Raw genomic sequence first — 43107 nt, forward strand, 5'->3', positions numbered from 1 at the left:
AGAGCAGGTGATTATTTCCGTCATGGGGGAACACTAGGCAAGATTAGCCGAATTGAAAACAGCTTACCTATGCGTAGTAAAGCCCCCCCTACACACTTCAAAATAAATCTTAAACAAGTTTCGATTATTGAAAGGACAGGCTAGAAATCACATGAATAAATTTGAAAAACATAATGGATATTCGAGAACATTTCAAGAAAACAAACTGACTTTAGGTTTGACTTTTCCCCTTGAAGCCTATCAGGGCAACGTTCCGAAAATGTACTTGGACCAGCAAATAAACCTGGCCAAAGTTGCTGAAAAGGGGAATTTTGCTTCTCTATTTGCGCGTGATGTTCCATTAAATGATCCTTCATTCGGAGATGCAGGACAAATGTATGATCCATGGGTATTCCTTAGTTATATCGCAGCGCATACAAAGGAGATCGCCCTAGGAACAGCGAGCGCAATTACATCGTTTCAACATCCGTTAAACCTTGCTAAATCAGCGGCTTCCATGGATCGAATTTCAGGTGAAAGGCTTTTACTTGGCCTTGCAACTGGGGATCGTCCGATTGAATTCACAGCTTTTGATGTAGATCGGGAAAAAAGAGCTGAATTGTTTAGGGAGGCTTTGTATGTGATGAGGGAAGCTTGGGCAAAGTCATTTCCGTCGATTCAGACAGACGGAGTAAATCTGACAGGAACAACAGACATTCTGCCCAAACCAGTTGTGGGTGATATTCCCACATTTGTAACAGGTTTTTCCGGGCAATCGCTGGAATGGATTGCGGAAAACAGCGATGGATGGCTTAGTTATCCACGTAACCCGGCGCAACAACAGAAACTTATTCATGAGTTTCGGACATTAACTGATCGATTTAAACCGTTTGCCCAATCGCTATATGTTGATTTAACTGAAGATCCGAATGAGGGACCAACGCCTATTCACTTAGGATTCAAGAGCGGTCATAAATTCTTAATTGACTATCTGAATTCCTTGCAAGAAGCCGGAGTGAACCACGTGATAATCAATACCAAATTTGTTCATCGCCCTGTGGAAGAGGTCATACGAGAATTAGCGGAAGAAGTCGTCCCTTATTTTCCCGCGCTGTAACAGTTGTAACGCCTAAAAAAGGGTTCGTCCAAGGGGTGCGGATTAGAAGTTCTTAACGAGATAGTAAAAAACTCAATTTCAGGAAGACTTTTAAAAATGGAAATGAACATCTAAACATACTATACGAGGAGGATGAATGATGAAAGCTGTTGGATTACATCATAAAGAACATTTTCAAGATTTAACTATAGAGAGGCCGGTACCAAAAGGCAGGGATTTGCTTGTAGAAATAAAGGCAGTTTCCATGAATCCGGTGGATACGAAGGTCCGGGCTTCAACAGATCCCGCTGATGGACCAAAAGTTTTTGGATATGATGCGAGTGGTGTTGTTATTGAAACCGGCGGGGAGTGTAAACTGTTTAAACCGGGTGACGAAGTTTACTATGCCGGAGATATTACACGTCCAGGAACGAATAGCCAGTATCATCTTGTAGACGAACGCATTGTTGGTCATAAGCCCAAAAAGTTGAGTTATGCGGAAGCGGCGGCTATGCCGTTGACGGGCCTAACTGCTTGGGAAGGACTTTTTGAGCGGCTCATGATCGACATGGGGGATCAAGGAAATACGGAGCGTTCGATTTTAATTATCGGTGGTGCAGGTGGAGTTGAATCAATTGCCATTCAGCTTGCAAAATTAGCTGGCCTTAACGTCATCGCAACGGCCTCACGAGAAGAAACGGAGCGTTGGTGTCGAGATCTGGGGGCAGATATGATTCTAAATCACCGTCACCCATTAAAACCACAACTCGTAGAGCAAGGATTGAATGACGTTGACTATATTTTTAATACCAGCAGTACGGAAGAGCATTGGGAAAACATGGTGGAATGCATTGCCCCTCAAGGTAAAATCTGTGCGATTGTAGAAATGAAAGGCTCTCTCCCCCTAGACGATTTACAAGCAAAGAGTGCAACATTTGTATGGGAATTTATGTTTACCAGATCAAGTTTCCAGACAAAAGATATGGTTAGACAACATCAACTCCTTAACCATATGGCGTATTTGTTAGACGGCGGTCAGCTTCGAACAACGTTAACGGAAACCTACGAGCCGATTAATGCCAAGACGATCCAGCAAGCACATGAAAAACTTGAAAGCGGCACAATGATTGGTAAACTCGTAGTAGAAAATTTTGAGTGAAGTAAGCGAAAGGCGCGATTGTTGAACAAATGATAGGACAATAAAAAATGCCCAGGTAATATGCTAACGGGTTCGGTTGATGGGGAGAAAACAGCAAATAACACAGCATTTGGGGACACAATTCACATATGAATAGGTGTCCCCTTTTTTGTTGTTATATCAACATTTAAACGCTTTACACGGACAAATTAGCACCCCAATTGACACCTGAATTAACAACACCGCATAAATTTATGTGGTGTTGCTAATTGGCGTGCTAAAGTGAAGTTCATTACACCTAAAAACCACAATGCGGAAACGGTAGATTGGCTCATCTCGGAGCGTGCAAGAAGTATCGTCTCAACGATTGGGGATAGCGGATAAAAAATTCGACTTGGAAGATATTCTTTACCTTAGGTAGTTAAATTAGTGCGAAAGGAAAAACAAGCTCCTTATATCCGAATATTTAGAGGACTATCGGAGTTTTATGTTAAACTATTAATAGTCAGAATGGTCAATCATGGGGTCGTGTAATCTTTGTCTAATGATAATAGGAGGTTATCATGAAAAAAATTATTGTAGGGTTATTATTAACGGCAATGTTAGCGGGATGTTCAGAGGAAACAAAAGTTGTTGAGGAAAAATGGGATGTTAGCCCAACTTTTGAAATACCAGTTACTTTCGGCGATGGCTCCAAAGGCGAGTATATTTTGATCGGAGAGAAAGAAAAATTGGGTTTTTTAATTGGTTCTGGAAAAGAGGGAGAAGCTGAAGCTCAACCAATTATTGCAGAAAAGGCTGCGAAATATATGTGGCATTTTTGGGGAGAAAAAGAAGATTTCAATGGAAAGTTAAAAGTTGTCGGCATTAACGAAAAAGGAGAAGAACATAAAGTCCTTATTAAAAATGCGAATAACGAAAAAGTTTGGGAGTATCCAGAAGTTGGAGTAAGTCCTAACAATGGAGCTGATACACATGTTCCATCAAATATGGAATTTCCAACACCAGGACTATGGAAATTAAAAGTTTATATTGGAGATAAATTATTCGGTGAAATCGTTGTAAATGTATTAGAGAGTTAACCTAATTTTCTACTTCACAATAGGCGCTATCAACTATATAATCTTTTGCTGTACGAAAGGATGCCTTTACATCAAAAAACGCTCAGAAAAATTGATGTGACCCCTAAAAGTTAGAGTTTTATATTACGCAGCTAGTTGGCTGGTGTGAAGGCGGTATTGAACCGGACTCATGCCAGCCAGTTCTTGCCCTACGAGGATATATCAGTCCACATCAACGGCTGATGATAAAAACCATTCTAAATCATATTGACTTTCTTAGTGACCAGATTGAATTGTTAAATCTAGAGGTAGCTGCGAGATTATCCTCTCACCAAGAAGATATTGAACGGTTGGATTCTATTCCAGGCATCGCCACTCGTATGGCTGAACAAATCCTCGCTGAAGTCGGAACTGATGTAGGGAAGCAATTCCCGAGCTCTGCCCATCTATGTTCCTGGGCAGGATTAGTACCTGGCCATAATGAAAGTGCTGGCAAAAGGAAATCGTCAACTATGAAAAAAGGGAACAAATATCTAAAGTCAGCTTTAATAGAAGCCGCTCATTCAATCAGAGGATCAAAAACCTATCTCGGAGCCATGTATAGGCGTACAGCATCACGGAAAGGTAAGAAGCGAGCAGGCATTTCAGTCGCCCACGCCATATTAAGAATCGCCTATTATCTCTTAACACGCAAAGAAATGTATGTAGATTTGGGCGAAGATTATTTCGATAAACAAAAACAGCAATCCATTGTACGATATTCTGTTCGAAGGCTCGAAAACTTAGGTTACCGCGTTACAATTACTGAACCAGAAGCCTCTTGATCTAACAAATAATTCGATCCAAACCTAGGCGCTGCATTTTTTTAAAAAACCTGAGCTGCGTCTTCTTTAGTTTTGCTTTTTTTAGCGAAGTTGAGAGTTTAATTTTCATGGGAGTTGAAGAACTAATTTGAAAACCCATAAAATTTGTAACCGTCCACAGTTTGAGGAATTTCATCTGCGTCCAATTCACTCCAATTATTTTCTAGTAAAGTATCATTATTTGCATTTATTTCTGCAACAGTTCTATTTGATTCGCTAACAAAGTAAAGCTTTACTTCCTTTAATATATCTTCATGTTCTTTAGAATATTTCTTCACAGCTTCTAATAATATTTTTGTTTCAACTGCTACATCAAACTCTGGATTTTTATTACTCCATGTATCAGAAGTATCAAACATTTGAACTTCTATGTTTAATTCCCCATCAGTAAAATCAACAACTAAAAAATGATAAAAAGTTAAAGCATTATTTTCTAAGTAAACTTGTGTTTTTTCTTCTTCGCTTTGAGAGCAAGCAGATAACATAAAAGTAAAAGACAATAATAACAACATGAACAATACATACTTTTTCATTGCTAAACCTCACATCCTTAAATTAGATGAATGAAAAAATTTAAATTCTTTTCTTCAACTAACCTGCGCGTTAGTTCAATAAGAAAATGAACCCTCAAGCAGCCCACCGATCTTAAAGTAAAGCACCCGCTACTACAGGTAGAATACTTCACAAACTTTAGTATTTCTCACTGATCTTATCATTTCCTTTTGATTTTAAGCGTTTTAGCAAATGCATAACCATTTAATCCTAGTGATGCAAAGATACAGATTATTATGCCTGAGCATTTTTTTATTGCTTTTTACACTGTCAATTCGGGTGCGAATCGTACGCTATTTTAGTTGCTTATTGGGGTGTGTTTTTGTATTTTCTCCCCATTAACCGAACCCGTTAATAGAACAGCTTTATCTTTTTAGTTGCGTATTTTATGTAGATTAATTGAATTGTCATGATTTTAATCAATCGGGCGCTTTTATTCCATAGCGCAATCTAGTTAAAGTTATAGTAAACGAGAAAACCACTCTCGGCCATTGCAGGCTCACGAGTGGTTTCTGTTTCACATTTGCAGCCGTAAGCGTAGAAATACTGTCATTCAATTTTCTCAAGTGGTCTTTTTCAATTTAATTCGATAGGAAAGGCAACTGGATAGCGGGGCCGTTTCCGTATATGCCCATTTGTCGAAATCCATGGCTCCGCCAGGGAAGATGCCGGTGATTGTCAGTCCGGCTTTTTTACATAGTGCACTTATTTCGTCGATTGTATAACAACGCAACGATTGTGTAACCACTTCTTCCGGGTTCTCGTTATGCCACCAGCTATCGATCATTCGACAGTTTTCCTCGTCAAATGAATAGAGCCGCTCCGCCTCGTCAATCTTCATCTTTTGGCCTGCTGCAATGGTGCGCCAATAATTAGGATTATAGATGTCAATGAGTGCGAATCCTTCATCTTTCATCCAGCTTTTCATCCGTTTCAGAAGAGTCAGCTGGTCGTCATCGGTACCGATGCCAAAGCCGTCGAAATAGCTGACGACGTCGAATTGGGTAGGAAACGTATAAGTGTAGAAATCACCCATATGAATGTCGATCGTTTTCGGTGAACGAAGTCTCGAAGCTTCGACTAATTCAGGAACAAGTTCCAACGTAGTCACCGTGATGCCGCGTGCGTCCAGAGCCCTGGCAATACTGCCGATCCCTGCTCCAATATCAAGCATTGATTCGAACCTGGCGCCGATCTGCTCTTCGATTTTCTCGGCATCTTTTTGTAAGTAACTTGCCATTTCTGGTTCTATGTCTCGTAACCATTCAAATTGATTCTTATAAAAAGGGATGACCCATTCGTTTGTTGTCATGTTTATTCCTCCTGTAATTGTTTTCTCATTACAGGTGGTTTTTTAAGTTCCGGATGCCCATATACGATCGCTCCTCTCGTCTCCATTGTACAAAGAGGGGGATATAACTGCAAGTCTATTCTGAAAACTTATGAGTGTTTCTCATGCGACAAGATTGAAAGGGTTGTACATAAATTTGTCGAATAAAGAGGGCTTTCTTTGTTTATTAGGGAAGGAAATGTACCTTACTTGTCGAAGTAGTACATATGAAGAGAATGGAGTGAGATCTATGTCAATGGACTACAAACAGATAATTATCGCAATAGATGGATCAGAAGAGGCGGAATGGGCTTTCAAAAAGGCGGTGGCAATTGCAGACCGAAATGAAGCCACATTGAATTTGGTCAACATCATTGATACACGTTCGTATTCTTCTGCTGAAGCTTATGACCGTTCAATCGCTGAAAGCGCGTATAAATCCGCCGAGGAATTGCTGAACAACTACAAAGCGGAAGCTGTCCAAGCTGGTGTGCAAAACGTCAACGTCGTTGTCGAATATGGCTCGCCAAAAGTGATGATTTCAAAAGACCTTCCGAAAAAACTGAATGCAGATCTGATTATCTGCGGGGCGACGGGTTTAAATGCAGTTGAACGTTTTATTATGGGCAGCGTCTCTGAAAACATTGTACGCTCCGCGAAATGTGATGTTCTCGTTATCCGTAGACCTGAAGGCTTGTAACGGGAAAGTGAAGACATGCACTGTCAGTGGTTAGTTGATGAGGGGAAAGTGGGTATACTCCTTTCAAAAGGAGTTGCATGCGCTGATGACTGTGAAAAATTCAGAGCGTTTTATTGTCGCTTATAACCGGATTGAGAAAACACTTTCTGAAAAAGCGGAAGGCGATGAGTATTCCCCGTTTTACCGCCTGATTGATAAAGTGAAGATTACAAACTCCGTTGTTCGCAAATACGAAGATGATTTGCGGGAGCTTGGAGATTTGCGTAATGCAATCGTCCATAATCGAACAGACATCGACTATGTGATTGCAGAACCCCATGATGAAATTGTGGAGCGTATTGAATTGATTGAACAGAAACTGAGCAATCCACTTCGTGTAGGTGCTCTTTTCGGCTGTAAAGTACATACTTTGCAAGCGGAGGATCCATTAACTGCGGCATTGAAATTGATGGCCGAAAGCAGGTTCACCCAAATCCCATTTTATCAGAATGGTAAATTCAAGGGCTTGGTTACGGCTGCAGATATCACCTATTGGTTGGCGGGCCATTCGACAGAAGACTCCATTTCCCGGGAAATACCGACACTTTCCGAGGTTTACAATTATGAAGATCGTAATGAGCCATTTGAATTTGTCGACAAAGACCTTTCTGTGTATGAAGCTGAAGATTATTTCAAGCGGGCGATTTCAAAAGGTGTCCGTTTGGAAGCATTGCTCATAACGGAAAACGGTCATGCTGATGGAGAGTTGATTGGGATAATTAGACCTTTTGATGTGCTCAAGATAAAATAAACGAAAAAACCCCATCCTCAATACTGGATGGGGTTTTCCGATTCGTTTGGACTTTTGGATATATACTCTTTCTGCTCTTATTCTACGCTCACTTTATCCATCCAGTCTTTTCCTTCCAACTGCCTAGTCACAAGCATACTTGCGACTGTGTCACCAGTTGCGTTGACCATAGTTGCAGGTGGGTCAACAACGACGCCGATTGCTGAGATCATAGGCAATGCCTGAATCGGCAGGCCGTAAAGTGTGACGATGACCATTTCACCGATAAATCCGCCGCCAGGAATTCCGCTCATCACAACACCTGACAGTAAGGAAATCGCAATTGCTGTCACGAAGGTGCCGAATCCTGTGAAATCCATATTGAACACTCCGAAAACGAACGCGATTTTGAGGATGGCAGACAGACAAGAGCCATCCATATGAATTGTCGCGCCGAGCGGCAAGACGGTTTCCCGTATATCCTTTGGCACGCCGATTTGTTTTGCTGCCTGCAAGTTGATAGGGAGGGTTGCAAAACTACTTCCCGTGCCAAGTGCGGTTGCCGCGGGTGCAAGGATGTTTTTCCAAAAACGGACAACTCCTTTTTTTCCGCCGGCAATGAATGCGTAAAGCGTGAATCCAATTACAAAGTATAGAAAAGCAACAGGGTAATATAGGATGAATGCTTGTGCATAATCACCAATCAGTTCTCCGCCGAAATCGCCGATAAGCGCTGCGAAATAGGCGCCTAAGCCGATCGGTGCATAGTACATGACGAGTTGAATCACTTTCATGAAGATTTCAGAACCGCTTTCTAAAAAGCGGGCAAATGGCTTGCCAGCTTCGCCGGTCAACCCAGTCGCGATTCCTAATAACACCGAGAATACGATTAACGCAAGCATATGTTTACGTGAAAATAAATTTACGAAGTCCGGCACTGTAAAGGTATTTACAAGTTGATCGGATAGCGACAGAACTTCCGTGTTTTCAACAATTTCCATAGGAACATCCACCCCGGAGCCGACCGGGAAAATAACAACGGCCACTAACATCGTGATGGACGCAATGATCCCTGTAATAATAAATACCGATAGCATGGAACCCATGATTTTTCCTAGACGTTTCATGCTATCCATATTCGCGACAGCTGACGAAATGGAGAAGAACACAAGTGGAACAACAATCATGAATAGTAAATTTAAGAATAAATCCCCGAACGGTTTAATGACACTGGCCTTTTCACCGAAAACAAGTCCGATAATGGATCCGATGATAATGGAAGCTAGAAGAATAAGTGGAAAACGATACGCTTTTAATTTTTTCGCCATGCAATTGCTCCCCCTTTTAAATGATATCTATCTATTACTCCTGACGCTTCCAGTGGAAGACCCCTTGAATCGTAGTCTCCGCCGGTCCGGTCATCCAAACATGATCATCGTCTGCCCATTTAATGGATAGATCTCCGCCGCTCAAATGGACTGTGACATCGATCCCTTTATCGATATAGCCGTTTAAGATCGCTGCGACGACAGCCGCGCTTGCTCCTGTTCCACAAGCTTCTGTTACACCGGAACCTCGTTCCCATACTCTGTAATTCATTTCATGGCGAGAGAGAACTTCAACAAATCCGACATTCACCCGATCCGGGAAACGCGGATCATCAGTAACGATTGCACCCAGCTCGTGTACAGGTGCTTCCTCAATCGCATCGACAAAAAACACAGCATTTGGATTGCCTAAAAATAATGCCGTCACTTGCATTGAATGCGCCGCAACGTGAAATTCTTCTGCAATCACTTGGTTATCGTCAGGACCGTGCATCGGAATTTGGCTCCGATTTAAGAAGGGCGGTCCTAAGTCTACTGTCACCTTGTCAATGCACTCTCTTTCGCCGTACACTTCAACAGTTACGATTGCCGCCTTCGTTTCAATCCGGAAGATGTTAGTAGAGACAAGATGATTTTCATAAGCATATTTTGCTGTGCAGCGTAAGCCGTTGCCGCAACTTTGTCCTTCCGACCCATCCTTATTGAAGATCCGCATTCCGACATCCGCCACGTCACTCCGATGGATCACAATGAGTCCATCCGATCCTATGCCTGTATTGACATTTGAGACGTCTATCGCTAATTGATTGAAGATCGAATGATCGAATTCATGTGTGATCGCATCGAGATAAATATAATTATTTCCAATTCCATGCATCTTCGTAAAGGGTATTTTCATAGTCTGTCCTCACTTCCGGTGAATCTTCATAACACAAATAAATCATCATCGAACAAGGTAGGATTTGCATATAACGATGTTGACCCACCTGTATGAACAAACAGGACGTTGTCTTCTTTCTTGAATGCTCCCTTGCGAATCAAGTCGATGAGTCCTGCCATCACTTTTCCTGTGTAAACGGAATCGAGTAGGATGCCTTCCGTTCTCGCCAACATTTGTACAGCTTCGATCATCCCTTGTGTCGGAATAGTGTAGCCCTCACCAACATAGCCGTCGTAGCAGTGGACATGATCAGCTAAGTGATTGTCTGATACGTTTAGATAATCCGCTGTTTGGTGCACAAGATTTGTAATGAGCGGGATCTGTGTTTCGTTTGGTCTGGAAACATTGATGCCATGCACGTTAATAGGCGCGCTGCTTGCATGGAAACCGACAATCAACCCTGCCTGTGTTCCGCCGCTGCCACTCGCAACAACTACATCGTCAAAGACAAGTCCGTCTTCAAAAGATTGTTGAAGGATCTCTTGGGCGCACGCGGCATATCCAACCGATCCCAATTCATTAGATCCTCCGATAGGAACTACATAAGGTGTCCTGCCGGCCATTGCTAATTCCTCGCCCAATGCGTGCATTTCCGCCAGCATATCTGAGCCATGCGGCACAACCTTGATAGACTCGGCACCAAGTAAGTTAAATAGCAGATTATTGCCGTTTGCATTTGGATTGTAAGGAGTAGCAACACCTTCCTCCAAAATTAGCTGACATTTTAAACCTTCCTTAATGGCGGCGGCTAACGTGAGTCGGCAATGGTTTGATTGGAGAGCGCCACCGGTGACAATCGTGTCTGCCCCGTTGCGTATTGCATCGGCAATGAGGAATTCCAGTTTTCTCGTCTTATTCCCTCCACCGGCAAGTCCTAGTAAATCATCCCGTTTTATATAGATTGTAGGACCGTTCAATAGCTTGGTTAGATGAGTTAACTTCTCTATTGGTGTTTTTGCGTGTGTGTACCTTCTTCTAGGGTACTTTGCTAGTAACATTTGGGCATCTCCACCTTAAAATTATTTGGGTCTGTATACTAAAGCGATTTTACATTGTCATCTCCTTTCGAAATTATGTGTAATTCAAAGTATCGATTAGAAAAAGTTTTCTGTCAATCCGAATTTCGACATTGTTCTACATATGTGGGGGTGAAATGCCTAACGAGTCATGGGTGTACTACAGTATATTTTAGGAATTACTTATTATGCTTTGCTTGCTGCAATGGATGGGCATACAAAAAGATAATCACCAACCATCGACAAAAAGTCGGAAATGGTTGGTGATTTTTCATTGAGAAAAAATAAATTTCCTCTCGCAGTATCCTTTTCCCAAACTCGTATCTATATAGAGGATGAAAGGTCTGGTCAATATATGTTTTGAGGAGGAAGAGGAAAATGAGCGGTTGGGTGAAATTACATCGAGCGGTAATGGATAAGCCGATATGGACAGAATCAACATCGGATCAGAAGGTGATTTTGATGGCGTTGCTTATGTTGGCAAATTATGAGGAGAGGCAGTGGAAGTGGGGTGGGAGGGAGTATGATTTGCAGCCCGGTCAGTTTGTCACTTCAATTGCTTCACTCAGTCAGCGATGTGGGAAAGGAGTGACCGTATCGAAAGTCCGGACAGCTTTGAAAAGATTTGAGGAGTACGGATTTATGACAAGCGAAACGACAAACCAAAACCAGGTCATAACGATTGTCAATTGGGGGCTTTACCAAAAGAATGAAGAGCCGATGACAAGCAACTTCGCAAATGAACGACGAGCATGTAACAAACAAATCGCAACTACTAAGAAAGAAAGAACTAAGAACATAAGAAAAAATGCGCGTGTGAATGAATTCACGTTGGATCTGACGAAGGGGGAAGCGATGTGATCGCGGAAAGAGCGGTTCTTGGTTCGATGTTGAAGGAAAATTACTTGATAACGGATTCGGGATTGGCGGTTTCCCAATTTGGGGACCCGGTCCATAAAATGATCTTCCAGTCGATGAAGGAGCTTCGCGCTTCAGGGAAGATGGTTGATTTCGTTACATTGCTCACGACGTTCAGCCCGCGGGATCTGGGCGGAGCAAATTATGTGAAAGACCTGACGAATTATGCGCATATCGAGAAGTTTGACGACTATGTCGGGGTGATGCTGGATGTTTGGCGGGAGCGCGAAAAACGGAACGTGCTACATATTGCCGGGCAGGAGAACTGGCCGATCGACCGGGTCATAAGTGAGCTCGATACGATTATGGATAATCGGGTGAGTGATCACTCTGCAATTTTTGACCTGCTGATGGATGTGTACGAGGACCCGTTCATGGAGAAGGGAATGGAAGAGGGGGCGCCATCGGGCATTCAGAAGTTGGACGAAATGACGAACGGGTTCCAGGACGGTGAATTGGTCATTTTGGCTGCGAGGCCAAGCATGGGGAAGTCCGATGTCATGCTGCATATTGCGAAGCATGCCGGATGGCAAGGGCGTTTGCCGATCATCTTTTCGCTAGAAATGTCAGATACAAGTTTGCGGGATCGGCTGATTGCGTCGACGGGGAGGTTTTCGAGAATCCGGATGCGAGATCCGTATTTGTTGTTCAGTGATTCACAGAAGGGCAATTGGGTGAAAACGATTGGAAGAGTGGCGGAAACAAATATCCATTTTTTTGATCGGAGCAGACAGACCGTTGCGGAAATGCGGATGAAGGTACGTAAGATGATCCATCAATTTCCTAATGTAAAGCCGGTCATTTTGATTGATTATCTGACGTTGATTCATTCGGAAGACAAGAGTGCCAACATGCATTTGCAAGTTTCCCAAATTACGAAGGATTTGAAGGGGATGGCTCGGGAGTTCAATTGCCCGGTCATTACGCTGGCACAGTTGAGCAGGGCGGTCGAGCAGCGGCATGACAAGCGGCCGCTCATGTCGGATTTGCGGGAATCGGGCTCGATTGAGGAGGACGCGGATGTCATCGTTTTTTTATACCGTGATGCGTACTACTCGAAGGATGAGAACGATAACGTCTTGGAATTGATTGTGTCGAAGAACAGGAATGGTCCGGTAGGGACTGCTTATGCGGCTTACAATAAATTTACTGGGGAGGTCATTGGAATTGGAACTGACAGTGAAAGAGCTATTTCATGATGCGGTTTTGTACGATGTGCCAAACATGGCGCATGCTGTTTATTACGCAGTGCAGATGGGACTTGTGCAGTGGGATGATCCGGAAAGCCGGATTCCTTATGAGCAATTGGATTATGGGGCGATAGGGAGAATGCGGAATGAAAATTGGTTGAAGATGTGCACAGTCAAGCTTTTCGTCGTGCCGCTTGGCGAGAAACGGTTCGCGGTATATTTTGCGGACCGAGAGGAGGAGGCGAGGAAGCAGCATCGTAGGATTTACGGCATGCCTGCTAGGCGGGTGCTCGATGTGAGCGACAAGATGGATGCGTCGGTTTATTGTGAAGAATCGAGACTATGGTGGTCGTTTTGGGAGTTTAAGCGGCAGGCGGTGGAGTTTCCTTGTTTTGTGGGGGAGTTTTAAGGGTGGGCTGGCTTGTTATCGGTCAGATCTCAATGGTTATCGATCAAATTACAACTTTTATCGGTCACTTTGCGAGGGATATCGGTCAATTACCAGAAGATATCGGTCACTTTCGAGTAATTATCGTCATTTCGTGAATTTAGACCTAAGGAGGACGGGGTCAATTCAAGGTTTCTAAAATGGGGTGCCTAAAATGGGGTGCCTGTGTAAGACACTATTCAGTATATACACTACAATTGTATAAAAATTAAAAGAGAAGCCGGCAAGTCCAGCTTCTCAATAGAATGATGTATACTTATTCAAATTGGTTGAATTATCATGAATGTTTCTTACACAGGCACCGTCAAAAGTGGCACCGTCAAATTCACTTAGGTGCCAACAAGTTGATTGTTGTGATGATGATCGGTGCGCTGAAGACGACGTCCATTAGAAACGCGCCTACGATCGGTACGACTAGGAACGCGGTGCGTGAAGGTCCGAACTTATTGACAGTTGCACCCATATTGGCCATCGCGTTTGGTGTGGCACCGAGTCCATGTCCAAGGAAACCGGAAATCATTACCGCTGCGTCATAATCCTTGCCGAGTGCTCGGAACATGATGAACACGGAGAATCCGACAATGAAGACCACTTGAACGAAGATAATGCCGATGAGCGGAAGTGCTAGACCCGCGAGTTCCCATAGTTTAATGCTCATGAGTGCCATGGATAGGAAGATGGCGAGTGACACGTCTCCGATCAGATTGATTTCCTTCATGTTGACAGTTCCCGGCAGGAAACGGTCCATGATGTTGCGGATGAGCACCGCGAAGAACATTGCGCCTATATAACCGGGCAAGACAAAGCCGGTTGCTTCGGTGAACAGGTCGCCAAGGACTATTCCGCCTGCCATCGCTAATGTGATCATTGTCACTTGAATCATGAATGAATGTTGGCTGATCGGCTTTTCATCCTCTTCCATATACTCAGCCACTACGCCTTCTTGCGGTTTCAGGCCATGTTTGCCAATTAGGTGCCGGGCGATCGGACCGCCTGACAGGCTGCCGCAAATCAAACCTAGTGTTGCTGCTGCCATCCCGATTGTCACAGCGGATGTGATACCGAGACCCTCTATCGTCTGACCGTATGCAGCCGCTCCTCCGTGTCCTCCGCTCATCGAAACAGCGCCGCTCATTACGCCAAGCAGCGGATCAATATTGAACACTTTTGCAAGTGAGACGCCGATGACGTTCTGCATGAAAACGGTTACGCCACACAGCAGTAAATAGATGAGTAGTAGCTTGCCGCCAAGTTTGATCAGCTTAAAACTTGCACCCAGTCCAACTGTCGTGAAAAAGGCTACCATGAACAAGGACTGCAAGGATGTATCCAATGAAATCTCGATAATGCCGGTAGATTTCAAAATGAGCGCGACAATCGCGAACAGTAGACCGCCAACGACCGGCGCAGGAATGAGGAACCGGTCAAGGATGCCGATCCGGTTGACAAGCGCTGTGCCGAGCAGGTACAGTGCCGCCGCTAGAAATAAGGTTGATATCTGGTTGAGTTCAATCATGCAAGTTCACCTTTCCTTTACATTGAGAGGATGATTGGATGCAGCTACTTCCTCTCCTATAGTCAGGCCTTATCTGTGTACGATACCCGTTTCAGGATATTAAACACGCATAACCCATCCTTAAAAGGTAACAAATCTATAGCCAACTTGGAACAGTATAGGAATAAAAAATTGTCTTGGCAATTTTCTTGGAAAATAAATAAATTGAACCCAACCAACCGGGTTCGCATAATTGCATTTTTATTTTGAAACTTTTCTTAAAATCTCGCGTCTGTACGTTGTTAAAGATAGAATCATATAAAACGGAAAGGTTGGGAGATAAATGAAGAAACTACTTACAGCATTTTTCGCACTGGTTCTGGCGTTCAGTTTTCTGCTGCCCGGCACTGCAGCAGGCGAATCTAAATTCTCTGATGTACCGCCGACGAAGCATTTTGCAGAAGCGGTGAATGAACTTGCTGAACGCAATGTCATTGGAGGGTATCCGGATGGCACGTTCAAGCCGGGCAATCCGATTACCCGGGGGCAGGCCGCGGCGATCATTGCAAAGTTGATCGGGTTAGATACGGAGAAGGTGAAGGATCCGGGGTTCAAGGATGTCACTTCGGCGAACGGCTATTACAAGGCGATTGCTGCGTTGGCGGAAAAGGAAATCATCGGAGGCTACGCGGATGGAAGTTACGGTCCGAATGAACCAATCAAGCGAGGGCAAATGGCATCGATTCTTGTAAAAGCATTCGATCTGCCGCGTTATGATATTCCAGAGCACGAAAATCCGTTCAAGGACGTGAAACAGTACGTGTCACACAGCCCGAACATCTTGATTATCTATCGACTCGGCATCACGACTGGAACGTCTTCGACAACCTTCAGCCCGAATGCCTCCATCACGAGGGGACAGGCGGCCAAATTGATGAAGGCAGCCGAAGAAGCGAAACCACAGATGAAGACACTCCAGGCAAGTGATTTTGGCTGGAAAAAGATTGAGTGGTTCAAAGACAATGAGAAAAATCCGGGAGTCTTCAAGGCGGCATTGGTGACGGGCAGGAACACGCCGGCAGGCTACACGGGCGACCGTCTGCAGCTTGTCCCGCTGAAGGAAGGGACCGGCACGCTTAGCTTCGGTGAAGGTAGTGTCTATCTCCCGGATGAGGTGAAACATAAAAAATATTATGTCCATGTCAAGAAAACTAATGGCGAATGGGAGTTGACACTGGAAGAGACGGATGAACTGCTCCCGACGGCCGCTGCACTAGGAATGACGCTTGAACAGACGCAACAGGCGGAACGGGTCTCCCTTTCGACGATGGAGGGTGAAAAACTGACAGATAGCGCGGTGTTCAAGCATTGTAAAAGGGGTCTGTATGATGAAAATATCTGCATCGATATTGAAAAACCAGGCCAATACATCGCTACCGTCTACTATAAGGGCGGCAAGGAAATCCGATACGGTATAGAGGCGAAGCAAGAAACAGCCCACTTCTACTATTACATCCAGACGTTGCAGGAAAGAACGACTCACTCGGTCGACTTGAGTAATAACAAATCCTACTCTGTAAAGCCCGGATACAAAATCGGAACGTTTACAATCCCGAAAGATTCCGAGCAGATCGCCGGTGTTACGAGAGAGAAAGGCACCAACATATTCCACGCAGAAGCAAAGAAAGCCGGCATGTTTGAAGTGATATTCCCTGACGACCGCGTCCTCGCTTACGCTGACAGCGCGGTCTACTTTGAAGGTGTCAGGGTAAATGTTCAGCAATTGGGAACTATTTTAAGCGTAACGGTAGAGCCTTATTTGCATGATTATTGGATGTGATGAATAGGAAACGCCATGTTACATTTTCGGGAAGTGATATCGATCATTTCCCGCGTGTTATCGTTCATTTCCCAGAAGTTATCGATCAATTCGCGGGAGATATCGATCATTTCCCAAGAGATATCAATCATTTCCCGAGTTATATTGTCATTTCGGGACTTTAGACCCGACATAAATACAATTGGGTTAAATAAAAAACGTGCTAGTTGAGCAAAATAATGAAGTTTCCAAACACCGCCCTTTGCTTTTAATCAAAGGGAGGTGTTTTTTTTTTAGTTTGTGAGGAGATGTAACTGAAGTACTGTCACAAAACAACAATTCATTACTTTCATTACGGAACAAAGATTCCTGAAAAGTAAATATGTTTGTAGAGTAGTTACATATAATTAAAAAATTAATAATGTCCAAATATCCTTGCGCCTAATTTGGCACTGCTGTATAGTGGTAAGAATCAAAACAGTCAGACAATAATGTTTATATATAGCAATAGTTTTATCTATCGGAATAAAATACTATTATGGTTGCATCTGACAACCTTGGAAGGAGAGTTTTAAATGCCGGGAAATGTAATGAATATCGCTAGCAGCAATATCGTCTGGATCGTTGCTTTCTTCGTAATGGGTGTCGTGATTTTTCAAGCAATCATGTTCATGAACATTGCTAAAAAAGCCGCCCCTGATGCAGGATTAACGCCTACGGAAGTGTCAAGAGCGATTAGGACAGGCTTCATTAGCTCACTTGGACCTTCGTTTGGGATTGCAATTGTTATCGTTTCGTTAATCGCACTCCTTGGTCCACCTATAACAATGATGCGAATCGGTATTATCGGATCCGCGGCAACAGAAACGGCGGCTGCTCATATCGGTGCGAAGGCTTTCGGCGTTGAGCTAGGGGGCGCTGGATTTACTGAAAAAGCGTTTGCGACTGTCGTTTGGACGATGTGTTTAGGTGGAATGGGTTGGCTCCTCGTCACATTTCTTTTCACAAAATCTCTTGGAAAAGCAGAGAAGGCAATCCGTAGGAAAAACCCTAAAGCGGTTGCAAGTATTTCTTTAGCAGCCATGCTTGGGGCATTCGGATATTTAGCAAGCGAACAAATGCTTAAAGGATTGGGCTTTTTCTTTGCAGGAATCGCCTCACTCGGAATCATGATTATCTGTATGTCAATTGCCGAAAAGAAAAATATAAGTTGGCTGCGAGAGTGGTCACTTGGAATTTCAATGGTTTGTGGAATGATTGCCGGAACGATGGTCATTGCTCTTACCTAGAAAATTACTTTCTATAGTTAAGGAGGAATGAAAATGAGCATGAGTCAAGAGGTTGTTCGTACAGCTTCCAAAGCAAAACCTGAGCCTGTTAGTAGTTCAATGACGAGGTTTCATGAACAGTCCCACTTCTGGGGTCGCTTAACTATTTTATTAGTAATGATTGCTTCAGTAGGATTGCCGATGTACTTGTCGTTCGTACTCGGTGCCCACCCGGGATGGGGCGCGATTTTTGCCGGCCTCCTAGGTTATGCAGCGTTTATAGGCGTGTTATGGATTGTTGAACCTGTCACGTACTTCCCGATTCTCGGGATCGGCGGAACGTATATCGCCTTTTTATCGGGTAATATTGCGAATCTATGTGTCCCTTGTTCATCAGCTGCCCAGAAAGCTGTCGGTGCTGAACTTGGAACGCAAAAAGCTGAAATAGCTGGAGTACTCGGTATTGCACTCGCTTCTTTAACGAATACAATCATTATTATTTTAACTGTTTTGGGCGGGACGTTTATCGTCAACTTAATCCCCGCATCTATCCAACAGTCATTTGTATTCGTCCTTCCTGCTATTTTTGGTGCAGTGTTAGGTCAATTTGCTTTCAGTAAACCTAAATACGGAGTCATGGCGGTACTAATTGGGATAGGGGTCTTTTTCTCACCAATCCCATCATTAATAAAGATTGCTTCTTGTGTTGCGATTTCGATCGCTGTCATTTATAACGTGGAAAAAGCTAAGGATAAGAAGGCTAATGGGTAAGGGGGCAAATGATAAATGGTAAATACGAGTCTGCAAAAACTAACAATCAATCAAAAACGATTACAAGAAAATATGGATCAGCTCGCTGAAATAGGTAAATTTGGTGAAACTGGCGTATGCCGATTGGCTTTGTCAAAGGAATATAAAGAAGGAATAGAGCTTGTGAAGCGGTGGATGGAAGAAGCCGGCTTACAAACGAAAGTAGATAACTTCGGGAATTTGGTTGGCCGACTGGAAGGAAAAAATCCTGATGCGCCCATTTTGATGCTCGGCTCACACATCGACTCACAGCCTTCAGGTGGCCGATTTGACGGTCCCATCGGTGTGCTGGGCGGATTAGAAGTTGTCCAAACGATGCAAGAACAAAACATTACGCCTGAAATGCCAATCGAAATTATGGCGTTTTGCGATGAAGAAGGATTCCGTTTCAATAAAGGGTTATTCGGATCCAGGGGGATTACCGGGCAATTAGATGAAGGTGAACTTGACCGTTCCGATAAAGATGGGGTAACAAGACGAGAAGCGTTACTTGAATTTGGCGCTGACCCTGACCAGCTCACTGCTTCAGAATACCCAAAAGGATCGATTGATACTTATATCGAAATGCATATTGAACAAGGGCCTGTTTTAGAGGAAGTTAATGCTCCTGTAGGAATTGTTACAGGGATTTCTGGGCCACTCTGGCTAACCATAGAACTGACTGGATCTGCGGGACATGCTGGTACCGTTCCTATGAAGTTACGAAAAGACGCGTTAGTTGGTGCAGCTGAAATCATTTCTGGATTGAAGGAAATCGTAACGCAAGATCCAGATGCCCCGACTGTCGGCACAGTTGGTAACTTAACAATTTCCCCAAACGCGAGAGCAATTGTTCCAGCAAAGGTTACCTTTACGATTGACTTACGAGACATTAACTTAGATCGGCGCAATCGATATGAAGCACAATTACGTGGTCACATTGAAAAAACCGCCGAAGAAAATGGTCTGCAGTATACGATTTCCGAAGATACGAATATCTTTCCAGAACCGTGCAGTGAGGATATTTTAGATGTTATGCGTGAAGAGAGTAAAGCGATGGGACTGGAAGTTGTTCCGGAACTAATTAGCGGAGCTTTCCACGATGCACTCTCTATGGCGCAAGATTGTAAAATTGCTATGATTTTTGTTCGATCTAAAGACGGCGTCAGTCATGACCCGGCAGAATTTTCGACCTACGAGGACATTGCTGTCGGGACTGAGTTGTTGTATAAAACAGCTGTTAAAATAGCGACTAAATAAAAGACAAAATGGCACATTATCTCGGTTTCCTGTTTGACCCAGGGAAATCCGAAATAATGTGCTTTTTGTTAACTTCAAACGTGAAATCATTTTTCCAAACTGAGATACCTTTTGAGAGGAAACTTGCTGCTATTATATTCAATCCACTTTTCCAACTCTCTTTCGACAGCCCTGTTTTGCCATTCAAACCATACCTCTGAACATTCACCGCAATGGCTTTCCACTCCACTATTATTATGGGAATCTCTAAAGGTGAAAAAGGTGGTTTTGCGACAGATAAAGCAAAATACTTTTTTATCCTCGTAATATTTATGTGCCAAGAGAATCAACTCCTCAACTTTTAAACTCATTATTTCCATTTTTAATTTATTTAATACGAAAATAGAAGGTTTAAAGTCTGAGGTATGGTAGTGGTTTCGGGAGTTGAGGCGGCCAGGGGTGGAGTTTCCTTGTTTGTGGGGGAAGATTGGAAAGAGCTAGAATAATATCGTTCATTTCCCACGAGTTATCGTTCATTTCCCATAGGGTATCGATCATTTCGCGGAGGATATCGATTATTCCCCAACATATATCGATCATTTCCCGAGTTATATTGTCATTTTGTGACTATTGAACTAAAGGGTGAAAGGGTTCAAACTGGAAAATGGAGACGAAAAATGGTTTTAGGGTACACATTCTAGAAAACAAGAAAACCACCCGTGCGCTGTAGCAAGCACAAGGGTGGTTCGACTAAAAAATAACGTATTTCCATGATCCTGAAAAAGTAAAAGCTGTATAGACAACTAACACATTACTCATACTTCCCCCTCAACGGGACAAACCTCACTTCCTCCAGCACTGTCGTATCAATCTTTCCTTCTTTATCCTTTTCCAACAGCAGAAGCTCCTGTAGAAGCGGTGTACCTACCGGAATGATCATTTTTCCTCCGGGTGCTAGTTGGTCAATGAGCTCGTCTGGCACTTGGGCAGCAGCCGCCGTCACCATAATTCGGTCATACGGAGCGTTTTCTTCCCAACCTGTGCTGCCGTCATCCAACTTGAAATGGATGTTGGAGAAGCCGGCTTTTTCTAATCGTTCCTTTGCCCGTTCATGCAAGGCGGCGATTCGTTCAATTGTATAAACGGAGTCTGAGAAGGCGGCGAGCAGGGCGGTTTGGTAGCCGGATCCGGTTCCGATTTCGAGCACTTTTGAACCGGGCTGCAAATCGAGGGCCAATGTCATTTCAAGTACGAGGGAAGGTTGGGAAATCGTTTGTTCATGCCCGATTGGAATGGCCTCGTCCATATAGGCGAATTCTTTGAGTTCATCCATGAAAAAGCTGCGATCAAGTTTTTGAAAATAGGTAAGGATGTCTTCGTTTTGATTGGTCATTGTAGTATGCCCCTTCAGCTATATAGTTGGTTACCCATTTCCTCTATTGGGCAGTTGTAAACAATATACATAAGCTAACATGGTCATTACTTCCACAAATGAACATCTTTTATTCTTTCTATATTTCTTTGAAACTTTTCCAGGAATCTCTCGTCTGTACGTTGGTTGCAAGATAGATACATAAGAAACAGAGAGGGTGGCAACAATTGAAGAAAAAACTACTTACAACATTGGGTGCACTGGTGCTCGCAATCAGTGTGCCGTTAACCGGCAACGCAGAAAGCAAACAGCAGCAATTCTCTGACGTATCGCCGACAGTGTATTATGCAGAGGCGGTGAATGAACTTGCCGAACGCAATATCATTGGAGGGTACCCGGACGGCACATTCAAGCCGGGCAATCCGATTACTCGTGGCCAGGCAGCCGCAATCATTGCGAAATTGACGGATATGGATCTCACGAACGTCAAAAACCCGAATTTCAAGGATGTTACGGAAGCGAACGGTTACTACAAAGCAATTGCCGCACTGGCCGAGGCGAAAATTATTAATGGCTACGGGGACGGCAGATATGGGCCGAATGATCCGATTAAACGTGGACAGCTCGCCTCGATTCTCGTCAAAGCGTTCGATCTGCCGCGCTATCCTTTCTCCTACGTCAACAATCCGTTCAAGGACGTAGTCTACTACGAGTCGCACGGTACCAACGTTCTTATTCTCTATCGACTTGGAATTGCGGGCGGAACATCCTCCGACCGTTTCAGCATCAACGCACCGGTGACGAGAGGTCAGGCGGCGAGTATGATGGTAGCGACAGAAAATAAGAAGCCGGCGATGGTATCGCTCGCACCGAAAGAAGTAGGAATGGCTGTGATTGGCGATGTTATATGGAAAACGGAACAGGACGTGTACGAGGCAATTGTTGTACGAGGGATAAGAGGCTATTCAACAACAGACAGGCTACAGCTTATTCCGCTGAAGGAAGGAACAGCAACACTTAATTTGCGCGGATACAGTGGAAATGCATACGGCAGTTATAGTTATAAGAAGTATTACGTACATGTCAAAAAAGTGAATGGCGAATTGAAGCTGACCTTGGAAGAGACGGATGACTATCTGCCGACAGAAGCGAGGCTTACAGTGTCTGCCGACGAAAAGGTCGATAACATTAGTCTTTTCACTGTGGATGGAACGTTGGTAAACGAAAGTGCCGCGTTCAAGAAATGCGAGTCTCCACAATTCGTCTGCTTGGATATTGATGAACCGGGCAACTATATTGCTAAGGTGCGTTTCGTCGGAGGCGAAGAAGCTCGCTACGCCATCGAAGCGAAAGAACCGGAACATGCTCGCTTCCACTATGACATCAAGACATTGAGGGAGCAGACGTCCTTCGTATTCGATATGAAAACACTGTTCCATCACAACGATTACTATGACAAGGAAGCCGCAGAAAACATTGGGAAGCATACAATTGTAACGAAAAATGCTGATGAGATTGCTGAGATTACAAGAGATCCCGGGACCAATGTCTTCCGTGTCACTGCGAAGAAACTAGGGACGGTCGAAGTGGAATTTGAGAAAAAAGTTTATTGGATGAATGGACAGACTGGCGACGCGACATCGGGCATGACAAGCGGCATGAAGATTACCGTGCAGGAAATGAATGGGCTTATCAATATTTCTGCATCACAAATCTTTACAATTAATCCGGATATGTAAGTGAATAATGACTACCACTTGCGTGTGAAATTATATCTATGATACCGTAACTGATCAATAATAAGAAGGGAGCCAATCGTTGAATTGGCTCCCTTTATTATTGTCTTTAAAATGTTCATTCTTCATTTCACTAACACATAAATATACTTTCTGGTGGAAAGCTATCTTTTATGTGGAGGTGTATGTGATGGGGAAAAAAACATCGGGAGGCAAGGATGAAGCAGCAAGTCTTGCTTGGTGGCAATTATCCCTAATTGGAGTAGGCTGCATTATTGGTACAGGTTTTTTCTTAGCATCAAGTATTGCGATTAAAATGACAGGTCCTTCTGTCATCCTGGCCTTTATCATGGCTGCAAGTGCAACCTATATCGTATTTGAAGCACTAGCGAAAATGTCCGCAAAAGATCCACAGAAAGGGTCATTTCGAACGTATGCCAAAAAAGCATATGGACGTTGGGCTGGGTTTAGCAGTGGTTGGGTCTATTGGTGTTCGGAGATTTTAATCATCGGTAGTCAGCTTACTGCAATTTCACTGTTATCAAAGTTTTGGTTCCCTGACATTAAACTGTGGATATTCGCATCGATTTATGCCGTATGCGGCCTCCTTGTTCTTTTTATTGGGACTAAAGCGTTTGGGAAATTAGAGAGCGTATTTGCAGTGATGAAAATTGCTGCTATTTTTATGTTTATTGTAATTGCCATTTTAGCGTTGACGGGGATAATTGAGGGCGATTCCAAAGCAGGAATTCCTCAAACTGTAAAAGGATTTTTCCCTAACGGTATCGTCGGATTTTGGAGCGCTCTATTGTTTGCCTTTTATGCTCATGGTGGAATTGAAGTAATGGGCGTAATGGCCATCCATCTTAAGAAAAAGGAAGATGCTCCTAAATCGGGAAAAGTCATGTTGGGGTTACTCGGAGTAATTTACATTACATCGCTTTCTTTAGCACTTTTACTATTGCCATATGATAAGTTCAGGGAGAACAAAAGCCCGTTTGTTGAGGCCTTATCAGGTTTTAATGGTATTGAGTTTTTCCCGCATGTCTTTACGGCTGCAATTATTATTGCCGGTTTTTCGACGATGTCTGGAGCTCTTTTTTCGGTTACCACGGTACTTCAAACAATATCTGAAGATGGGGATGCACCTAAACTATTTAGTAAACAAATGAAAAAGAAGTTCAAAATGCCGTTACCTGCTATCGCTTTAACGACAACCGGGCTTGTTCTATCCATAGTCACCTCATTATTATTGCCTGATAAAGTATACGAATATATAACGACTGCTGCAGCATTAATGCTGCTTTATAATTGGATTCTCATTTTATCCATGTATCACAGATTAATCGAGCCGACTACTGCGGATAAAGTAAAAAGAGTGATCGGAATGATTCTTGTCGTTGCGGCCGTAAGTGGAGCACTTTTTCATAAAACAAGTCGACCTGGCTTTTTTGTCAGTTTACTATTTCTTACGATAATTGGAATCGTCGTCCTGTTTTTACGGAAAAGGTGGAAGAAAGAAGAGGCTCAAAATAATGCATGATAAGCCTGAATGCCGAAGTATATTCCGAATCCAATCATAAAAAGGGAAGAAATAACGGAGATCATCTTCAAAAGATTCACGGATAATAATCTGCGGGCACCACTAGATAGAGTGGCCATTATTGTATCCCATAAAAGGACACCAACTATAATGGCGATACTAAAAATCAGTAGTTGATCCCCTGCATAGGTTTCAGCAGATTGTGCAAGAACTGAACCATAGATCCCCAGCCAAAATAGAATCGTTAGTGGATTCAAAAGCGACATGAAAAAACCAGTTAACAAGGAACGTCTAAGAAGGCTTTTTTTACCTGATTTCATTTCTAGTTCAATTTTATGTAATGATACTAAATTTTCGATTCCAGTATATAAAAGAACAAAACAACCAAATGACCAAAGAATTATTTTTACCAGTGCGAACTCGATAATTTGTCCGACTCCGAAATATACCATGATCATATACAAAACATCGGCTGTTAACGCTCCAATACCAAAAATCCAGGCATGAAAAAAACCGTTTTTAATACCCGTATTTAGCTGCGCAGCGTTAACAGGTCCGATGGGCGCAGCTAAAGATACGCCTAAAATGATATAGGCAGCTATCGAATTCATGTAAAGTCCTCCCTTAAATAGCGTCTATGCATCCTATTCAAGAGGAGTGACTGGTACAACCTATAGAAGAGATATGATTGAATAAAAGAATTTTCCATAGTTCATATAAAATAAGCAAAGCCCACGAGGATGATTTCCTTCGCGGGCCATATCTATAGATATATGCTCAATCTGCCGAACCATCAAATTTCTTTACCCATTCCTGATCATTCCAAGTATCCGGGTTGTCGATTGTTTCATTCTCTCCACGCACGATAAAGTCATACGTATCTTTTCCACCCGTATACCAATCAACGATGACTAACTTGCCGTTGACATTTCGGACGAGAAATTCGGTTGCTTCACCATAACTGCCTACATCCTTATTGACCATTACAGGTACGTGCAAATAGAGAAAACCTCCATTTGCATCTTCAGTATTTTTCGCTTCCCAATCCCCAATTTCAACATCTTTCACCGGATCATTAAAGCCTCCATATCGATCATATTCGGATTGAACCTTCTTATTTATATACTGCTTAAGGTTTTCGTTTTCAATGAATGAATCCAAGTCAATAGCAGAGCCATTCCAGACAGCTTTATAATAGTCCGTCAGCGCGGTAACACACATATCATAAGCCGTTTCTATATCCTTTTCAGAAACTCCCGTTGGATTTCCAGGTGTGAATTCACGCACGGTATTGGTAGAAAGCACTTCCCACTCCGTCACCTTTTCGTAAGGTAATGAACTGCCACGTGAAGTAACAGGGTAGGCGAGAGTGTCGTAAACAATCCTGATGTCCATCCCGGGCGAAATCTCGTTTGAAGCATGAGGGATGACAAACCGGGCGGCGGCTCCATTTATGATCAACTTGTCCTTTTTCGATGGAGCGTCCTCTACGAATCCTTGCGTGATAAGGACTTGCTCACCATCGATAGCGGCGACTGTCCCTTCAAGCTCTTTGTAATTGACGGACAGATCGAAAGGGGGAATCGACTTTTGTTCCATGAAATCAGCGATGGCATGCTCGTGTTTATTCTGGAATGAACCGAGCACTTCACCTTTTGTTATAGGTTTTTCCTGTGGATGGCGAACGAGCCATTCTTCGGCTTTGTCATATCGGTAAGTCCATTTTAAAATGACATTGAAATAGTCGTCATAGGAGATTCCGAAATTCCTTTCCTGTGTTTGGAGAATTGTCTTCTTTTTCTCTTCATCTTCTTTGTCCAGATCTGCATAAAAAGTATCCCGTTGTTCCGCCAAAGCTTCTTCAATCGCTTCCGTGTCTTCCTCATAGCCAAGTGATTCCGCGTATTCTAATACAGCGTCTATTTGCAGAACTTTGCTCAAAACCGCCTGCTTTGTTTCAGCCGTGGCACCGTCTTCGTTACCATTTGATTCTGTCCGAAGCATGAAGCCATAAATCAGTTCATTGACCTCATATTTTTCATCATCCCCAGTGGAGAAGTCGTCCTTCAATAAGTTGAATGCAAAAAACAGGACCGCTGCGGCGACAAGGGCAGTCGCCACCCCAGGGAAGGGATTTCTTTTCTTCTGCCTGCGTTTACCCGAGAGGACTCTTCGCTTCACTTCTTCCACATCTTCTGAATTAATCCCCGACACAGCATCTAAGCTTTTTTTCACTTCATTCATTGGATAGCACCTCCCAATCACCGGTTTTCAGTTTTTCCTTCAATATCTTCCGCGCCTTCACCATTCTTGCCTTCACCGTATTTTCGGATAGCTCCAATAAAGCGGCGATTTCCCTGATCTTGTATTCTTCATAGTAATAAAAAATGACAATTTCCCGATACTTCATCGGCAGTTTCAATATCGTGATGGAGAGTTCTGCCCGCTCTTCATTCAATACAAGCGGGTCCTGTTGCGTATGTATCGTTTCCACCCAATCCTGCGTGATCAGCAGATTCCGGAATGACCAGCTCCGCAGATGGTCCTTGCAGCGGTTGACGGTCAACTTGGTAAGGTAAGCACGCAGTGTCCCTCGTTCCTCATAATTCGCTGACGTATAAAAGGAAATGAACACGTCTTGGACGATATCCTTCGCCATCTCGCGGTCCCGTAAATAAAAGAAAGCCATCCTCAGTAGGTGTTCGCCATGCGCATCCATGATCGCTTCCAATTCTCCCTGGTCCATTGTCATCACCGCCTCTTCATAATAGTAACGGAGCTCGAGAGGGAATGGTTGTTGTTTTTATATTTTTAATTAATTGCCTCTGGTGGTATATGGTGAAATTAATTTTACCTGTCACTGGCTGCTCGCGTATCGTAACCCGCAAAAAAATAATCCATCCTTGAGTGTAAGCTCATAAGGGATGGATTATTTTATTTGATTCTATCGAAAAATTAAGCTATGCCAGTGCAGTTACTCCAGCCCTCCGCTAATTAAACTCCTCAATAATTGCTTGTCGCCGAGGTATGACATTTTAGCGATTTTGTCGTCGCGCATAATGGCAACGCCTGTTATTTCAATCGCCGTTTTCTCCCCGTCTTTATTCACATAATCAAGATGGACTATGAAGTTATAATTTGTTGGTGTCACTTCGTTCTGCTCGACGTTGACATCGTTCACCTTCAATTGATATCCGTATCTGTCGGCTACCGTATGGAAGATGTCGAACTCACCTGTTCGAGTGTATAGATCGAATGTGCTTTCCGTAAAGTAAGGGGCGTATGTTTCCTTTAAATACGCATTATATTGTTCGAATCCTTTCTCCGTGTCCTCTATATTATCCGAGAAGTAATTCTTGAAGATCGCTTTTTCATTAGGTGCATTCATTTGCAGTTCGACGACGGTTTTAACTGTTTCCTTAATTTTATCTTGTTCATTTGATTTCGAACAACCTGCACAGATCAGGCAAATTACACTTAGACATATAGCTATCCCTGTCTTCCAACGAGAATTCTTTTTCTTCATGTTCTCACCTCGTACATTCGCATTTTCAGTTCATTACTTATACGGATTACCCACGATAAATGATTCGTTTTTTCTGTTTTGGCTGTGTCGGATTTTTATCGGTCACTTTTAGATAGTTATCGGTCAAATCTAGGAAGTTATCGATCACTTCGAAAGAGTTATCGATCATTTCCAGTGAGTTATCGGTCAATTTCACAGTTTTATCGTCATTTCGTGACCTTTGACCTAAGTGATTTCATCCTCGCACTTGGTTTCGGCTAGCTGAACTCGTGGAAGTAAAACTTTTTCAAAAACCTTTGAAACTTTTCCTTCAAATCTCCGTCTGTACGGTGCTTGATTGATAGTGGGGGTAAGAGGATGAGGAAGAATTCAAGTAAGTTGTTACTTATGTGCTTGATTGTATTTATAATAGGGGTCGGTGCGATATGGGTATTGATTGAAACGCAAGGTAGGGTGTTTGCGCAAGGGACAGATCGGTTAATTGTAAAAAAGGAATTTGAGCGGGTGCTGACATTGGAAGAGCGGCAACCGATTTATATGAAGGGGAACGCCTTTACGCAGATAGGAGTATTGGAGGCGGGGCAGCCTGTTGCGATTACAGGAGAAGATGAGGTGTATTACGAGCTGCGGCTCGGGAATATGAGTGCCTATGTCCGGAAGGGGCAGGGAACGGTTGAGCGGAAGAAGTTGTTGACGATTGTACATACAGAGCGGCTGGCTGCTGTTCATTCATTGCAGAAAACTTCGGTGTACGAGGACGCTGATTTGCAGAGTGCTGTTATACTGGAGCTCGAGGAAGGCTATCGTTATCCGGTTGTGCGGGAGGAAGAGGATTGGTATATCCTTACGATAGGTGAGCGGCCGGGCTATATTCATAAGCAGTCTGTTGCGTTGGATGCGGGGCTGCCGGTGCTTGTCTATCATCAAGTGTTGCCGCTCGAGTCGATGACGACGATGAATAGTACGATATCCTTGGAATCGTTTGAGGAGCAGATGGAGTACTTGGCGAATCATCGGTTCGAGACGCTGACAGCGCATCAGCTGTATGATTATTTGGAAGGGCGCCTTGTTGTACCGGACAAGGCGGTGCTCATTACGTTTGACGATGGTTTATTGTCGACGAAGGAATTTGCGTATCCCGTTTTGAAGCAATACGGGTTTACTGCGCTTCAGCATATTATTTCTTCGCGGACGGATCGGGCACAGGGAGCGCAATTGTTTGACGCAGACGGCCCGCTGCAGTTTTTCACTGCGGAGGATCTTAACCAGCTGGCGGATGTGTTCGAGTTTGAAGCACATACATATGAATTGCATTCATTGAATGAGTTTACGGGTGCAGGGATTGTGTTTGATCAATCAAAAGAAGAGATTCTACTGGATTTGCAGCGAAATATCGGGCAAGTGCCAGCAGCCGTTTCAATAGCTTATCCATTTGGACACTATGATGAGGATTTCATAGCAGCTGCGAAAGAGGCAGGGTTGTTGATCGGCTTTACGACGACTGAAGGGTATGCCAATCGAAAGAATTCCAATTATGAAGTATGCCGATACGGAGTGACAGAGAAGAAGTCGTTTGACCAATTTGTTGCGTATGTGGAGGGGGATATGACGTGGCCGTAGAGGAGGGTGAGGGTTTGTAGATGAGTAGTATTGATCAAGTAATCGATGAGCATTCGCGTTATTTAGTACGCATCGCTTATTTATACGTAAAGAATTGGTCGACTGCCGAAGATATTGTACAGGATGTATTCGTTACGTATTTTCAAAAGAGCGACCAGTTCCGCAATGAGGCGTCGTTGAAGACCTATTTGACGAAGATGACAGCCAATCGGGCAAAGGATTATTTGCGCTCGTGGAAGCATAAAAAAGATGTGCTGTTCGATACGATCTTCGTTTCAGATAAAGGTGCAGATGAAGTGGTGATGGAGCAGGAGCGGCTTGCCTCACTTGAGAAAAATCTTTTCCAGCTTCCGTTGAAATACCGTGAACCGCTACTCTTGTTTTATTATGACGAGCAATCAATAGCGGAAATAGCAGACTATCTGGAGCTGAATGAAAACACTGTGAAAACGCGGCTGCGAAGGGCGAGGCAGCAGCTGAAGGAGTTCTTTGATGAAGAGGAGGTGGAGAGCAATTGAGCGATTTCAAACGTAAGCTCGATGAAATGATGGGCGATACATCGAAGCAGGAGAGGCGGATCAAGCAGCGTGTGCATGAACGGTTGCAGACGCCGGCGAGAAAGTTTTCTTGGCAAGTGATGTTTGTCTCGGCTGCGCTTCCTGTCGTGGCATTGGTTCTGTTTCTTGCGGTTGACCCTATGAATTATCTATCTGCTGATCAAGGGCCAGGCACCCCATATGATCCGCTCGATGATTTGGCGCAAATCTCTGCATTGCAGAAGAAGAAGCAACTATCGGCTGTGGACTATGAGGAATTTTCGGCATTGCCTCATTTTGATGAGGTCGGCGGTTTGAATTATGTGGATAAAGAGACGTTTTCATTGCAAGGAAGTTCGGAATCAATGCACACCGTCATTGAGCGCAAGCAGAATTTATTCGATGAAGTTGTGTACGAGGCAGGCGACATTGTACGCACAATGACCAACACGTCAAGCCATTTACCGACGTATATGGATGCGTATTACGAGGTGATTGCGGTTCCAGGGGATCGGGTTGTGCTGCAAAACGGGAAGCTGAGGATAAACGGCAAACCGGTGCAATCGGAGCTTATGGATCTATATGAAAAACAGGGAGTCACGATTGTAGGCGGGTACGATCAGCTGTTGAATGCGCGGGAATATTTATTATTGAACCATTTCCCGGCAAGTGAAACGGTGCAAGGTGCGACGATTACGCCTGTGCATAAAATCTATGGACAAGTTGTAGGCGTAGCATCGGAAGAGCGTACGGACTCGATTTATATTGATTATTTAACCGGTCAGCTTACTGGCGACTATACGCCGGAGCAATATTTCGATTTGTATTTGTACGATGATCTGTTAGGGTTCGGCAACTTGCCGGAAACGCCTCTGTTTGCACAGCTTAACCGGCTGGGCGAACTGTTTTTAGAGGCTTCGTATCGAAAAACGGCACCGATTTCTGAGAATGAAGTAGAAATCCGCTACCAATATGGCCGTGAAGGGGTAGCCGAGCAAGTATTTACAATGAAGCGGGATTCAGGCTCAGCTCATTGGGTGATCGCAGAATAATGCAGGAAGGGGTATGGGAACCCCGGAATGATCTTGGAAACCAGGTCGGCAAACGTCCAGAAAAAGTAACCGTCAACCAACCGTTTACTATATAGGGCATGCCGGCTTGGTTTTTTCGTTGCCATTTTTTCCGGTGCCTTTTCCGGTGCCTGTGTAAGACACAATTCAGATTATGCACTACAATTGCATAAATGATAGAAAGAAGCTAGTAATACCGTAAATTTATCGTATTTTTATACTTTTGTTGAATTGTCATAAATGTGCCTTGCACAGGCACCCACACAATTCTCGCACAATTTGCACCGATGCAGATGTTTGAGGTTTTTATTAATGGGTATAATTGAATGCTGAATCTTTATGGCCGTCTATGACGATTTTCTAAATCGGATAGGCGGCTCGTTTTATAGTGGTTTATGTATAGCTGGGAAGTTCTGTTCTCATGCTAAGGAGGGGGAGTTCTCATTGATGTGATGGAATTTCTGTGAAATATAGAGAAGCGGAATCGTAGAGAGAGGGGAATTTTCTTGCATATTACTAGGGTATTTTGGTATTCGGTCGTTATTTGTATAGCGATTGTGCTTTGGGGTTCGATTGCCCCGACCAGTTTGAACGATTTGACTGTAGCTGCGACTGCATTCATTTATGATCACTTTGCATGGTTTTACATATTCGTCATCGTTGCGATGATCAGTTTTTGCTTTTATATTATGTTTTCGCGTTTTGGCAAGGTGAAGTTAGGCAAACAGAATGAGAAGCCTGAATTTAGTTTGCTGGCATGGTTTGCCATGTTGTTCAGCGCAGGTATGGGCATCGGATTGATGTTCTTTACAACGGCGGAAACCATTTCTCATGCGTTCATCAGCTCGCCGAATGCGACGCCGGGGTCTGATCAGGCGATACTCGAATCACTTCAATATGCGATGTTTCACTGGGGTCTTCATGGCTGGGGTCTGTACAGCATTGTAGCTCTTGTACTCGCTTACTTTAAATTCCGGGTTGGCGCACCAGGGTTGATCAGTGCTACGCTTGAGCCGTTGTTTGGCAAGAAGATCATGCGGGGTACAGTTGGACATATCGTAGATACGCTTGCGATTTTTGCGACTGTTGTCGGTGTTGCATCCACACTCGGTTTCGGTTCAGCGCAAATTAATAGTGGTTTGACGTATCTGTTCGACGCCCCTAAAACGTTTTGGTTTCAATTAATCATTTTAGTAATCGCGACGGTATTATTTATTGCATCTGCATGGTCGGGTATCGGACGTGGCATCAAATACTTAAGTACGATTAATATTGTCGTTGCATTTTTCCTGTTACTCCTTGTATTTATTGTCGGTCCGTCCATGTACATTTTAAATCTATTTACTACTTCAATCGGTAAATATGCAGGGAACTTCATTGAAATGAGTTTTGAACTTAAACCGTTGAATGGCGATCAGCGTCAGTGGATTAATGAATGGACAATCTTTTATTGGGCATGGTGGATTTCCTGGGCACCGTTTGTAGGCATGTTCATTGCACGTGTTTCAAAAGGCCGGACAATAAGAGAGTTTGTCGCAGGCGTATTACTAGCTCCTACACTTGTAACATTCATCTTCTTTGCCGTTTTTGGCGGTTCGGCATTATATCTAGAGCAAAACGGGATTGCCAAGCTGTCTACATTAATGACAGAAACGGTGACATTCGGCATGTATGAGCATTATCCACTAGGAACGGTCCTGTCCTTAATTACCGTGTTCGTCATTGCCATCTTTTTCGTGACATCTGCTGATTCTGCAACATTTGTACTCGGCATGTTCAGTACGGGTGGACAATTGAATCCTTCGAATGTTGTCAAGATCGTTTGGGGGCTCGCATTATCAGCAATGGCGGCCATTGTCATGTATTCCGGAGGCATTAAAGGCTTTCAAAATATGCTCATCATATCGGCATTGCCTCTCTCCCTTATTATCATTTTAATGGTTGTATCCTTTTATAAAGTCATTCAACAAAAAGAGTGATCGGCGGATTATTCATTAAGTCAATGGAATGAAGCGTGACAACAAACTAGAAAAAAATATAAGGTGGGGTCGTAGTGAATTTATTAAACGTTAGAAGAGGACAATTTGTTTATTATCAAAATAAACTGCATAAGGTGTACTCTGTAAACCCATTCTTCAGGAAGTCTGTGCATCTCATTCGACTTGAAGATATGGAGCAGCAGCTTGTAACGGCAAGAGAGATAACATTGTATAGACCGAAACATTTGGATAGTTTCAGGTTCAATTATCAACGATACACGCTTCATAAAGAAGTGAAAGCAAAAGTCGGTGATTATATTTTGATTATCAATCCTAAACCTGACTCGATTGACCATCACCATCTTCACGCGATTGAAACTGTCTCTTCAATAGAAGCAAACGGCGTGATCAGCAACAGATCCAATGGCATCAGACATAGCGAGTATTGGGTAATGGTGCCGGGGCTGGAAGAGGGTGCAACAATCATTGACCGGGCACAGCCTGATGGGAATGAACCAAATGCGCACGCAAAGGTGGAGGAACATCATCCAATTCCAATTCATATGCCTAAAATCGGCGATGTGTACCAAAAAAACAATAGTGATCCCGTCATACTGGCAATGGTTGTCGCCATAAAAGGAGAGACTGTCTACTTAGGCGGGGATATTGAAGTCCATATAGATAAATTGACGAAAAGTGGTGTGTGGAGTTTACAGACACAGGTGTCTTTATAAGTTATTTCGTGTAACAGCGACAAAAGAATAAGAAGAGGAGGGGAGTCAATCATAGCGGCTTTGATTGGCTCCTTTTTTGTTATGTTGATGTTGTCGTTCGTCTTCATGACAATCATACACTTAGGATTCACCTTGCATTTTCCGTATTTCAACAATCCGTTTCCAAGTTGCTATGTTGAGCTGTGCGAATCCACTAATCCCCGGTGTCGTATTCACCTCAATTAAGATAGGGGTTCCCTCTTGATTGATTCCGAAATCGATTCCGTATTCTCTGCAAGGAAAGGCGGAATCGATTGTTTTTGCTGCTTGGATAGCGATCGCTTGTATTTTTTTTACTGTTTTCATTTGAATATCTAGTTCCGAAATGGTGATTAATTCAGCACCTCTCATGCGATTCACAATCCCGTTTTGTGTAACTGGACCGGTTGCGATATTTCCTAACATCCCGCCAATCACCCATTCATTGTTCAGTTTTTGTACATGGACCCGAATCGCAAAAGGCTGTCCATTTTGGGTGTAGCTTTTGATATCTTCTTGAATAATATAGGGACCGCTTTCTCTGCCTAACTTTATGAAAGGATGAAGTAGATGCTGGATTTCACCGACTCTCGTAACTAATTGTTGTATGGGTGTCCCTTGAATTGTAAATCCATTTACGTGAAATTTTCCGCTGCCTTTTTGAATCTTGAATATGGCTCTGCCCTGGCCCGCAGTGTCATGTTTGACGTAGACAGATTCGTAGCGGTTCAATAAATCATCCAAATTGTTCTCGCTGTATAAGACGGTTTCAGGAATATGTTTAGCGACTACTGGATCTTGCTGTAATAATAAATTTTGTTCCCATTTCCCCAATGTTCTTTTCATGGTTTCTCATCTCCTTCTTCTAAGTCGCCGCCATTGTGACGAATCTTCTTTTCTATTCTATGCATACAGAATAATGGCATCTGGATTTTTTGGAAGGGTTTTATGGGGGATTTCGATTGGGCAAAAGGGGTCCGTGTCACTGTTGGTAAAACGGGAGTTGGAGTTAGTGTCGCCGCTTCATCGCCCGTTTTGAGTAATAAAACAGCAGTGCCAGCCTTTATTTATGGCTTGCACTGCTGTTTTTTTGCACATCTCTTCTTCAATTTAATCCGATAGGAAAGACAAGCGGATAATTGTGCAGTCTCCACATAAGTCCAATTGTTGAAGTCCATGGCGCCTCCAGTGAAAATGCGGGTAATCATCCATCCGGCCATATCAGACAGAGGACTGATTTCATCGAGTCGGTTTACGCTCTTTTTCGTATCGTGAAATTGTCTTCGAGCAAGAGCCAATTTTGCGGGAAGGGATATCCGAGTACCCAGTAACTGATGCCACGAAGTTTATACTCTTTTACCATGTTGAATTTGGCCTGTGCACTTCGGGCATCTTCAAACCACACTTCATGGGTGCGTCCTTCCGCATCGGCGTAACGGAAAAACGGAGATTGAGCTACCGGATCATATTGAATGGCTACTTGATGTTGAATGGCTCGGCGGACAGCTTCTTGCTGACTGAATGTTTCAGCCTCCGATCCCCGGACGAACGGAAGCGTCCAGTCGCGTGCGTAAATTTGAAAGCCGAAAAAGATCTTATCTCTCGGGATGACTGTGACAGCATAGTCAAGAACCCTTTTTATCTGATTGAGAGGTGAAATCGCTTGTGCAGGCCCCTTTCGATAACCCCATTCGTATGTCATCAACACAACAAAATCGACAATCCTACCATGCGCTTCATAATCATGTGCTTCAACGAGCAATCCTTTTTGTTCACTACTCGTTTTCGGTGCAAGAGCTGATGAAACAAAGTATCCCTCTGGATGCAACCGATCGACCGCGAGTTGCAAAAATTGATTGTAATTCTCCCGGTCAGCGGGAAATACATTTTCAAAATCAATGTTTAATCCTTGATACCCTTTCTCTTTCATGACAGCCAGCACATTCGTAATGACCTTTTCCTGAAGTTCTCGACTTGAAAGAACGGTATGGGCAAGGCTGGATCCGGTAGCTGTAGCACTGAAATTTGTTATCGCGATCACGGGCACAATTCGTTCGGCTGCTGCGGATTTAAGCATTTCCGTATCATCGAGGGTCGTTAAGCTACCATCTTCTTTCACACTATAAACAAATGGCATCCAATACGTTAAGTATCGACCTACTTCTTGAATTTCCCTCGCACCTGTTTCGCCGGTATTGAGTGTATAGGCATTCACATCAATGACCGGCTTCGGCACGGTTGATCGGGAAACGGTCGGAATGACAAGAGCCTGACCTATTACTAACGCATTCGGGTTTTCTAATTGGTTCGCTATGACGATTTGATTAATTGTAACACCGTACTGATGGGAAATTTCCCACAAGGAATCACCCTGTCTGACGACATGAATCTGCAATTTACTTCTCTCCTTATAACTCATCTCCTTTAAGGTATTCCAATGGAGCTTGGGGTGTCATCACTTTCGGAGAATTGTGTGGGTGCCTGTGTAAGACACAATTCAGTAAATACACTACAATTGTATAAATGAAATAGTTGAAGCTTGTCTAATCAGTGTTCAAATGGATTTCACTGTATTTTTATTATTATTCATGAATTGTCATAAATGTGCCATGCACAGGCACCGACACAGGCACCCACACAATTCCCACACAATTTACATGGGTTTGCGGAAGCGCTGTATAGTTGTCCTTGGCAGGGAGGAGACTATTCATGTCTTTTCAATTATGAGTGAGTTGAGGTGCGATATGACAATTGTACGAATGGGATTTGTAGCGATGAGCATGGAACTTAAAAATGCGTCCCCGTCTAAAACGATGACGTTTACGCAGTTCCAAAAACAAGAGGACCGTGAAGCGGCAATCCGCAAATTGGAACGGATTGCACTGGAGAATTTGGAGAATACACATCGAATCCTTAAACATAACCACTTTAATGAAGTCCATTTTTATCGTTTCAGCTCCAAGCTGATTCCGTTGGCGGACCATGCAGAGCTTGCCGGATGGGATTATATGCAGCCGCTGAAAGGGAAGCTCGCTGAAATTGGGGGCTTTGTAAAAGAGCATGGGATGAGAGTCGATTTTCATCCGGATCACTTTGTCGTTTTGAATTCCCCGAATCGGGACGTACTGATCAATTCGGTAAAGAACTTAAAGATGCATTACTTGCTGTTAAAAGGAATGAAGATAGATCCCACTCATCGCTGTGTCCTCCATGTCGGCGGCAATTACAAGGACACTGAGAAATCTTTAGAGCGTTTTGTGGAGCAGTGGGGCGATGTTCCGCTGCTCATTCAACGGATGATTATGCTGGAAAATGATGATACATCCTTCACCCTCGAGGATACGCTCTATCTCAGCGAGAAACTGGGTGTTCCGCTTGTGTTTGATTATCACCATCATCTGGCCTTTCATCGCGATAAAACATGGGAAGATAAATGGGACCGCGTAGTCGATACATGGAAGGCGTCCCCTCTGCCAATCAAAATGCATATTTCCAGTCCGAAAAGCGAGGACAAATTCCGTCACCATTCGGATTACGTGGATGTGCACATGTTTTTCAGGTTTCTACATGAAATCAGGGGTTCCGTCCGGCAAATTGATTGTATGATCGAGGCAAAACAGAAGGACGAAGCTCTTTTTACGTTAATCAAACAGATCAAAGACAGGGCAAACGTTGAAATGATAGACGGCTCGTCTTTTTATTTGAAGTAAAAATGTTTTTGGCAAAGGTTCATCTGCTGCCAAATGCATTTTAAATGTAAAACTACCTGCACGGGGGTCATCCCTCATGCAGGTAGTTGTTTTTGTTAGGAAGGGATCGGGTGGGAAGATTCAGCGGACGTAATCGTTTCCCTGCTTGTCAGCACCTTCTTCAGTTTCTCCTGATCTACTTCATAGCCTATTCCATCACCTGTCGGGACAAAAATGATTCCGTGGTCCATTGTTATTTCTGGAGTGACAATGTCTTCTTCCCAGTAGTGGGAGGAGGGCGCCGTGTCTCCCGGTATCGTGAAGTTCTGGAGAGTCGTTAGTTGGATGTTATGCGCACGTCCTACGCCTGTTTCGAGCATGCCGCCGCACCAGACGGGAATATCGTTTGCTTTGCACAGGTCGTGGATCCGTTTCGACTCCGTCAGTCCGCCGACCCGTCCGATCTTAATATTGATGATTTTACAGCTGCCGAGCTCAATCGCCTTTCGTGTGTCTTCCAATGAATGAATGCTTTCGTCCAGACAGATCGGCGTACTGATTTGTTTCTGCAAAGTGGCATGATCAATGATGTCGTCATGGGCGAGCGGCTGCTCAATCATGATCAGGTTGTATTGATCTAATTTTTTCAATCGATCGGTATCAGCCAGTGTATAGGCGGAATTGGCGTCTGCCATAAGTGGAATATCGGGAAACGCTTCGCGGACTGCTGCAATATAATCAAGATCAGCGCCGGGCTTGATTTTCACTTTGATTTTGCGGAAGCCCTCATCTACATACTGGCGGACCTTCTCGACCAGCGCGTCCGGGTCTTTCTGGATTCCGATGCTTTTCCCGACCTCTATTTCATTCTTTGTTCCACCAAGAAGTTCAGCGATGGACTTCCCGTTTTTCTTTGCAAAAACATCCCATATAGCTGTTTCAATAGCGGATTTTGCAATGTTATTACGACGGACGAATTGCAGCATGTCATGTACGTCTTCAGCATGCTTGATTTCCTTGTGAATCAAGCGGGGGATGAGAAATTCCTTCAGCATATACACAGTCGTCGCTGTTGTTTCCTCGTTGTAATAGGGCTCGTTGCTCGTTACGGTTTCTCCCCAACCTGACATCCCGGATTCGTCGATCACTTCCACTAAGCAGACATCCTTATGTTGCATCGTACCAAAGCTTGTCGTGAACGGTGCAGTGAGAGAGACGTTGATATGATGGAGAACAACTTCTTTTATCGTTATGGATTTCATCATTCATTTTTCCCCTTTCGAATGTAATTCCAGAATCTTCAAGAGTACGTCGATGCCGTTGAACATGGCGTCCCGTTCAAATGTCATGTTCGGATGGTGTAATCCGGGCTTTAAATCGCATCCAAGTCCGACCATCGTTGCTTTCAAGTGCGGTTTCTTGATCGTATAAAAATGAAAATCATCACCGCCCGGCGTACTGATCGGATCTGTCGTGTTTTCTTCACCTAATACGGCCGCTATCGCGCTTCTTGCCATCGCTTCCGCTTCCGGATGAACTACAGCCGCGGCGATGCCATACTCCTCAGTAATAGTGATCGTTGCATTGAATAGTGAACGGGCCGAGTCGAGAACATCGTGCACCCTCTTCACGAGAATATCCATCGCTTCGTTCTGCTGCGCACGCAAATCGACTGCAAGTGTGGCGCTTCCCGGTATGATGTTCGTGCTCCTGCCGCCTGCTTGAAAGCGGGTCACTTTGGCGGAGTGGGGAATATTCGGGTCGAGATGGATCGTATGAATGGCATTCACGATATAGGTACCGATCTCAACTGCGTTGCGGGTAAGATGTGGACGGGCTCCGTGCGCATCATCTCCGCGGATTTCGAATGCAATGGTCCCTGTCGCACCATGAACAATTGCAGGAGCGGCTTTGCCATTTTCAGTCTCCTGGAACGGCCGCAGATGGATGCCGTAATAGAAATCGACATTGTCGACGACTCCTTTCTCCACAAGTTTCAGTGCCCCTGCGCCAACTTCTTCAGCCGGCTGGAAGATGAACCGGATGCCGATTTGATTCAAAATGTCCTTTCTGTCTTTCACACGTTGCAACACTCCAAGCACCATTGTCATATGGGCGTCGTGGCCGCATGAATGATTTGCTTTCATTTCTCCATCGACTTCCTGCCACAATGCGTCCATATCCGCTCGGAGTGCAATGATCGGCACGTCCCCTGAGAAGTTTCCGATATCGCCGACGACACCCGTGCAGTCGTCAAACACAGTCACAGTGCAGCCTGCTTCTTCCAACTTCTCTCTAATAAAAGCGGTCGTATTCACTTCTTCCCAGCTCAGCTCCGGATTTGCATGCAAATGATTGAATGTCTCCATTACCAGTTCCTTTGTTGCATTGCTCATACTAAATCCCCCTTTAGTTCATTGGATGTAATAATTATTCGTCGGATTAATGAGATCCAACTTATCGATTCGGTGCGCAATATGAAGCAGAAGGCTATTCAACACCGAAAATGTGACCGGCCCTTTTTCCAACACGGATCGCTGGGCGAACGGTATGACGAGCGCATGGTCGGCATATTCCACAACCGGCGAAGAGCGGGAATCGGTGATGACGATGACTTGATTGCCTTTATCCCGAGCTTCCTCCGCTAACCGAATTGTGCCGAGTGCATACCGGTAGTACGAAAAAATGACAACACATTGGCCGCTTCCTTGCTTCGAGATGCCGATATCCGTTTCGGGACGGTAAAGCTGCGTGTTGCCGAGGAGCTTGTTCAGAAGAACCGCAAACCAATGGGCATACGCGAAAGATTGGTAGTAGCCGACCACTTGGATATTCTCTGCCTTCTGTAAAGAGTCCACGATGTTCTCTGCTATCACCCAGTCCAAATGATCGACGATCTGGTTGATGTTATTGCTGTCGCTTTCCATGATGCGACGGAACGGATGCTTGTCTTCAGAAGACACCTTCCCGGGGGGCTTGATAGTCAAGAGGTCGCGCTTGACGTCCGCCTGTAGTGAGCCGAATCCGTCATAGCCGATCGCTTTGGAAAAGCGTACAACCATCGTTTCGCTTACATCGAGCACATGGGCAATTTTCTTTGCGGGATGCGTGGCGAACAGGATAGGGTTTGTCAGCAATACTTCAGCGACCTTCTTTAGTCCCGGAGTCAGATTTTCGTACTCGTTTTTCGTCTTGTCGTAGTATGTCATGCCTACACCAGTCTTTCTTTTGTAATAAATCATATAATTTAGTGTTGTCAAAATAAATTATATGATTTATCATGTGAATAGTCAACGGAATAAAAAGATAATTCAGGAAGGAGTGGCAGCATGAAGAAGAAAAAGAAGATAACGTTAGGCATACCGGATGCATATGTAATCTTATTCATGATACTTGTCCTTATGGCAGTCTTGACGTACATAATCCCTGCAGGTGAATTTCAGAGGGAAGAGGTTGATGGCGTTACCGTCGTCGTTCCGGGAAGCTATGAGAAGATTGAGTCATCAGCTGTCAGCCCGATGGATGTTTTTCTGGCAATCCAAGATGGAATGATCGCTTCGGCGCCGTTGATTTTCTTAGTGTTAATTATCGGGGGCTCTTTTGCAGTCATTGAGTCGACGGGAGCAATTGATGCGCTCATATTAAAAACGATCGAGAAAACGAAGAACAAGGAAATTGTCTTAATTACGATTGTCATGGTCTTGTTCTCGATATTTGGTACGCTCGGCATTATTGTAAATGCGGTAATCGCCTTTATCCCAATCGGCATTATTTTAGCGCGTTCGATGAAGCTGGACGCAATCGTCGGGGTGTCAATCATCTACCTCGGTGCTTACGCAGGCTTTAATACCGCATTTCTAGATCCATTGACGACAGGGACGGCGCAGCAAATTGCGCAATTGCCCCTCTTCTCAGGGATCGGCTACCGGGTAATTATCTATATTGCCGTCTTGATTTCGACAATTCTGTACGTCGCATGGTATGTGAAGCGGATTAAAAAGGATCCGGCGAAGAGTGTACTTGGGGACAATCCGTTTCCGAAGTTGGAAGAGCAGAATGAATTGAATGAAGAAGTGCAAATAACAGGTACACATAAGCTCGTTCTGCTATGGCTTGTACTAGGCATTGCACTGTATGTATTCGGCGTATTCAGGTACGAATGGAGTCTTAATCAAATGGCCGCCATTTTCATTATCATTGCAGTCGGAACAGCGGTTATCGGCCGGTTGACACCGAATCGCCTTGTAAAAGAATTTTTTGAAGGGGCAAAGGGACTTGTCTACGGAGCGATGATCATAGGGATGGCCCGCTCAATTGTAGTCGTTCTCGAGAATGGGAAAATCCTCGATACGATCGTTCAAGGGATGGCCAATGTAATGACTCCTTTCACTAGCGTGAGTGGCGCAATTGTCATGTTTATCGCCAACGAATTGTTCAATATCCTCGTTTCGTCAGGAAGTGGACAAGCAGTCATCGTCATGCCGATCATGACACCGCTTGCGGATTTGATGGAAATTCCGAGACAAGTGGCAGTGCAGGCGTACAAAATGGGAGACGGCTTTACAAATGTCATTACGCCTACATCCGGCATCTTGATGGCGAACTTGGCCATTGCGGGGATAGCTTGGACGAAATGGATCCGCTTCGTATTCCCGCTCTTGCTCATCTGGACAGTGCTCGGCATAATCTTCCTCTCAATCGGAGTCATTATGGATTGGGGTCCGTTTTAAGAAATCAAATGCAGGTGCCTGATGATTGTCATAAGTGCACAATGTACGGGCGCCTGCTATGCATGGTATAAGACGATTTCAATATCATTATTGAAATAAGAATCGTACTATTTGCTATTTCATCATATGTCTGTTAATCTAAGGAAGAGTTATTTTTGTTCTTTTTTGAGAATAGATTTTGTTATTCGTCTAAAGCATTTGAACAAAGATAGTAACATATTGTGTGGATATCCACACATAGGAGGCAATAACTATGGAACAAGGTACAGTTAAGTGGTTTAACGCAGAAAAAGGTTTTGGATTCATCGAGCGTGAAGGTGGAGAAGACGTATTCGTACACTTCTCAGCAATTCAAAGCGACGGTTTCAAATCTTTAGACGAAGGTCAAAGCGTAACATTTGAAATTGAACAAGGACAACGTGGCCTACAAGCTACAAACGTTCAAAAAGCTTAATGATTGCATGAAAAAGACCCTACCATGTAGGGTCTTTTTTTGGTGTGCCCAGCATGGGCGTAGTCTATAGGGTGCAAGTCCCGAACCGCGAAGGCAGAAGTAGCGGTTAGCCTAACGCAAGGGTGTCCATGGTGACGTGGAATCTGAAGGAAGCGGGCGGCA

General features: G+C 43.9%; 43 protein-coding genes. 25 read left to right on the forward strand and 18 right to left on the reverse strand.

What is annotated here, in order from left to right; translation table 11 throughout:
- The first annotated feature begins 151 nt into the window (after window positions 1-151).
- The 4 genes from M3191_RS13370 to M3191_RS13385 all read left to right on the forward strand — a co-directional run bounded on the left by M3191_RS13370 (window position 152) and on the right by M3191_RS13385 (window position 4098).
- Window positions 152-1096 carry an LLM class oxidoreductase gene (locus tag M3191_RS13370; RefSeq protein ID WP_251700882.1) on the forward strand — a complete coding sequence of 315 codons (945 nt, stop codon included), beginning with the start codon at window positions 152-154 and terminating at the stop codon, window positions 1094-1096.
- Window positions 1097-1235: 139 nt separating this feature from the next.
- Window positions 1236-2234 carry a zinc-binding alcohol dehydrogenase family protein gene (locus tag M3191_RS13375; RefSeq protein WP_251700883.1) on the forward strand — a complete coding sequence of 333 codons (999 nt, stop codon included), beginning with the start codon at window positions 1236-1238 and terminating at the stop codon, window positions 2232-2234.
- 542 nt (window positions 2235-2776) lie between these two features.
- Window positions 2777-3295, forward strand: a complete 519-nt coding sequence (locus M3191_RS13380) for a DUF4871 domain-containing protein (protein ID WP_251700884.1) — start codon at window positions 2777-2779, stop codon at window positions 3293-3295.
- Between the two features lie 329 nt (window positions 3296-3624).
- Window positions 3625-4098, forward strand: a complete 474-nt coding sequence (locus tag M3191_RS13385) for a transposase (protein WP_251700885.1) — start codon at window positions 3625-3627, stop codon at window positions 4096-4098.
- Between the two features lie 122 nt (window positions 4099-4220).
- Here M3191_RS13385 and M3191_RS13390 read toward each other — a convergent pair whose 3' ends face one another.
- Together M3191_RS13390 and M3191_RS13395 are read right to left on the reverse strand one after the other, a co-directional pair.
- A complete protein-coding gene (locus tag M3191_RS13390; protein ID WP_251700886.1) occupies window positions 4221-4670 on the reverse strand; it encodes a hypothetical protein in 450 nt (149 codons plus the stop codon).
- Window positions 4671-5251: 581 nt separating this feature from the next.
- Entirely contained in the window at window positions 5252-6001 is a 750-nt protein-coding gene (locus M3191_RS13395; RefSeq protein ID WP_251700887.1) for a class I SAM-dependent methyltransferase, read from the reverse strand.
- A 268-nt stretch (window positions 6002-6269) separates the two neighbouring features.
- Here M3191_RS13395 and M3191_RS13400 point away from each other — a divergent pair, with 268 nt between their 5' ends.
- On the forward strand, window positions 6270-6719 hold the full coding sequence (locus M3191_RS13400; RefSeq protein WP_251700888.1) for a universal stress protein: 450 nt from the start codon (window positions 6270-6272) through the stop codon (window positions 6717-6719).
- A gap of 85 nt (window positions 6720-6804) precedes the next feature.
- The gene (locus M3191_RS13405; protein ID WP_251700889.1) at window positions 6805-7509 is read left to right on the forward strand and encodes a CBS domain-containing protein; all 705 of its coding nucleotides are present in this window, start codon (window positions 6805-6807) and stop codon (window positions 7507-7509) included.
- Between the two features lie 77 nt (window positions 7510-7586).
- On the opposite strand, the gene M3191_RS13410 is transcribed toward M3191_RS13405, so the two are convergent.
- Genes M3191_RS13410 through M3191_RS13420 form a run of 3 tightly spaced genes read right to left on the reverse strand, consistent with a single transcriptional unit; the run spans window position 7587 to window position 10754 of the window.
- Window positions 7587-8816, reverse strand: coding sequence for a dicarboxylate/amino acid:cation symporter (locus M3191_RS13410; RefSeq protein WP_251700890.1), 1230 nt, complete (start codon window positions 8814-8816; stop codon window positions 7587-7589).
- A gap of 34 nt (window positions 8817-8850) precedes the next feature.
- Complete coding sequence (dapF, locus tag M3191_RS13415) at window positions 8851-9714, reverse strand: diaminopimelate epimerase (RefSeq protein WP_251700891.1); 864 nt, start codon at window positions 9712-9714, stop codon at window positions 8851-8853.
- Window positions 9715-9740: 26 nt separating this feature from the next.
- Complete coding sequence (locus M3191_RS13420) at window positions 9741-10754, reverse strand: D-cysteine desulfhydrase (protein WP_251700892.1); 1014 nt, start codon at window positions 10752-10754, stop codon at window positions 9741-9743.
- A 396-nt stretch (window positions 10755-11150) separates the two neighbouring features.
- Between M3191_RS13420 and M3191_RS13425 the strand changes: the two genes are divergently transcribed.
- From M3191_RS13425 to M3191_RS18565, 4 genes are read left to right on the forward strand one after another with little or no spacing between them, the layout of a single operon-like run.
- On the forward strand, window positions 11151-11633 hold the full coding sequence (locus M3191_RS13425) for a hypothetical protein (RefSeq protein WP_251700893.1): 483 nt from the start codon (window positions 11151-11153) through the stop codon (window positions 11631-11633).
- On the forward strand, window positions 11630-12889 hold the full coding sequence (locus M3191_RS13430) for a replicative DNA helicase (protein ID WP_251700894.1): 1260 nt from the start codon (window positions 11630-11632) through the stop codon (window positions 12887-12889). Before M3191_RS13425 ends, M3191_RS13430 begins: the two co-directional genes overlap by 4 nt.
- A complete protein-coding gene (locus tag M3191_RS13435; RefSeq protein ID WP_251700895.1) occupies window positions 12858-13289 on the forward strand; it encodes a hypothetical protein in 432 nt (143 codons plus the stop codon). Before M3191_RS13430 ends, M3191_RS13435 begins: the two co-directional genes overlap by 32 nt.
- 2 nt (window positions 13290-13291) lie before the next feature.
- Entirely contained in the window at window positions 13292-13426 is a 135-nt protein-coding gene (locus tag M3191_RS18565) for a hypothetical protein (RefSeq protein WP_285853367.1), read from the forward strand.
- Window positions 13427-13653: 227 nt separating this feature from the next.
- On the opposite strand, the gene gltS is transcribed toward M3191_RS18565, so the two are convergent.
- Entirely contained in the window at window positions 13654-14844 is a 1191-nt protein-coding gene (gene gltS / locus M3191_RS13440) for a sodium/glutamate symporter (RefSeq protein WP_251696147.1), read from the reverse strand.
- A 322-nt stretch (window positions 14845-15166) separates the two neighbouring features.
- Between gltS and M3191_RS13445 the strand changes: the two genes are divergently transcribed.
- The 5 genes from M3191_RS13445 (at window position 15167) to M3191_RS13465 (ending at window position 19959) form a co-directional block, all read left to right on the forward strand.
- Entirely contained in the window at window positions 15167-16663 is a 1497-nt protein-coding gene (locus M3191_RS13445) for an S-layer homology domain-containing protein (protein ID WP_251700896.1), read from the forward strand.
- Window positions 16660-16827, forward strand: coding sequence for a hypothetical protein (locus M3191_RS13450; protein WP_251700897.1), 168 nt, complete (start codon window positions 16660-16662; stop codon window positions 16825-16827). The genes M3191_RS13445 and M3191_RS13450 overlap by 4 nt, the downstream gene beginning before the upstream one ends.
- A 390-nt stretch (window positions 16828-17217) precedes the next feature.
- On the forward strand, window positions 17218-17931 hold the full coding sequence (locus M3191_RS13455) for a DUF5058 family protein (RefSeq protein ID WP_251700898.1): 714 nt from the start codon (window positions 17218-17220) through the stop codon (window positions 17929-17931).
- A gap of 33 nt (window positions 17932-17964) precedes the next feature.
- Window positions 17965-18681: a small-conductance mechanosensitive channel gene (locus M3191_RS13460; RefSeq protein WP_251700899.1), complete on the forward strand. Its 717-nt coding sequence runs from the start codon at window positions 17965-17967 to the stop codon at window positions 18679-18681.
- 15 nt (window positions 18682-18696) lie between these two features.
- On the forward strand, window positions 18697-19959 hold the full coding sequence (locus tag M3191_RS13465; protein ID WP_251700900.1) for a M20 family metallo-hydrolase: 1263 nt from the start codon (window positions 18697-18699) through the stop codon (window positions 19957-19959).
- 86 nt (window positions 19960-20045) lie between these two features.
- On the opposite strand, the gene M3191_RS13470 is transcribed toward M3191_RS13465, so the two are convergent.
- Window positions 20046-20279 (reverse strand): hypothetical protein, encoded by a 234-nt coding sequence (locus M3191_RS13470; RefSeq protein WP_251700901.1) that lies wholly within the window; start codon window positions 20277-20279, stop codon window positions 20046-20048.
- A 470-nt stretch (window positions 20280-20749) separates the two neighbouring features.
- Complete coding sequence (locus tag M3191_RS13475; protein WP_251700902.1) at window positions 20750-21331, reverse strand: protein-L-isoaspartate(D-aspartate) O-methyltransferase; 582 nt, start codon at window positions 21329-21331, stop codon at window positions 20750-20752.
- A 206-nt stretch (window positions 21332-21537) separates the two neighbouring features.
- Between M3191_RS13475 and M3191_RS13480 the strand changes: the two genes are divergently transcribed.
- Complete coding sequence (locus tag M3191_RS13480; RefSeq protein WP_251700903.1) at window positions 21538-23049, forward strand: S-layer homology domain-containing protein; 1512 nt, start codon at window positions 21538-21540, stop codon at window positions 23047-23049.
- A 187-nt stretch (window positions 23050-23236) separates the two neighbouring features.
- Window positions 23237-24589, forward strand: a complete 1353-nt coding sequence (locus M3191_RS13485) for an amino acid permease (protein WP_251700904.1) — start codon at window positions 23237-23239, stop codon at window positions 24587-24589.
- Here M3191_RS13485 and M3191_RS13490 read toward each other — a convergent pair.
- The 5 genes from M3191_RS13490 to M3191_RS13510 form a co-directional block, all read right to left on the reverse strand.
- The gene (locus M3191_RS13490; RefSeq protein ID WP_251696189.1) at window positions 24574-25200 is read right to left on the reverse strand and encodes a LysE family transporter; all 627 of its coding nucleotides are present in this window, start codon (window positions 25198-25200) and stop codon (window positions 24574-24576) included. The two genes, M3191_RS13485 and M3191_RS13490, sit on opposite strands and share 16 nt — an antisense overlap.
- 166 nt (window positions 25201-25366) lie before the next feature.
- Window positions 25367-26833 (reverse strand): hypothetical protein, encoded by a 1467-nt coding sequence (locus tag M3191_RS13495; protein WP_251700905.1) that lies wholly within the window; start codon window positions 26831-26833, stop codon window positions 25367-25369.
- On the reverse strand, window positions 26826-27341 hold the full coding sequence (locus M3191_RS13500) for a sigma-70 family RNA polymerase sigma factor (protein WP_251700906.1): 516 nt from the start codon (window positions 27339-27341) through the stop codon (window positions 26826-26828). The genes M3191_RS13495 and M3191_RS13500 overlap by 8 nt, the downstream gene beginning before the upstream one ends.
- Before the next feature lie 222 nt (window positions 27342-27563).
- Window positions 27564-28115: a hypothetical protein gene (locus M3191_RS13505; protein ID WP_251700907.1), complete on the reverse strand. Its 552-nt coding sequence runs from the start codon at window positions 28113-28115 to the stop codon at window positions 27564-27566.
- Window positions 28116-28161: 46 nt separating this feature from the next.
- A complete protein-coding gene (locus M3191_RS13510) occupies window positions 28162-28311 on the reverse strand; it encodes a hypothetical protein (RefSeq protein ID WP_251700908.1) in 150 nt (49 codons plus the stop codon).
- A gap of 161 nt (window positions 28312-28472) precedes the next feature.
- Between M3191_RS13510 and M3191_RS13515 the strand changes: the two genes are divergently transcribed.
- The 5 genes from M3191_RS13515 to M3191_RS13535 all read left to right on the forward strand — a co-directional run bounded on the left by M3191_RS13515 (window position 28473) and on the right by M3191_RS13535 (window position 34054).
- Window positions 28473-29735 carry a polysaccharide deacetylase family protein gene (locus M3191_RS13515; protein WP_251700909.1) on the forward strand — a complete coding sequence of 421 codons (1263 nt, stop codon included), beginning with the start codon at window positions 28473-28475 and terminating at the stop codon, window positions 29733-29735.
- A 20-nt stretch (window positions 29736-29755) separates the two neighbouring features.
- On the forward strand, window positions 29756-30253 hold the full coding sequence (locus M3191_RS13520; protein ID WP_251700910.1) for a sigma-70 family RNA polymerase sigma factor: 498 nt from the start codon (window positions 29756-29758) through the stop codon (window positions 30251-30253).
- The gene (locus M3191_RS13525) at window positions 30250-31323 is read left to right on the forward strand and encodes a S26 family signal peptidase (RefSeq protein WP_251700911.1); all 1074 of its coding nucleotides are present in this window, start codon (window positions 30250-30252) and stop codon (window positions 31321-31323) included. Before M3191_RS13520 ends, M3191_RS13525 begins: the two co-directional genes overlap by 4 nt.
- A gap of 524 nt (window positions 31324-31847) precedes the next feature.
- Window positions 31848-33320, forward strand: coding sequence for a BCCT family transporter (locus M3191_RS13530; RefSeq protein WP_251700912.1), 1473 nt, complete (start codon window positions 31848-31850; stop codon window positions 33318-33320).
- Between the two features lie 74 nt (window positions 33321-33394).
- Window positions 33395-34054 (forward strand): hypothetical protein, encoded by a 660-nt coding sequence (locus M3191_RS13535; protein WP_251700913.1) that lies wholly within the window; start codon window positions 33395-33397, stop codon window positions 34052-34054.
- 120 nt (window positions 34055-34174) lie between these two features.
- Here M3191_RS13535 and M3191_RS13540 read toward each other — a convergent pair whose 3' ends face one another.
- On the reverse strand, window positions 34175-34918 hold the full coding sequence (locus M3191_RS13540) for a YheC/YheD family protein (RefSeq protein WP_251700914.1): 744 nt from the start codon (window positions 34916-34918) through the stop codon (window positions 34175-34177).
- 406 nt (window positions 34919-35324) lie between these two features.
- Window positions 35325-36467 (reverse strand): glycosyl hydrolase family 18 protein, encoded by a 1143-nt coding sequence (locus tag M3191_RS13545; protein WP_251700915.1) that lies wholly within the window; start codon window positions 36465-36467, stop codon window positions 35325-35327.
- A 349-nt stretch (window positions 36468-36816) separates the two neighbouring features.
- Here M3191_RS13545 and uvsE point away from each other — a divergent pair, with 349 nt between their 5' ends.
- On the forward strand, window positions 36817-37782 hold the full coding sequence (gene uvsE / locus M3191_RS13550; RefSeq protein ID WP_251700916.1) for a UV DNA damage repair endonuclease UvsE: 966 nt from the start codon (window positions 36817-36819) through the stop codon (window positions 37780-37782).
- Window positions 37783-37877: 95 nt separating this feature from the next.
- Here uvsE and menC read toward each other — a convergent pair whose 3' ends face one another.
- Genes menC through M3191_RS13565 form a run of 3 tightly spaced genes read right to left on the reverse strand, consistent with a single transcriptional unit; the run spans window position 37878 to window position 40970 of the window.
- Entirely contained in the window at window positions 37878-39023 is a 1146-nt protein-coding gene (gene menC / locus M3191_RS13555) for an o-succinylbenzoate synthase (RefSeq protein ID WP_251700920.1), read from the reverse strand.
- 3 nt (window positions 39024-39026) lie between these two features.
- Window positions 39027-40157 (reverse strand): M20 peptidase aminoacylase family protein, encoded by a 1131-nt coding sequence (locus M3191_RS13560; RefSeq protein ID WP_251700917.1) that lies wholly within the window; start codon window positions 40155-40157, stop codon window positions 39027-39029.
- A gap of 18 nt (window positions 40158-40175) precedes the next feature.
- Complete coding sequence (locus M3191_RS13565; RefSeq protein ID WP_251700918.1) at window positions 40176-40970, reverse strand: MurR/RpiR family transcriptional regulator; 795 nt, start codon at window positions 40968-40970, stop codon at window positions 40176-40178.
- A gap of 120 nt (window positions 40971-41090) precedes the next feature.
- Here M3191_RS13565 and M3191_RS13570 point away from each other — a divergent pair, with 120 nt between their 5' ends.
- Window positions 41091-42491 carry a YfcC family protein gene (locus M3191_RS13570; RefSeq protein ID WP_251700919.1) on the forward strand — a complete coding sequence of 467 codons (1401 nt, stop codon included), beginning with the start codon at window positions 41091-41093 and terminating at the stop codon, window positions 42489-42491.
- A 253-nt stretch (window positions 42492-42744) separates the two neighbouring features.
- Window positions 42745-42945 carry a cold-shock protein gene (locus M3191_RS13575; RefSeq protein WP_147058293.1) on the forward strand — a complete coding sequence of 67 codons (201 nt, stop codon included), beginning with the start codon at window positions 42745-42747 and terminating at the stop codon, window positions 42943-42945.
- Window positions 42946-43107 lie beyond the last annotated feature (162 nt).

It is taken from the genome of Sporosarcina luteola (genome assembly GCF_023715535.1).
Lineage (GTDB): Bacteria > Bacillota > Bacilli > Bacillales_A > Planococcaceae > Sporosarcina > Sporosarcina luteola_B.

Coding starts and splice junctions, on each gene's coding strand:
- M3191_RS13370 (WP_251700882.1), top strand. CDS start 152: ATGAATAAATTTGAAAAACATAATGGATATTCGAGAACATTTCAAGAA.
- M3191_RS13375 (WP_251700883.1), top strand. CDS start 1,236: ATGAAAGCTGTTGGATTACATCATAAAGAACATTTTCAAGATTTAACT.
- M3191_RS13380 (WP_251700884.1), top strand. CDS start 2,777: ATGAAAAAAATTATTGTAGGGTTATTATTAACGGCAATGTTAGCGGGA.
- M3191_RS13390 (WP_251700886.1), bottom strand. CDS start 4,670: ATGAAAAAGTATGTATTGTTCATGTTGTTATTATTGTCTTTTACTTTT.
- M3191_RS13395 (WP_251700887.1), bottom strand. CDS start 6,001: ATGACAACAAACGAATGGGTCATCCCTTTTTATAAGAATCAATTTGAA.
- M3191_RS13400 (WP_251700888.1), top strand. CDS start 6,270: ATGTCAATGGACTACAAACAGATAATTATCGCAATAGATGGATCAGAA.
- M3191_RS13405 (WP_251700889.1), top strand. CDS start 6,805: ATGACTGTGAAAAATTCAGAGCGTTTTATTGTCGCTTATAACCGGATT.
- M3191_RS13410 (WP_251700890.1), bottom strand. CDS start 8,816: ATGGCGAAAAAATTAAAAGCGTATCGTTTTCCACTTATTCTTCTAGCT.
- dapF (WP_251700891.1), bottom strand. CDS start 9,714: ATGAAAATACCCTTTACGAAGATGCATGGAATTGGAAATAATTATATT.
- M3191_RS13420 (WP_251700892.1), bottom strand. CDS start 10,754: ATGTTACTAGCAAAGTACCCTAGAAGAAGGTACACACACGCAAAAACA.
- M3191_RS13425 (WP_251700893.1), top strand. CDS start 11,151: ATGAGCGGTTGGGTGAAATTACATCGAGCGGTAATGGATAAGCCGATA.
- gltS (WP_251696147.1), bottom strand. CDS start 14,844: ATGATTGAACTCAACCAGATATCAACCTTATTTCTAGCGGCGGCACTG.
- M3191_RS13445 (WP_251700896.1), top strand. CDS start 15,167: ATGAAGAAACTACTTACAGCATTTTTCGCACTGGTTCTGGCGTTCAGT.
- M3191_RS13455 (WP_251700898.1), top strand. CDS start 17,218: ATGCCGGGAAATGTAATGAATATCGCTAGCAGCAATATCGTCTGGATC.
- M3191_RS13460 (WP_251700899.1), top strand. CDS start 17,965: ATGAGCATGAGTCAAGAGGTTGTTCGTACAGCTTCCAAAGCAAAACCT.
- M3191_RS13465 (WP_251700900.1), top strand. CDS start 18,697: ATGGTAAATACGAGTCTGCAAAAACTAACAATCAATCAAAAACGATTA.
- M3191_RS13475 (WP_251700902.1), bottom strand. CDS start 21,331: ATGACCAATCAAAACGAAGACATCCTTACCTATTTTCAAAAACTTGAT.
- M3191_RS13485 (WP_251700904.1), top strand. CDS start 23,237: ATGGGGAAAAAAACATCGGGAGGCAAGGATGAAGCAGCAAGTCTTGCT.
- M3191_RS13490 (WP_251696189.1), bottom strand. CDS start 25,200: ATGAATTCGATAGCTGCCTATATCATTTTAGGCGTATCTTTAGCTGCG.
- M3191_RS13495 (WP_251700905.1), bottom strand. CDS start 26,833: ATGAATGAAGTGAAAAAAAGCTTAGATGCTGTGTCGGGGATTAATTCA.
- M3191_RS13500 (WP_251700906.1), bottom strand. CDS start 27,341: ATGACAATGGACCAGGGAGAATTGGAAGCGATCATGGATGCGCATGGC.
- M3191_RS13505 (WP_251700907.1), bottom strand. CDS start 28,115: ATGAAGAAAAAGAATTCTCGTTGGAAGACAGGGATAGCTATATGTCTA.
- M3191_RS13515 (WP_251700909.1), top strand. CDS start 28,473: ATGAGGAAGAATTCAAGTAAGTTGTTACTTATGTGCTTGATTGTATTT.
- M3191_RS13520 (WP_251700910.1), top strand. CDS start 29,756: ATGAGTAGTATTGATCAAGTAATCGATGAGCATTCGCGTTATTTAGTA.
- M3191_RS13540 (WP_251700914.1), bottom strand. CDS start 34,918: ATGAAAAGAACATTGGGGAAATGGGAACAAAATTTATTATTACAGCAA.
- uvsE (WP_251700916.1), top strand. CDS start 36,817: ATGACAATTGTACGAATGGGATTTGTAGCGATGAGCATGGAACTTAAA.
- menC (WP_251700920.1), bottom strand. CDS start 39,023: ATGAAATCCATAACGATAAAAGAAGTTGTTCTCCATCATATCAACGTC.
- M3191_RS13560 (WP_251700917.1), bottom strand. CDS start 40,157: ATGAGCAATGCAACAAAGGAACTGGTAATGGAGACATTCAATCATTTG.
- M3191_RS13565 (WP_251700918.1), bottom strand. CDS start 40,970: ATGACATACTACGACAAGACGAAAAACGAGTACGAAAATCTGACTCCG.
- M3191_RS13570 (WP_251700919.1), top strand. CDS start 41,091: ATGAAGAAGAAAAAGAAGATAACGTTAGGCATACCGGATGCATATGTA.
- M3191_RS13575 (WP_147058293.1), top strand. CDS start 42,745: ATGGAACAAGGTACAGTTAAGTGGTTTAACGCAGAAAAAGGTTTTGGA.